The sequence below is a fragment of the Brevibacillus sp. genome (assembly GCF_003521185.1).
Classification (GTDB): domain Bacteria; phylum Bacillota; class Bacilli; order Brevibacillales; family Brevibacillaceae; genus Brevibacillus; species Brevibacillus parabrevis.
In genome coordinates this window covers 55,974-111,932 of the sequence record NZ_DOTK01000005.1, presented here as the reverse complement: position 1 = coordinate 111,932, position 55,959 = coordinate 55,974, and the positions used below count along the sequence as shown (strand labels likewise).

General features: G+C 53.8%; 56 protein-coding genes, 4 tRNA genes, 3 pseudogenes and 1 riboswitch (2 of these 64 running past the window's edge). Of the genes and pseudogenes, 49 read left to right on the top strand and 14 right to left on the bottom strand.

Going from position 1 to position 55,959, the window contains the following annotated elements; all coding sequences use genetic code 11:
- The 9 genes from DEP07_RS01285 to DEP07_RS01245 form a co-directional block, all read left to right on the top strand.
- On the top strand, positions 1-882 hold the end of the coding sequence (locus DEP07_RS01285) for a molybdopterin oxidoreductase family protein (RefSeq protein WP_287101986.1). 1,293 nt of this gene lie to the left of the window's left edge; 882 of the gene's 2,175 nt are visible here — the last part of the coding sequence; the start codon falls outside the window, past its left edge; the stop codon is at positions 880-882.
- Positions 875-1,444, top strand: a complete 570-nt coding sequence (locus DEP07_RS01280) for a 4Fe-4S dicluster domain-containing protein (RefSeq protein ID WP_122964873.1) — start codon at positions 875-877, stop codon at positions 1,442-1,444. Before DEP07_RS01285 ends, DEP07_RS01280 begins: the two co-directional genes overlap by 8 nt.
- Before the next feature lie 18 nt (positions 1,445-1,462).
- Positions 1,463-1,987, top strand: a complete 525-nt coding sequence (locus DEP07_RS01275) for a Rieske (2Fe-2S) protein (RefSeq protein WP_122964874.1) — start codon at positions 1,463-1,465, stop codon at positions 1,985-1,987.
- Positions 1,977-2,168 (top strand): hypothetical protein, encoded by a 192-nt coding sequence (locus tag DEP07_RS01270; RefSeq protein WP_122964875.1) that lies wholly within the window; start codon positions 1,977-1,979, stop codon positions 2,166-2,168. The genes DEP07_RS01275 and DEP07_RS01270 overlap by 11 nt, the downstream gene beginning before the upstream one ends.
- Positions 2,161-2,460: a hypothetical protein gene (locus DEP07_RS01265; protein ID WP_280649021.1), complete on the top strand. Its 300-nt coding sequence runs from the start codon at positions 2,161-2,163 to the stop codon at positions 2,458-2,460. Before DEP07_RS01270 ends, DEP07_RS01265 begins: the two co-directional genes overlap by 8 nt.
- Before the next feature lie 125 nt (positions 2,461-2,585).
- A complete protein-coding gene (locus DEP07_RS01260) occupies positions 2,586-3,092 on the top strand; it encodes a hemerythrin domain-containing protein (protein ID WP_122964877.1) in 507 nt (168 codons plus the stop codon).
- A gap of 5 nt (positions 3,093-3,097) precedes the next feature.
- Positions 3,098-3,859: a YwiC-like family protein gene (locus DEP07_RS01255; protein ID WP_217022995.1), complete on the top strand. Its 762-nt coding sequence runs from the start codon at positions 3,098-3,100 to the stop codon at positions 3,857-3,859.
- 153 nt (positions 3,860-4,012) lie between these two features.
- Positions 4,013-5,494, top strand: a complete 1,482-nt coding sequence (locus tag DEP07_RS01250) for a type I restriction-modification system subunit M (RefSeq protein WP_287101985.1) — start codon at positions 4,013-4,015, stop codon at positions 5,492-5,494.
- Positions 5,484-6,749, top strand: a complete 1,266-nt coding sequence (locus DEP07_RS01245) for a restriction endonuclease subunit S (protein ID WP_229049709.1) — start codon at positions 5,484-5,486, stop codon at positions 6,747-6,749. The genes DEP07_RS01250 and DEP07_RS01245 overlap by 11 nt, the downstream gene beginning before the upstream one ends.
- A 22-nt stretch (positions 6,750-6,771) precedes the next feature.
- On the opposite strand, the gene DEP07_RS01240 is transcribed toward DEP07_RS01245, so the two are convergent.
- Positions 6,772-8,247 (bottom strand): flavin monoamine oxidase family protein, encoded by a 1,476-nt coding sequence (locus DEP07_RS01240; protein ID WP_217022991.1) that lies wholly within the window; start codon positions 8,245-8,247, stop codon positions 6,772-6,774.
- A 138-nt stretch (positions 8,248-8,385) separates the two neighbouring features.
- On the opposite strand from DEP07_RS01240, the gene DEP07_RS01235 reads away from it, so the two are divergent.
- The 6 genes and pseudogenes from DEP07_RS01235 to DEP07_RS01215 all read left to right on the top strand — a co-directional run bounded on the left by DEP07_RS01235 (position 8,386) and on the right by DEP07_RS01215 (position 14,061).
- Positions 8,386-8,973 carry a putative glycolipid-binding domain-containing protein gene (locus DEP07_RS01235; RefSeq protein WP_173599845.1) on the top strand — a complete coding sequence of 196 codons (588 nt, stop codon included), beginning with the start codon at positions 8,386-8,388 and terminating at the stop codon, positions 8,971-8,973.
- Positions 8,974-8,992: 19 nt separating this feature from the next.
- Positions 8,993-9,388, top strand: a complete 396-nt coding sequence (locus DEP07_RS01230; RefSeq protein ID WP_242775113.1) for a hypothetical protein — start codon at positions 8,993-8,995, stop codon at positions 9,386-9,388.
- Positions 9,389-9,426: 38 nt separating this feature from the next.
- Positions 9,427-9,852 (top strand): HD domain-containing protein, encoded by a 426-nt coding sequence (locus DEP07_RS01225; protein ID WP_122964883.1) that lies wholly within the window; start codon positions 9,427-9,429, stop codon positions 9,850-9,852.
- Positions 9,853-10,345: 493 nt separating this feature from the next.
- Positions 10,346-11,873 (top strand): annotated as a pseudogene (locus DEP07_RS01220) (endonuclease MutS2); the annotation flags it as partial.
- A 515-nt stretch (positions 11,874-12,388) separates the two neighbouring features.
- A pseudogene (locus DEP07_RS27785) lies at positions 12,389-12,676 on the top strand (endonuclease MutS2); the annotation flags it as partial.
- 464 nt (positions 12,677-13,140) lie between these two features.
- On the top strand, positions 13,141-14,061 hold the full coding sequence (locus DEP07_RS01215) for a phosphotransferase (protein ID WP_173596976.1): 921 nt from the start codon (positions 13,141-13,143) through the stop codon (positions 14,059-14,061).
- Between the two features lie 35 nt (positions 14,062-14,096).
- Here DEP07_RS01215 and DEP07_RS01210 read toward each other — a convergent pair whose 3' ends face one another.
- On the bottom strand, positions 14,097-15,383 hold the full coding sequence (locus DEP07_RS01210) for a sigma-54 interaction domain-containing protein (RefSeq protein ID WP_229049708.1): 1,287 nt from the start codon (positions 15,381-15,383) through the stop codon (positions 14,097-14,099).
- Positions 15,384-16,012: 629 nt separating this feature from the next.
- Here DEP07_RS01210 and fmdA point away from each other — a divergent pair.
- The gene (gene fmdA / locus DEP07_RS01205; RefSeq protein ID WP_287101983.1) at positions 16,013-17,194 is read left to right on the top strand and encodes a formamidase; all 1,182 of its coding nucleotides are present in this window, start codon (positions 16,013-16,015) and stop codon (positions 17,192-17,194) included.
- Between the two features lie 46 nt (positions 17,195-17,240).
- Positions 17,241-17,549 (top strand): FmdB family zinc ribbon protein, encoded by a 309-nt coding sequence (locus tag DEP07_RS01200; RefSeq protein WP_287101982.1) that lies wholly within the window; start codon positions 17,241-17,243, stop codon positions 17,547-17,549.
- A gap of 752 nt (positions 17,550-18,301) precedes the next feature.
- Here the strand turns inward: DEP07_RS01200 and DEP07_RS01195 are convergent.
- The gene (locus DEP07_RS01195) at positions 18,302-20,185 is read right to left on the bottom strand and encodes a helix-turn-helix domain-containing protein (protein ID WP_173599848.1); all 1,884 of its coding nucleotides are present in this window, start codon (positions 20,183-20,185) and stop codon (positions 18,302-18,304) included.
- A gap of 242 nt (positions 20,186-20,427) precedes the next feature.
- On the opposite strand from DEP07_RS01195, the gene DEP07_RS01190 reads away from it, so the two are divergent.
- From DEP07_RS01190 to DEP07_RS01165, 6 genes are read left to right on the top strand one after another with little or no spacing between them, the layout of a single operon-like run.
- Positions 20,428-22,014 (top strand): ABC transporter substrate-binding protein, encoded by a 1,587-nt coding sequence (locus tag DEP07_RS01190; RefSeq protein WP_173596981.1) that lies wholly within the window; start codon positions 20,428-20,430, stop codon positions 22,012-22,014.
- Between the two features lie 31 nt (positions 22,015-22,045).
- On the top strand, positions 22,046-22,963 hold the full coding sequence (locus tag DEP07_RS01185; RefSeq protein WP_122964892.1) for an ABC transporter permease: 918 nt from the start codon (positions 22,046-22,048) through the stop codon (positions 22,961-22,963).
- Positions 22,964-22,973: 10 nt separating this feature from the next.
- Complete coding sequence (locus DEP07_RS01180) at positions 22,974-23,885, top strand: ABC transporter permease (RefSeq protein ID WP_173599849.1); 912 nt, start codon at positions 22,974-22,976, stop codon at positions 23,883-23,885.
- A gap of 14 nt (positions 23,886-23,899) precedes the next feature.
- Positions 23,900-24,913, top strand: coding sequence for an ABC transporter ATP-binding protein (locus DEP07_RS01175; RefSeq protein WP_287101981.1), 1,014 nt, complete (start codon positions 23,900-23,902; stop codon positions 24,911-24,913).
- Positions 24,903-25,868 (top strand): ABC transporter ATP-binding protein, encoded by a 966-nt coding sequence (locus DEP07_RS01170; protein ID WP_173599851.1) that lies wholly within the window; start codon positions 24,903-24,905, stop codon positions 25,866-25,868. Before DEP07_RS01175 ends, DEP07_RS01170 begins: the two co-directional genes overlap by 11 nt.
- A gap of 31 nt (positions 25,869-25,899) precedes the next feature.
- Positions 25,900-27,081 (top strand): M24 family metallopeptidase, encoded by a 1,182-nt coding sequence (locus DEP07_RS01165; protein WP_217022974.1) that lies wholly within the window; start codon positions 25,900-25,902, stop codon positions 27,079-27,081.
- A 189-nt stretch (positions 27,082-27,270) separates the two neighbouring features.
- On the opposite strand, the pseudogene DEP07_RS01160 reads toward DEP07_RS01165, so the two are convergent.
- A pseudogene (locus DEP07_RS01160) lies at positions 27,271-27,426 on the bottom strand (GrpB family protein); the annotation flags it as partial.
- A 108-nt stretch (positions 27,427-27,534) separates the two neighbouring features.
- Positions 27,535-27,666, bottom strand: coding sequence for a hypothetical protein (locus tag DEP07_RS01155; protein WP_255679103.1), 132 nt, complete (start codon positions 27,664-27,666; stop codon positions 27,535-27,537).
- Positions 27,667-28,013: 347 nt separating this feature from the next.
- On the opposite strand from DEP07_RS01155, the gene DEP07_RS01150 reads away from it, so the two are divergent.
- From DEP07_RS01150 to DEP07_RS01130, 5 genes are all read left to right on the top strand, one after another.
- A complete protein-coding gene (locus DEP07_RS01150; RefSeq protein ID WP_122964897.1) occupies positions 28,014-28,703 on the top strand; it encodes a response regulator transcription factor in 690 nt (229 codons plus the stop codon).
- Between the two features lie 5 nt (positions 28,704-28,708).
- Positions 28,709-30,082, top strand: coding sequence for a sensor histidine kinase (locus tag DEP07_RS01145; RefSeq protein ID WP_173599320.1), 1,374 nt, complete (start codon positions 28,709-28,711; stop codon positions 30,080-30,082).
- The gene (locus DEP07_RS01140) at positions 30,079-30,648 is read left to right on the top strand and encodes a PepSY domain-containing protein (protein WP_173596986.1); all 570 of its coding nucleotides are present in this window, start codon (positions 30,079-30,081) and stop codon (positions 30,646-30,648) included. The genes DEP07_RS01145 and DEP07_RS01140 overlap by 4 nt, the downstream gene beginning before the upstream one ends.
- Before the next feature lie 92 nt (positions 30,649-30,740).
- Positions 30,741-31,301: a PepSY domain-containing protein gene (locus DEP07_RS01135; RefSeq protein ID WP_173596987.1), complete on the top strand. Its 561-nt coding sequence runs from the start codon at positions 30,741-30,743 to the stop codon at positions 31,299-31,301.
- Positions 31,302-31,428: 127 nt separating this feature from the next.
- Entirely contained in the window at positions 31,429-32,361 is a 933-nt protein-coding gene (locus tag DEP07_RS01130) for a manganese-dependent inorganic pyrophosphatase (RefSeq protein WP_122964901.1), read from the top strand.
- 58 nt (positions 32,362-32,419) lie between these two features.
- Here DEP07_RS01130 and DEP07_RS01125 read toward each other — a convergent pair whose 3' ends face one another.
- Positions 32,420-32,590 carry a hypothetical protein gene (locus tag DEP07_RS01125; RefSeq protein ID WP_173599317.1) on the bottom strand — a complete coding sequence of 57 codons (171 nt, stop codon included), beginning with the start codon at positions 32,588-32,590 and terminating at the stop codon, positions 32,420-32,422.
- Positions 32,591-32,710: 120 nt separating this feature from the next.
- On the opposite strand from DEP07_RS01125, the gene DEP07_RS01120 reads away from it, so the two are divergent.
- The 10 genes from DEP07_RS01120 (at position 32,711) to DEP07_RS01075 (ending at position 41,146) form a co-directional block, all read left to right on the top strand.
- Positions 32,711-33,469, top strand: a complete 759-nt coding sequence (locus tag DEP07_RS01120) for a MerR family transcriptional regulator (RefSeq protein WP_173599316.1) — start codon at positions 32,711-32,713, stop codon at positions 33,467-33,469.
- Positions 33,470-33,614: 145 nt separating this feature from the next.
- A complete protein-coding gene (locus tag DEP07_RS01115) occupies positions 33,615-34,172 on the top strand; it encodes a helix-turn-helix domain-containing protein (protein ID WP_287101980.1) in 558 nt (185 codons plus the stop codon).
- Positions 34,173-34,231: 59 nt separating this feature from the next.
- Positions 34,232-34,717, top strand: a complete 486-nt coding sequence (locus DEP07_RS01110) for a YbaK/EbsC family protein (protein WP_281868058.1) — start codon at positions 34,232-34,234, stop codon at positions 34,715-34,717.
- 98 nt (positions 34,718-34,815) lie between these two features.
- Positions 34,816-35,763, top strand: a complete 948-nt coding sequence (locus DEP07_RS01105; RefSeq protein WP_122964905.1) for an MBL fold metallo-hydrolase — start codon at positions 34,816-34,818, stop codon at positions 35,761-35,763.
- A gap of 135 nt (positions 35,764-35,898) precedes the next feature.
- A riboswitch (cobalamin riboswitch) is annotated at positions 35,899-36,040 on the top strand.
- Positions 36,041-36,188: 148 nt separating this feature from the next.
- Positions 36,189-37,172 carry an ABC transporter substrate-binding protein gene (locus tag DEP07_RS01100; RefSeq protein WP_173596990.1) on the top strand — a complete coding sequence of 328 codons (984 nt, stop codon included), beginning with the start codon at positions 36,189-36,191 and terminating at the stop codon, positions 37,170-37,172.
- Position 37,173: 1 nt separating this feature from the next.
- A complete protein-coding gene (locus DEP07_RS01095; RefSeq protein ID WP_063229754.1) occupies positions 37,174-38,211 on the top strand; it encodes a FecCD family ABC transporter permease in 1,038 nt (345 codons plus the stop codon).
- Positions 38,212-38,216: 5 nt separating this feature from the next.
- Positions 38,217-38,993, top strand: coding sequence for an ABC transporter ATP-binding protein (locus DEP07_RS01090; RefSeq protein WP_173596991.1), 777 nt, complete (start codon positions 38,217-38,219; stop codon positions 38,991-38,993).
- Positions 38,994-39,005: 12 nt separating this feature from the next.
- Positions 39,006-39,572 carry a bifunctional adenosylcobinamide kinase/adenosylcobinamide-phosphate guanylyltransferase gene (gene cobU / locus DEP07_RS01085; protein ID WP_122964908.1) on the top strand — a complete coding sequence of 189 codons (567 nt, stop codon included), beginning with the start codon at positions 39,006-39,008 and terminating at the stop codon, positions 39,570-39,572.
- Between the two features lie 276 nt (positions 39,573-39,848).
- Positions 39,849-40,505, top strand: a complete 657-nt coding sequence (locus DEP07_RS01080) for a YitT family protein (protein ID WP_122964909.1) — start codon at positions 39,849-39,851, stop codon at positions 40,503-40,505.
- A 164-nt stretch (positions 40,506-40,669) separates the two neighbouring features.
- A complete protein-coding gene (locus tag DEP07_RS01075; protein WP_122964910.1) occupies positions 40,670-41,146 on the top strand; it encodes a hypothetical protein in 477 nt (158 codons plus the stop codon).
- Here DEP07_RS01075 and DEP07_RS01070 read toward each other — a convergent pair.
- From DEP07_RS01070 to DEP07_RS01060, 3 genes are all read right to left on the bottom strand, one after another.
- Complete coding sequence (locus DEP07_RS01070; protein WP_122964911.1) at positions 41,131-42,252, bottom strand: N-acetylmuramoyl-L-alanine amidase; 1,122 nt, start codon at positions 42,250-42,252, stop codon at positions 41,131-41,133. The two genes, DEP07_RS01075 and DEP07_RS01070, sit on opposite strands and share 16 nt — an antisense overlap.
- A 102-nt stretch (positions 42,253-42,354) precedes the next feature.
- Positions 42,355-43,161 (bottom strand): WYL domain-containing protein, encoded by an 807-nt coding sequence (locus DEP07_RS01065; protein WP_122964912.1) that lies wholly within the window; start codon positions 43,159-43,161, stop codon positions 42,355-42,357.
- Positions 43,148-44,455: a helix-turn-helix transcriptional regulator gene (locus DEP07_RS01060; RefSeq protein ID WP_122964913.1), complete on the bottom strand. Its 1,308-nt coding sequence runs from the start codon at positions 44,453-44,455 to the stop codon at positions 43,148-43,150. The genes DEP07_RS01065 and DEP07_RS01060 overlap by 14 nt, the downstream gene beginning before the upstream one ends.
- A gap of 186 nt (positions 44,456-44,641) precedes the next feature.
- Here DEP07_RS01060 and DEP07_RS01055 point away from each other — a divergent pair, with 186 nt between their 5' ends.
- The 3 genes from DEP07_RS01055 (at position 44,642) to thiM (ending at position 47,623) form a co-directional block, all read left to right on the top strand.
- Positions 44,642-46,078 carry an RtcB family protein gene (locus DEP07_RS01055; protein WP_173596993.1) on the top strand — a complete coding sequence of 479 codons (1,437 nt, stop codon included), beginning with the start codon at positions 44,642-44,644 and terminating at the stop codon, positions 46,076-46,078.
- 224 nt (positions 46,079-46,302) lie between these two features.
- Positions 46,303-46,821, top strand: coding sequence for a hypothetical protein (locus tag DEP07_RS01050; protein WP_254223446.1), 519 nt, complete (start codon positions 46,303-46,305; stop codon positions 46,819-46,821).
- On the top strand, positions 46,811-47,623 hold the full coding sequence (gene thiM, locus DEP07_RS01045) for a hydroxyethylthiazole kinase (RefSeq protein WP_122964916.1): 813 nt from the start codon (positions 46,811-46,813) through the stop codon (positions 47,621-47,623). Before DEP07_RS01050 ends, thiM begins: the two co-directional genes overlap by 11 nt.
- 520 nt (positions 47,624-48,143) lie before the next feature.
- On the opposite strand, the gene DEP07_RS01040 is transcribed toward thiM, so the two are convergent.
- A complete protein-coding gene (locus tag DEP07_RS01040; protein ID WP_063229741.1) occupies positions 48,144-48,428 on the bottom strand; it encodes a phospholipase A2 family protein in 285 nt (94 codons plus the stop codon).
- Between the two features lie 164 nt (positions 48,429-48,592).
- Here DEP07_RS01040 and DEP07_RS01035 point away from each other — a divergent pair.
- The 4 genes from DEP07_RS01035 to DEP07_RS01020 all read left to right on the top strand — a co-directional run bounded on the left by DEP07_RS01035 (position 48,593) and on the right by DEP07_RS01020 (position 48,982).
- Positions 48,593-48,685, top strand: a tRNA-Ser gene (locus DEP07_RS01035).
- 4 nt (positions 48,686-48,689) lie between these two features.
- Positions 48,690-48,763: transfer RNA gene (locus tag DEP07_RS01030), tRNA-Glu, on the top strand.
- A gap of 50 nt (positions 48,764-48,813) precedes the next feature.
- A tRNA-Val gene (locus DEP07_RS01025) sits at positions 48,814-48,889 on the top strand.
- A gap of 9 nt (positions 48,890-48,898) precedes the next feature.
- A tRNA-Leu gene (locus tag DEP07_RS01020) sits at positions 48,899-48,982 on the top strand.
- 166 nt (positions 48,983-49,148) lie between these two features.
- On the opposite strand, the gene DEP07_RS01015 is transcribed toward DEP07_RS01020, so the two are convergent.
- From DEP07_RS01015 to DEP07_RS01005, 3 genes are all read right to left on the bottom strand, one after another.
- Complete coding sequence (locus tag DEP07_RS01015; protein ID WP_173599308.1) at positions 49,149-50,153, bottom strand: FecCD family ABC transporter permease; 1,005 nt, start codon at positions 50,151-50,153, stop codon at positions 49,149-49,151.
- Complete coding sequence (locus DEP07_RS01010) at positions 50,150-51,151, bottom strand: FecCD family ABC transporter permease (RefSeq protein WP_173597064.1); 1,002 nt, start codon at positions 51,149-51,151, stop codon at positions 50,150-50,152. The genes DEP07_RS01015 and DEP07_RS01010 overlap by 4 nt, the downstream gene beginning before the upstream one ends.
- 89 nt (positions 51,152-51,240) lie before the next feature.
- Positions 51,241-53,220 (bottom strand): AraC family transcriptional regulator, encoded by a 1,980-nt coding sequence (locus DEP07_RS01005; protein WP_173596995.1) that lies wholly within the window; start codon positions 53,218-53,220, stop codon positions 51,241-51,243.
- A gap of 134 nt (positions 53,221-53,354) precedes the next feature.
- Between DEP07_RS01005 and DEP07_RS01000 the strand changes: the two genes are divergently transcribed.
- From DEP07_RS01000 to DEP07_RS00985, 4 genes are all read left to right on the top strand, one after another.
- Positions 53,355-53,480, top strand: coding sequence for a hypothetical protein (locus tag DEP07_RS01000; RefSeq protein ID WP_255679100.1), 126 nt, complete (start codon positions 53,355-53,357; stop codon positions 53,478-53,480).
- Between the two features lie 11 nt (positions 53,481-53,491).
- Positions 53,492-53,854 (top strand): hypothetical protein, encoded by a 363-nt coding sequence (locus tag DEP07_RS00995; protein ID WP_274874093.1) that lies wholly within the window; start codon positions 53,492-53,494, stop codon positions 53,852-53,854.
- Positions 53,855-53,977: 123 nt separating this feature from the next.
- Entirely contained in the window at positions 53,978-54,514 is a 537-nt protein-coding gene (locus DEP07_RS00990) for a pyridoxamine 5'-phosphate oxidase family protein (protein WP_274874092.1), read from the top strand.
- A 130-nt stretch (positions 54,515-54,644) separates the two neighbouring features.
- Positions 54,645-55,388 carry a YggS family pyridoxal phosphate-dependent enzyme gene (locus tag DEP07_RS00985; RefSeq protein WP_122965465.1) on the top strand — a complete coding sequence of 248 codons (744 nt, stop codon included), beginning with the start codon at positions 54,645-54,647 and terminating at the stop codon, positions 55,386-55,388.
- 25 nt (positions 55,389-55,413) lie between these two features.
- Here the strand turns inward: DEP07_RS00985 and pdxR are convergent, their stop codons facing one another.
- A protein-coding gene (pdxR, locus tag DEP07_RS00980; RefSeq protein WP_287101979.1) for a MocR-like pyridoxine biosynthesis transcription factor PdxR crosses the window boundary here: on the bottom strand, positions 55,414-55,959 show its end. The gene runs 885 nt beyond the window's last position; only the last 546 of its 1,431 coding nucleotides appear in the window; the start codon falls outside the window, past its right edge — the gene reads right to left on this strand; its stop codon occupies positions 55,414-55,416.

Sequence of the window (55,959 nt, the reverse complement as noted above, 5' to 3'; positions counted from 1 at the left end):
CCCAATCTGAACTATGTCCGGGAAGCTCTGAAAAGCCTCGATTTTATGGTCTGTTCGGACTTTTACCTGTCGGAATCGGCTGAGTATGCGGATGTCGTGCTGCCGACGACGAGCTGGGCGGAGGACGATGGCACCACGACGAATCTGGAAGGGCGCGTCATCCGCCATCGCCAGGCCCAAAGCTGGTATGCCGAGTCCAGGCCGGATTGGTGGATACAGATTGAAATCGCCAAGCGGATGGGCCGCGGTCAATATTTCGAGCATCTGAGCGGGCCGCGTGAAATTTTCGATGAGCTGCGCCGCGTTTCCCAAGGCGGCACCGCTGACTACTACGGAATTACTTACGAGAAAATCGAAGAGCGGCAAGGCGTGTTCTGGCCGTGCAGAGATGAAGAAGACCCGGGACAGCCGCATTTGTTTCTCGACAAAACGTTTTACCATCCGGACGGCAAGGCGAAAATTTGTGCGCTGCCTTATCGTCCGCCAGCCGAAGAACCGGATGAAGAGTATCCGCTGCGCCTGACGACAGGCCGCGTCGTCTATCACTACCTGTCAGGGAATCAGACAAGGCGAATCCCGTTTTTGCGTGACATGTACCCGGACCCGCTGTTGGAAGTGCATCCTGATACCGCGCAAAAATACGGAATCGCCCACGGCGAAAAGGTTTTGCTGAAAACAAGACGGGGCGAAGCGGTATACCAGGTAAAAGTCATCGCGGCGATCCGGCCGGATACAGTGTTTGTCCCGTACCATTGGGGCAAGCATGAATCGATCAATTTGCTCACGAACCCTGCCCTTGATCCGTACAGCAAAATGCCGGAATTTAAGGCGTGCGCAGCCGAGATCGTCAAGCTCGAAGAGGAGGAACGGCAGCATGGCTAAACAACTGCTCTACATCGAAATGGACAACTGCATCGGCTGTCGCAGTTGCCTGGCTGCCTGCACGCAATGCGGCGGACACGACAGCCGAAATCGCAACTACGTCATGGATGTCGATCCGATGCAAACGCGTCAGACGATCCCGCTGATGTGCCTGCACTGTGTCAATCCCGCTTGTGCGCGAAGCTGTCCGGCGCAAGCGATCCAAATCGCCGACACTGGTGCAGTGCTCTCGGCGCTCGTAGAGAAGTGCATTGGCTGTCAAAACTGCACGATTGCTTGCCCGTACGGGATTCCCAAGTTTGATCAGGAGCAAAACCTGATGTACAAATGCGATCTGTGCTACGACCGGACCAAAGATGGAATCCCGCCGATGTGCGCTTCGGTTTGTCCGACCAATACGCTCCAGTGGCTAACGGAGAGCGAGCTTGCCGAGAAACAATCCGCGCACCGGCTCGCAGGCGGCAAATGGATCGCCAGTCAAAGCCTGGAGCCGCTGGAGAGCGAGACGAACGTAAAAATCAGTCTGCCCGGTATTTTGCAAGGGGTGCAGAAGCTTTTCTAGTCGAAGGAGGTCTGCAGCATGAACGAAGAGAAACAACCACGATCCGATCGGAATGATACGTATACCCACAACATCGTCAAGTCGAACGAGCGGAGTCTCGATCGGCGGGGCTTTATGAAAACGCTGGTCGGTGCTGCCGGATTGTTCGCCGTCTCCACTCTCCCGTGGGGAGCGATGGCGGCCCAGAAGCTGCTGCATGGGGAAGCAGGCGAGCAGCCGAGGCAAAAAATTGCGGAAGTGGCTGCATTGCGAGCAGGGGATGCCAAGGAGTTTGCCTATCCGGGAACGCATGACAGCGCCCTTCTCGTCTGTGTTCGGGAAGGCGAGTACAAAGCTTATCAAAACGCTTGCACCCATCTGAAATGCCCGGTGTTCTGGAGCAAGGAAAATCATGAGCTGCTCTGCCCGTGCCATCATGGCAAATTTGATGTCGAGACAGGAAATCCGCTGGCGGGCCCGCCGCGCCGACCGCTTCCGGAAATCGAGCTGGCGGTTGAACATGGCGTGATATACGCGATTGGGGTGAAGCCGTATGAAGCGTAGCTATCGCGGGGTACTGCTGCTTTGTCTCGTGCTGTTTGCCAACCTGATCTGCACCCAATATACCGTCAACCTGTTTTACTTTGCGCGATATGAAGAAGTGATTGGGCTTTCCGTCGTCAATCTGCTGCTGTTTCCGCTGGCAGTATTTCTTTATCGAAAAGAGGGGCGCAGCCATGAATAAGTTGATGCTCGACCAGCAGCTGTCACAGCTGACAAACGCTCGCATGCGAATCGGCATTACAGACTTGGCGGAAGATGCAGAGCTTCAACCAGCCCCGATCATCGAGAGACATTTGGCGAAATGGGAGTTTACAGAAGAAGGTGAGCATGTTCGCCTGTATTTTAACCCTTGCCAGTTTCTCGCTGTTCCGGTTCAAGAAGAAGTTGGATTCGCGCTGGAAAAGGACGCGATCGTGCTCACCGCACTTGATCGCAGGGGAAAACTCAAGTACACGATCGCTTTTGCCAAATGAAGTCAACCGTTGCAAGATAGGTTGGCTTTTTTTTCCTAGCGTCTTATACTCCAATTGTAAGGGTGTTCACAGCTTGTAAGGCACTTAAAAGAGGTCTTTGAGAAAGCGGCGGGGGAGGGACCCGTATGAACGGTCAACAAACGGATGGAGAAGAGCGGCTTGGTCATTTGTTTTCTTCGGAGCACGCAAGCTTGGAGCAATCGATGGAAAAGCTGAAACAGCTCGTCTATCAAAGCCGAATCATGAGCGCGCAAACGGTGGAAGAGTTTCGGCTGACAATCGCACAGCTGGTGGACAGCTTGCAGGAGCATCACAGACGCGAAGAGGAGCTATTGTTTGTCGCCTTGACGGAGTCGCTGGGGTACACGGCGCAGCCTGTCCAGATGATGATGGAGGAGCACCGCCAGCTTGTCAGCCAGCTGAGCAAATTGCGCGAAGAAACCGTATGTTGCCAATGTGCCGGGCGCGAAACGACGAGACTGCGCGAAGTCACGACGACGCTGTACCGACTTTTGCACGATCATTTTCATAAAGAAGAAAAGCTGCTGTTTCCGATGGCAGAGCATGTGCTGGATCAGGCGAAAAAAGCGGCGATCATGGAAGCCGTGAAAGAAACAGGAAGAGGGGTGTAACAAAGGTGGCGAACGGAAAAAGAGGCGGGGCTTCCCTGGTAATGCCCCGCGAACACGGTGTCTGGGCCATGTTTGTCGTGCCGTACTTGTTCGGAGTATTTCTGGTGGAAAACAATGTTTTGCATTTGCTGGCCGGACCGGGCTTGCTCTGCGGCTTTATCGCGGTCAACGCGGCACTGGTCTTGATGCGGCAGCCAAAGCTCGCGCGTCAAGTGTTGCGCACCTTGCTCGTATTCGGAGGAGTGGCCGCCATATGTTTGGCCTATCCGCTGCTGCATAACGCGCTGGCCTTTTGGCCGCTCGTCGTGATGGGAATCTGCGCCGCGGGCAGCATCTGGTTTATCCACAGCAAGCAGGAGCGGCATTTTCTCAACGATTTGCTCGGAATCGTCGGATTGACGATGCTGCTGCCTGTCTCCGCTGCGCTTGGCGGAGGCGCTCCCACGCAGGAACTGCTCACAGCGATGGCGTTGAACGTGGCGTATTTCACAGGGAGCGTCTTTTTCGTGAAGGCCGTGTTCCGCGAAAAGAACAACCGGATGTTTCAAAGCGTCGGCATCGTCTATCATCTGCTTTTGCTCGCACTGCCCTTGGTGTTGCCAGTTCCTGCGCTTTTCAGCCTGATTTTTGTTCCAGGCATCGTCAAAATGGCGATCGCGGCGAAAAAAGTCAAACTGCCTGTCAAAACAGTCGGGATCATGGAAATCGTCAACGTTCTCTGGTTTTTGGCAGGAGGCTATGTAGTGCTCGGTACGAAGCTCTTCTGAGATCCTGTTTTCAAAATGTGTTCGCTAGTAAACATGGGGAAAATCGGCTAAAGTGAAAATCGAGCAACAGAACTCATCCCTTTTATGCTCATGCGAGGACAGGGAACCACTATGAATGAATAGTGGTTCTTTATGGTAAATCGGGAGGTCAGCATGTCCAAACTAACGCTATCGCAACTGGAGTCTCACCTGTGGGAGTCAGCCAATATTTTGCGCGGAAGCATCGACTCCGCTGACTATAAAAACTATATTTTCGGACTGCTTTTTCTGAAACGCCTGAACGATGTGTTTGAGGAAAGCCAGGTGCATATTGCGCCAACAACAGGCGAGGAGGCGCGGCAGGCAGAGCGTGACGCTCACCAGTTTGTCGTTCCGGCAAGCTCTCGCTGGCAGCGAATCCAGAGCGTGACGGAAGGAATCGGCGAGGCAATCAACGAAGCGCTGGCGGCATTGGAACAGGAAAACGCCACGCTTTCCGGGGTGCTGGCGACGATCGATTACAACGATTCCGAACGTTTGCCCGACCGGCTGTTGCAGCAGCTGATCAAGCACTTTTCTGCGATTTCTTTAGGAAACGCCAGTCTGACCGAGCCGGATATGCTGGGACGGGCGTACGAATATTTGATCAGACAGTTTGCAGACGATGCGGGAAAAAAGGGCGGAGAGTTTTACACGCCGAGCAAAGTGGTAGAGTTGATCGTCAAGCTGATCAAACCGGAGGAAGGCATGCGCGTGTGTGACCCGACGGCAGGGTCTGGCGGGATGCTGATTCAAACGGCCGACTACATCCGGGCAAAAGGCGGCAATCCGCGCCGTATCGCGCTGCATGGACAAGAGCGCAATCTGAAGACGTGGGCGATTGGCAAGATGAATTTGCTGTTGCATGGCTTGTGCGACCACCGGATTGAAAAAGGCGATACGATTCGCGAGCCGAAGCTGCTTGCAGACGGAGAGCTGATTTTATACGACCGGGTGATCGCCAACCCGCCGTTTAGCCTGAGCAACTGGGGGCAGGAAGAAGCGAAGGCAGATAAACTGTCCCGCTTTCGCTTCGGGATACCGCCCAAAGACAAAGGCGATCTCGCCTTCGTCCAGCACATGGTCGCAACGCTCAACCCAAACGGCAAGGCAGGCGTCGTGGTGCCAAACGGGGTGTTGTTTCGCAGCGGTGCAGAAGCGGCCATCCGCAAAGGACTTTTGGCAGAAGACCTGGTGGAAGCGGTGATCGCCCTTCCGCCGAATTTGTTTTACGGCACGGGAATCCCGGCTTGCATTTTGCTGTTGAACAAGAACAAAGAAGCGGCGAAAAGGCAGCATGTCTTTTTCCTGAATGCCACCGGGGGCTATCACGAAGGAAAAAACCAAAACTTTTTGCGCGATTCCGACGTGGAGAGCATCGTGTCTGCCTACGAACGCGGGGTGGACATCGAAAAGTATTGCAGGTTGGTCCACGACAGCGAAATTCAGGCAAATGACTATAATTTGAATTTGGCACGCTACATCGACTCGTCCGAGCAGGAGGCGCAGATTGATGTGGGGGCAGCGCTTGTCAAACTGCGCAGGTTGGAGGAAGAACGCAGCGAGATCGAGGGCAGAATGCTCGGCTTTTTAAAGGAGTTGGGATATGATGCCTGAGTGGAAAAAAGGGCCGCTCGGCTGGGCTGTGCATGTCCAGGGCGGTTATCCTTTCCCCTCCGCTGCGTTCGTGGACGAAGGGGTTCCCGTCGTGCGGATGAGCAACATGAAGAACGGCCGCCTGGACTTGACACAGGCCAAATGTATGGACGAGACTGCTCTGGCTGGGCACTCGGCGTATTTGCTGAAACCGGGTGATCTGCTGCTCGGCATGTCAGGCAGTATCGAAAACTTTGCCGAGGTCAAAGCGACCGACCTCCCCGCGCTATTGAACCAGCGGGTGGGCAGGTTGCAAATAAAAGACAGCTCGTTGCTGCACAGCGAATATTTGAAATACGTGGTGACCTCCAAGTGGTTTCGCGATCAAGTGTGGACGATGGCGGCTGGCGTGGCCCAGCTCAATATCAGCACGAAGCAGCTTGAATCCATTCCGGTTTGGTATCCGCCGTTGGCTGAACAGCAAAAAATCGCCTCCATTCTCGCCGCAGTAGATGGGGTGATCGAGAAGACAGAAGCGATGATCGAACAAGTCGAGGTCGTGAAAAGAGGGCTGATGCAGCAGCTGTTTACGCGTGGAATCGGTCACACTTCTTTCCGGCAAACCGAGTTGGGAACGATCCCGGCGGACTGGTCGCTGGTCAAGCTCCAGGAGATTGCCAGAGTCAAGGGCGGGAAAAGAGTGCCCAAAGGCTACAGCCTGCTGGAAGAGCAGACTCCGTATCCGTACATCCGCGTGTCCGATTTTCGCGATTATACCGTGAGCCAAAAACAGCTCAAATACGTGAGCGAAGAAATTTACGGCAAAATCAAGCGCTACACGATCTCCAAGCAAGATATGTACTTGTCGATCGCGGGCATTTACCTCGGAGTGGCGGGCCGTGTTCCCGACTGTCTGGACGGCGCTCTTTTGACAGAAAATGCGGCCAAGATCACCCCGACCTCCGACCGGATCGACCTTGATTTTTTGATGTTTGCCCTTGGCTCGGAGCTTTGCCAGAAACAGATTGCCGCGTTAAAAGGCGTGACGGGAGTGCCCAAGCTCGGTCTGAAACGGGTGGAGACGCTCCTGATTCCTTTGCCGAACCTCACCGAACAGCACAAAATCGTGGCCGGGATCAAAAGCGTGCTCGCAAAGCTTGCGATGGAAAAGGCCAAACAAACACAGCTCATCGCGATCAAAAAAGAGCTGATGCAAAAGCTTTTGACGGGCAGTGTGCGAGTGCAGGTGGATGAACGGCAGAAGGAAATGGTCTGATCGAGCTTTTCGTCTCAGACATTTAGAAAAAGCCGATGCGCGAGTGATGTCCCTGCACAGCCGCGCGCACTCCCGACTCGATCGCGCCTTGAATCCAGCCGTGATAAGCGGGCGAAGTATGCTCTCCGGCGAAAATGATCGGTCCTTCCATCGAGGTCAAGGCTGCCGACAGCTCCGTCTCCTGAAACGGCTTGAACAGGGCGAAGCCGCCACCCGCGTAAGGTTGCAGCAGCCAATGATGGGTAACTCCGGTCACAAACGTCTTGTAGACTTGCTCGCCGAACAGGACCGCAAGCTGGCGCAGCGCTTGCCAAATTTTTTCGTCATGGGACAGACAAAGCCAGGGGAGCGCATCGTCTTCCCACGTGTAGCTCGCCAGAACGACTCCGCCAGACTGGTCAAATCCATGGCTTGGAAAGTAGGAAAAGCGCAAAGGCAGGTCTGAGATCGCTTGCCCGCCGTACAGACCAGCCTCTTCCCAAAAGCGGCGGGAAAATTGCAAGGCGATCTTCGTCGACGAGACGTAGTGCAACTGGTGGATGGCTTTCCATTTGCCAAAAGAAAACAGGTTCGACGGCTCGACGTCGATAAATTGCAGGACCGGAAACGGAATCGTAATAATCGCGATGTCGCCTGTCAGCTCAAACGGCGTTCGTGTGGCGGTGTCCACCCCGGAAAAGGCGATTTGCTGCCCTTTTTGGCTGATTCGGTCCACTTTGTGATGGAAGCGGATACGTTCGTTCAGGGAGGGGGCAAACGATTGGGGAAGCAAGTCGAATCCACCCGTGATCTCATAAAAGCGGGTGGGCGTATCGAACAGGATGAAATCGCGGAAAATCTCCAGAAAAGACAGCTCCGGGAATCCTTCGAAGCCGCTCATCACTTTGATTTTGTCGACGGCAGCGGCTGAGAGCGACGTGCTGATCGGATTGTGGCGCAAAAAGTATTCCATCGAGTAGCGGTCGTATTCCTTGATGACGATGGGCCAATGCTTGGCGGGATGTTTTTTGATGAAATCGATAAGCGGCCGGATGGCCATGAGGGCAAGGGCATCGGCTGACTTGCCTTTTTCGTGCGGAGCGACGGGAAAGTGCAACAGATCAGGATTTTGCTCGTACAGACGGCGGCGTGTTTTGATCCCGTTTACGTAAATGAGATCGTTCGGCGTACTGTTGATGAACTCGTTGAGTGGCAGGCCGAATTTGGCTATATACGCCATCGTCAACAAGTGAGTGTTCGGAATGCGCATCGCTCCTGCTTCCACGTAGTGCCCGTCTGTAAAAGGGGCGCGCAGCGTAAGCACTCTCCCTCCTACTCGTTCCGAGGCTTCCACGATCGTGACATGATGCCCGGCTTGTTTCAGCAGCGAGCCGGCTACCAGACCGGCGATGCCAGCGCCTGCGATCAAAACCTTTTTCGGTTGTGTTGTCCGAGGCAGGCCATCGCGAATGATCGATAGCATCTGCGCTTCGCTCAAGGGTGATGAAGTCTTTTCCATGCGGCTTCTCCTTTTTCTGCTTGTGAAAATAGCGTATTCTGCGCTGGGCGCAATTGTGTTTGCTAGATTCCAATTCCATCCAATGCGTGGTAAACTGGGGATGGAAAGAAATGAGAACGTGTGATCGGGGGTATAGGCATGCTGCCTGCTAATGTGATTTGGAAGCCGCATAGCGGATTGGGCTTCGAGCATCTGGAAATTAGCGAGAGCAATGAGCGGTTGATTTTTGACAGCCTTGTAATGGGGATGAACGAACAGGGCGAATGGGTGAGAACCCACTATGTCATTGAACTGGATAGCAAGTGGGCGACGAGAAAAGTAACGATTCGTCACCTGGGAAAAACAGACGGACTGTGCCTTTTGTCAGATGGGCAGGGGGAGTGGACAAATGCGGAAGGTGAGCCAATCCCCGAACTGGCGGGCTGTGTGGATATTGACATTTCCTGCACGCCGTTTACGAATACGCTGCCGATCAGAAGGCTGTCATTTGCCCCGCATGTGCCGCAGGAGATTGACGTCGTGTACTTTTCGGCTTACGAGTTGACCTGGCGGCGAGTGAGGCAGCAATATACGCTGCTTTCGGCTGATGCGGGTTCGTCTGTCTTTGAGTATCGGGCGGGTTCATTTGTGGAAAACATCACGGTCGATGAGCAGGGGCTTGTGCTGGCGTATCCGGACTTGTTTGTGCGCGAAAATCTGGCAGTGGCGGAAGCAGGCAAGGCATAGGAAGGGGGGATGTTTCGTCATGGCAGACCGTTTTATAGCCGCTGTGATGACCAGCTTCCTGTTTACGCTCGGCGCCGCACTCATCTTTTTTCACGATCGCTTCATGATGTTGCCTACAGCCATGATTACCTTTCCGCTGGTTTTTGCGTGTGGCATCCCTGCTTCCCTCGTGATCGATCGGTTGATGCGATTGCTGCGTCTGAACAGGAGTGCCGGAGTGGTTTTCGTGGAGCTGGCTCTTTACGGTGCAGCCGGAATAGGCGTGACCGTCTTGTTGTTCTGGAAGGTCGGCGGGGTATTTTTTAGCGCAGGTTCGCCTATGTATTACATGGGCGTGGCAGCTTCTGTGTTGTACGGACTGTGTCTGTTTGCCCTCAGAAGAAAAAGGCGGTCTGAGGTGGAGCGCTGCTCATAGAAGGACAAGGGCTTATTAGTGTCAAGGAGGCGAGGAAGATGGGAACGGTGGAAAAAGCAATTGCACTTGCGGCTCAAGCGCATGCGGGCCAAACCGACAAAGGCAATCACCCGTACATCCTGCATCCGTTGCGGGTCATGCTGAAAATGCCGACGGACGAGACGCGAATCGCGGCGGTTTTGCACGACGTTTTGGAAGACACGGCGATCACGGAGGAAGATTTGCGGGCAGCAGGTTTTTCCCAAGCGATTGTTTCAGCCGTGATTGCCCTGACCAGACGCGAAGGCGAAAGCTATCCAGACTTTATCAGGCGGGCCAGCGAAGACCCGATTGCCCGAGTGGTGAAGCTGGGCGACATCGAGGACAATCTCGACTTGTCGCGGATTGCAGTGCCTACCGAGCAAGACCGGGAAAGGCAGAAGCGCTACGAGGAAGCCGCGAAGCTTTTGCGGCTGCGCTCCTAGTGCGAAGCGAAACAGCCAGTCAAGAGCGATGGGTCGCTGTCATTCTTGACGGCTGCCGGAACGGTGCGCTATAGTGAAACTAACCTTATCAAGGGAGAGATGTTGATGTCGGCGGTAGTTCTTAACTAGATCAATTCCATATCGAAGGCAAGGAGTAATCCCACCAAAATTTTGCGCTGTTTGCAAAGTTTATTTGCGTTGGCCCATTTCCTGCCTTGGAATTAGTTAAGAACAACGGATATCATCACTGCTCCAGGTTTTCAACCTATCATTGCGCCCAAATCCGTGCTGTGTTCAGCGCGGTTTTTTTATTCCCTTTTTGGATCGTTTGCCTGCTTTTTGATCAAGCGGCTGGCGGTCTTGTTAGGGTACGGTTTGCGTGCGCATCGGTAGGGATGGACCCAAAAAGAGGGCGGAGAATGACGTTTGTTCATTCTCCGCCCTTTTTTTCGTTGAGGGGCATACACGATAAAAGCAAAAGGAGCGATTTACTTTGAACGAAAAAGCATTGCAACGACTGGAATACGACAAAATCAAAGCAACATTGATGGAGTACGCCGTATCGTACGCCGGGAGGCAGCACGTCGAACAGCTGCAGCCGCTCGATTCAGCCAAAGTGCTGCGCAAAAAACTGGACGAAACCGCCGAGGCCAAAGCGCTGTTGCAGCAAGGGGCGAGCGTTCCTGTTCCTTCGCTGGAAGGAATGGAGATGATTTTGTCCCTGCTGGGAACGGGGTATGTGTTCACGGAACAAGACTTTTCCCATCTGCATCAGTTTCTCGTGAGCTGCGCCCAGCTTTCCAAGTACATGGCGAGCAAAGCGGAAGCGGCGCCGCGTGTCAGCTCTTACGCGACGACGATGTACACGCTGAGTCGGTTGAAGACGGAAATCGAGCAGTGCATCCGGCACGGTCAGGTGGTGGATACGGCGAGCAAAGATTTGCTGAAAACACGCAAGCGAATCGTCGTCTTTGAAGAGCGGCTCAAACGGCAGCTCGATACGCTGATGAACAAATACCGTTCGATTTTGCAAGAAAACATGATCAGCATGCGCAACGGAAGATACGTGCTGCCGATTAAAAAAGAGCATCGCCGACAAGTGGCAGGCAGTGTGCTGGACGAATCGGCGAGCGGGCAAACGGTCTATATGGAGCCTGCGGAGATCGGAGCGGTGCAGTTCGAGCTGTCCGCGCTGAAAGCAGAAGAGGCGCGGGAAGTGACGAAAGTGCTGATGCAGTTGTCGGCAGTGGCCGAAGAGTTTTCGCAAGAGCTGCATGTGAACGTGGACACAGTCGGGATGTACGACTTTTTGTTCGCCAAAGCGAAGTACGCCTTGGCGTTGGGCGCAGTGAATGTGGAGTTGAATGAACAGGGACGGATTGACGTCAAGGAAGCGCGTCACCCGCTAATGGGGCGGCAGATGGTTCCGCTCGATGTTCAGATTGGCAAAAGCTTTCAAACGCTGGTCATTACCGGGCCGAATACGGGCGGAAAAACGTTGACGCTCAAAACGGTCGGCCTTTTGACCGCGATGGTGCAATCGGGCTTGCTGGTGCCTGTGAAGGAAGGCAGCCAGTTTGCCATTTTCCGCAACATCGTCGTCGATATTGGCGACGGGCAGAGCATCGAGCATGCGTTGAGTACGTTTTCCGCGCACATTCGCAACGTCATCGAAATTTTGCAGGTCACCGATCATTCGACTCTCGTGCTGATTGACGAGATGGCTTCCGGCACCGATCCGGGGGAAGGGGTGGCTTTGTCGATTGCCATTTTGGAGGAGCTACACAAGCGGGGCGCAACGGTGATCGCGACGACTCATTTTAACGAGATCAAAAATTTTGCAAGTGCGACCGCAGGCTTCCAAAATGCGCGCATGGAGTTTGACGAAGAGACGTTGCAGCCGCTCTATCGCTTGCGGATTGGCGAGGCGGGCCACAGCTATGCCTTTTTAATCGCGATGAAGCTGGGGATTCCGCGAGCCATGATCGAGCGTTCGCAAGAGATTAACCAGCATGGTTTTGCCCGGACGCAAGCGGGGATGGCTTCCGAGGTGGGGCAAGCAGGAGGGGAGGATTTTGTTCGTCGGGTCGAGGAGAAGGAAGCGGAGAGGGAGGCAGGGCAAGGGCAAGGCTTCTTGGGGGGAGCTTTGGTGGAGCAGATAGGTTCTGCCGAACAGGTGGTTGCGGTAGAATCGGAGTTGTTGGGTAGCGAGGGACGGTTTGGGAGTGGAGAATGGTTGGGTAGATCGGAACGGCAGGGTAGTATAGAGTGGTTGGGTAGTACAGAACGGTTGGGTAGTACAGAACGGCAGGGTAGCTCAGGGCGGCTGGGTAGTACAGAACGGCAGGGTAGCTCAGAGCGGCTGGGTAACGCGGAGCGGTCAGGTGGTGGAGAACGACTGGATAGCGGAGAGCGGCATGGTGACGGAGAACGGTCAAGTAGCGAAAAAAGGTCTGATAGCACAGCTCGATCAGCCAGCACAGAACTAGCAAAGCAAGAGTCACAGGCAGACTCCCCTCCCCCCGCGCCCAGCGGCAGAAAGCGTTTTGCCATCGGGGATTGCGTCTTCGTGTCTTCGTTAGGCCGGACGGGTATCGTGTGCACCGTGGAGGATGGCAAAGGGAACGTGGGCGTGCTGATTCAAAATCAGAAATTCAAAATCAACCAAAAGCGTCTCACCTTGCACATTGAGGGCAAGGAGCTGTACCCGGACGATTACGACATGGACATCGTGTTTGAAACAAAAGAAAACCGCAAAAAACGCAAACTGATGGCGCGCAAGCATGTGGACGGACTTTCTATCGAAACGAAGCGGGAAGAATAAGTGCTCAAAGCGATAGGGATAGCTTTAAACGGCTGCTTAAAAGAACTGGGAGAGAGACAGAATCGGTGGTCAAGACGGAAAGGCGTAGCCACCGAAGGTTGTTTGAAAGAATGGTAAGGTAAAAATTGCAAATAAGACAATCGCAGCCTCGTTAAAGCTATTTGAATGAACCGGGAGGAATAGGCGGGTCAGAACGACAGTCACACTCTCCCGTAGATCGTCCATAAAACCAGGCTGAACCAAAGACAAGGTGGAGAAAAAACGCGCGCGCCGTTCCATCGCTCCACCTGCCTTCAGCCGGAGAGAAGCCCGCTGGCGATCTACAGGAAAAACAGCTCAAATGCCGCTCGCATCTGACGTATAATGGAAAAGCTTTGGCACGTGGCTATTAGCAGCAAGCGAGACTATTTTGCCTGCGGGATGCCATGTTGCCAGTTTATTCAACCAAAAAAGAGGTGAGAAAAATGACACAGGCAAATCCGTGGAAAGCGGAGTGGGACGTCACGCAGGAGCTGGCGCAAGCATTGATCTACAGCCAGTTTCCCGCGCTTTCGTCCATGCGGGTAAAGCGGCTGGGAGACGGATGGGACAATACGGTTTATCTGGTTGGAGCAAAATACGTCTTTCGCTTCCCGCGCAGAAAACTCGCCGTGGAGCTGATCGGACGAGAAGGCCGACTTTTGCCCAAGCTTGCTCCGTACGTAACACTCCCGTATGCAAAGCCGCTTTTTTACGGGGAAGGGACGCCCGAGTATCCCGTGCCGTTTTTGGGGTACGTGTATGTGCAGGGAGAGTTTCCAGTAGGGCTGACTGACGAGCAACGGGCGTCATCCGGGCCGCTCCTGGCGCGATTTTTAAAGCGGCTGCATGCCTTCCCCGTAGCAATTGCCAAAGAGAACGGCGTGCTTGCTGATCACCGGGCCTTGCTGGATGTTGCGGCTCGAAAAGCAAAAATGGTCCAGCTGCTGGCTGATCCGCACTTGCCTTTCGAGGAAAGCGACCGATCGCTCCTTATGGATTACTTGCACGACCTGAATGCGGAACGTCTACAGCCGAAGGAAGTGTTCATGCATGGCGATTTGCACTTCAAAAATATGCTGGTGACTCCAAACGGGCAGATCGCAGGAATCATTGATTGGGGAGACATGTGCATCGGACATCCCGGCTGTGATCTGAACATCGCCTACAGCTTTTTGCCGCCAGAGGCGCGGGATGATTTTTTCCGTGAATACGGCGAAGTGGACGAGGAAACGAAGCTGTTGGCTCGTCTGATGGCTGTGTACATTCCGATGTTGATTTACAGGCAGGCAAAAGACACGGGCGATACACGGGTGGCACAAGAGGCGAGGGACATAATCAAGCGCGCCCTGGCCGAATCTTGCTAAGGCTTGCGGGCGCGCCATGTATGGAAAAGACGTTTTCAGGCTCGGCTATCGCTCAGCTGTCCGATCCCCAGCTCGCCCATTTTTCGATACAGGGTGCTGCGGGCGATGCCGAGCTTTTTCGCTGCGGCGCTCATGGAAGGAGCATCCTGAATCGCCTGGAGAATGGTTTGCTTCTCCAACGTCCGCAGCAACGGAGACGGATCGTCTGCCTGGGGTGCTTGCTCAGTGCTGGTCGTCCAAGCCCACTCTGGCGGCAGGTGTTGGACGGAAATCCTTGCTTCGGAAAAGGCGTGCAAAAAGGCGCGTTCCATCACATTTCGCAACTCGCGGATATTGCCCGGCCAGGAGTGCTGATGCAGGGCGAGCAGGGCCGTTTCGCAAAGGGCGTTTGGCCCGCCTTTGTATTGTTCGTGCAGTTGCCCGAGAAACTCCTTTGCCAAAGCGGCGATGTCTTCCTTTCGCTCGCGCAGCGGCGGGATGCGAATCGGCAGGACGTTTAACCGATAGAACAGGTCAGCGCGGAACAACCCGTTTCGCACATCCTCCTCCAAAAGTCGATTGGTCGCGGCGATGATCCGCACATCCAGCTCTTTTTCCGTATGGGAGCCAAGCCGCGTGACTTTTTTCTCTTCCAGCACGCGCAACAGCAGCACCTGATGTTCAAGCGTCATTTCTCCGATTTCATCGAGAAACAAGGTGCCGTGGTTTGCCGCTTCGAATTTTCCGATTTGCCCGCCCTTTTTTGCCCCCGTAAAGGCACCATCTGCATAGCCGAACAGCTCGCTCGCCAGCAAATCTTTGGGGAGCGAAGCGATATTGACCGCGATGAACGGTCCGTCTTTGCGTGGGCTGGAATCGTGGATCGCTTTGGCTAACACTTCTTTGCCGCAACCTGTTTCGCCCAATAACAGCGTATGGGAAAGCGAAGCCGCGGCAATCCGCGCTGTTTGCAACTGCTTGCGGTATAGCGGACTGTTCGTGGCGATCGCCGGGAAAACATGCGGTTCTGTGCGGGCAGGCAAGGGAGCGGTTCGCGTGCGCAACAAATAAAGCCGCGTCCCGGCAGCATCCTCCAAGGACTGTTCTTCGATGCTCCAGTCTTTTTCCAAGGAAGTCCACCATTGTTCTTCCAACGTCATTCCGGTGTGAAGACCGCATTGCTCACGAGCCGTGCGGGAGGCGAACACGACCGTGCGGGCTGCATCCAGCGCAAGGATCGGCTCGCGGCTTTTTTCTCCCCATAGAAAGAGCAAGCGGCGCCAATCGGGCTGCGGATGGATGGACAAGCTTGAGGCAGTGTCAGTGTGCTGCGCGACATGCAAGCTAGTAGCTGACTCGGACAGATTGCTTGCTTGAGAAGGTGTGTTGGGACGAGAGGCAGGGCAAAAGCTTGAACCTGGTGTGAACAAGAACGGCAGCGGTGTTTTGGAGCAGGCAGGGTTGTGCCATTCTTCCATTCGCTGTAAGCGGTGTATAGGGCAAAGGCTGTCTGGCATGGCGGAGGAAGAGCAGGCAGGAGCCGTGCATGACAAAAGAATCGTTTGCACATGTGAATGGTGGTGCAATCTGTGCTGGTAAAAGGAATCAGGAGGGTGATAGAGTGCGTGAGAGACAGCGCGATGATGCGAACGCCCGATGACGGATGAAGCTCCGATTAACGAGAGTAGCACGCCGGCTTCAGTAATGGTACTCGCATCCCTTCTTGGTAAAATGGTTGATTGTGGCTGTCCGATTGTGGGACAAGTGTACGAAAAGAAAACAGGGGAAAACAAGCATGGGCAGTCGCAAGCTGACCTGTTTTGCGACAGGCTCTCCACTTAGTATACAGGAAAATATAGGCAAAAGAATCGCGAATGGTTAATTTTTAAGAATTTTCCGTCATTGGCATGCATGTTGCTTCCATCCTTCACTGAGCAGCACTCATTCTACAGCAGATAAAGGAGGATGCAGCATGCCAGAAGTATTATTTCGCGTCGACTTGAACAAACCGATGGAGGAACAGGATACACCCGGACACAATCGATGGCATCCTGACATTCCCGCGACAGTATCCGTCAATCCCGGAGCGGTTTTCCGCATCGAATGCAAAGACTGGACGGATGGACAGATCAGCAACAACGACGATCCGTCAGATATACGCGACGTCAATCTCAATCGCGTGCACGTGCTGAGCGGGCCGATTTGGGTCAACGGAGCACAGCCTGGCGATCTTTTGGTCGTCGATATTTTGGATATTGGAGCGTTGCCGCAATCGGAATGGGGCTTCAACGGCATTTTCGCCAGGGAGAATGGCGGCAGCTTCCTCGTCGATCACTACCCGACAGCCGCGAAATCGATCTGGGATTTTCACGGCATCTACACCTCTTCCCGCCACTTGCCGGGAGTCAAATTTCCGGGGATTCTCCATCCCGGCCTGATTGGAACGGCGCCGTCTCATCAGCTTTTGGATCGCTGGAACCGCAGAGAACGCGATCTGGTCTTGACCGATCCGGAGTGCGTGCCGCCGTTGGCGAATCTGCCCACCCCGCACAGTGCTGTTTTGGGCAGCTTGAAGGGAGCCGAGTTTGAGCGAATTGCGCGGGAAGCGGCTCGTACCGTGCCTCCCCGCGAGCACGGCGGCAACTGCGATATCAAGAACTTGTCCAAAGGGACGAGAATTTACTTCCCTGTCTATGTGGAAGGCGCGAAGCTGTCCATGGGCGACCTGCACTTTTCGCAAGGGGATGGAGAAATTACGTTTTGCGGCGGCATCGAGATGGCGGGCTGGCTCGACTTGCATGTCGACGTGATCAAGGGGGGCATGGCGAAGTACAACATCATCAACAATCCGGTGTTCAAGCCAGGCCCGGTAGAGCCGCACTTTACGGAATACCTCGTGTTTGAAGGAATTTCCGTACACGAGACGACCGGACAGCAATTGTACATGGACGCGCATGTCGCCTATCGCAACGCTTGCCTGAACGCGATTGAGTATTTGAAAACCGTGATGGGCTTTACGGGCGAGCAGGCGTACATGCTGCTGGGAACCGCGCCAGTGGAGGGACGGATCGCCGGAATCGTCGACATTCCGAACGCTTGCTGCACGATTTCGATCCCGACCAGCATCTTCGACCGCGATATTTTGCCGAGGTAAAAGGCGACCACCGAGCGGAAAAATTGCCGAAAAAGGAGCAGAGACGATGCCGAGATACGACTATTTGTGCGAACAATGCGGCCCGTTTATCCAATGGTTGAAAATAAGCGAAGTGACCGAGTGCGTCGACTGCCCGGAATGCCAAAAGCAGTCAAAGCGGCTGTATTCCGCTCCGGGACTGATTTTTACGCCACAAGCACTGCGGCAAAGAATCGAGCGCGGCGTGGAACCGAAAGTGGTGCAAAAAGAGTCGCATGGACATCACGGAGCGGGATGCGGCCACGGACATGCCCACGGGCAGCACGCACCTGCTCGCCAGCACGGGAGCAAGCGGCCTTGGATGGTGGGGCATTAGTTCGTCAGTTCGACAAGTGACGCCTGTAGCTTGCGATGGATGATGGCATCTGTAAACATGAAGCAACCTGAGTTCGACGAATGCTGAGCTCAGGTTGCTTCATGAATTTTTATTTCCTGTCTTCCTGACAAATTAATTTTTGATCCATAGACTGTTAAGTAGTAAAAAGTGGTAGTAAAGAATTGAGGGAATGATATAAATAAAGAATCCTTCAAAATCGAGTAATCTCAACAGGATGTTTCCTTTCGAGAGCAAAGAGAAAAATAAGGCTACCATAATCCCCGATAGGATATATAGACCGACATTAAACCAATACCTTTTGACAAGAGAGGTAAATGCTATTCTACTTTCCATTTTCTCAATGAAGATGGAGAAAGGTATCCCGACGATTATCAAAAACGGAACCGAGTACGTGAGATATATAAGCAGTAAACTAAAGTATGAAAAGTAATATGTATTTGCTTCGCGCATATTCATTGGAGTGTATTCTATAAAAGCCAACAAGGCACAATAAAAAATAGCAGTAAATAGGGCTGATAATAGTTTGTTCACCTTTATTTCCCCCTTGAACCTACAACCGTAAGCGTTTCTAGAAAAAGTGAAGTAACCTGAGTTCGTGATTCATTCAGACGGACAGACTCAGGTTACTTAACGTGTTTTTTATTTCCTGTCTATTTTACAGAGGGCAGCTCAGAAGCGAGACTCTCGCTTTTTTTCATAGCAAATCAACCATGACAGGCACACCAACCACACTAACGGGCAGGCGAAAGCAACTGACTCATCCGCTGCTCGACTTGCACCTCCAGCAGCCCGTACACTTCGATCGCGAGACAGACGTCCATGAAGTGCTTGTTGACAGCCAGCGAGATACCGAGTATTTCCTCGATGCGCCTGATCCGGTAAATAAGAGTGTTAAGATGGATGTTCAAGCTTTGCGCCGTTTCTTTCATTTTCAGGCTGTTGGCTACATAGGCAGCAAGCGTTTGCAAAAATTCCCGTTTGCGCGATTTTTCATAGGAAAGGAGCGGCCCCAATACTTCCAGCACGTAGTCGGTCAGCTCGTCCGCACTGTTTTGCAAGAGCAGGCGTTTGCCTCCCAACTCGCTGTAGCTGATGTAGGACGAGCCTGTTTTGTAATTTTTCAAAAATTGCAGGCACTTGACCGCTTCTTCCGACGATTTGTACACCTCGGAAAGCCCGCGCTTGACGCTGCCGATTCCAAAGGCTGCACGCAGCCCCCACTTTTTGTTCGCCACGTAGTCGGCAAACATTTGGCACTGTTCCTTCAAGTAGCGTTGAGCTTCTGCTTCGGCAACCGATTGCGGATAGGACAGCAGCAAAATGAGGTGATCGTGTCTGGCTACGATCAAGCCGTGCGGGAAGCGCTTCAGGAACAAGTCTGCCGCCAGCTGTGTCAAGTGTCTGCGTACCGTCAAAATCAAAGAATACAGCTCGGCAAAGTCGAGCTTGTCTGCTTCGAAATGAATCGTCAGTACCTGATAGAGCCGACTCGCATCCAACTGCAAATGCTTCGCCTGCTCAGTCAGCTGCTCGCTCATCCTGCCCGCAAACAATTCCTCGATAAACTGCCCTTTCAAGTTTTGCTCGGTTTCAAAAATCGCCTGTTTCTTCACCAGCTCAAAGGAAATGACGGTGCTGGCATGCTCCAAAGCTGCGCGATCGACTTCTTCCAGCGCTTCCGTGGTGACGATGACGAGATAGCCGAGAAAATTCGCTTTCGCCCCGATCGGGAACAGGACGCAATCGATCAAGGTATGGGGCGCTTCCGGCAGCGGGAGCGAGGTCGCCTTGACGAGCAGCGGGTGGAGAAAAGCGCGAAGGTTGGCAAGCTGATTTTGCGTAGCTGCTGGAAGCGGCTCGATCGAAGCGACAATCAGTTCACCCGTCTGATCCAGCAACAGGCACGTTTTTCCCAGCAACTGATGCAAATACGTAAAGATCGCCTGCAAGCCTTCTCCGTGCAACACAAGTCGCGCCAGGTGCTGATGAATTTCCAGCGAGCGGTTCAGCAGCTGGTTTTGCCGATTCATTTGCACGTTCAGTTCTTCCAGCAAGGAAATCGAGTTTTCTTGCGCCCGGTACAGATTGGCTTTTTCCAGCGCGACAGCGGCTTGATGGGAGATCGCCTCCAAAAGCTGCAAATCTTCCGGCTGAAACGATTTGTGCGGGTGGAAGCAGTCCAGCGTGATGACTCCGATGCACTCGCCGTTGGTCATGATCGGGGCACAGGCGGCTGAGTACGGAAAAATCGGATCGGCTGCCGTGAGCCTGGCCTGGTTGCCCGGTGACATGGTGCGCGTAGCCTGATAGACACTGTCCCGGTCAGGGAAATGCGTGCAAGCCTTGTTCAAAAAAGTGATGCCGGTCATCGATTCTCCCGGCTTGAGGCGGACGACGGAGAGAATGTCGTTGCTGCGCAAGAAAATGCTTTTGGCGACGAGCATGTCTTCCTCTGGATCGTACAAAAACAAATAGCCTTCATCCGCAGCTTCGATGACGGCCAGCGTCTCCCGCATAATCGTGTTGAAGACCATATCGAGATTCAGGGTAGAGTTGATCGCGTTGGACACTTGAATCAGCATTTGCAACTGTCTGTGACTCAGCTCTCGTTTCATAGGGCCACCCTTTTGTTTGCAAAATTTTGATAATCGCTTATGGAAGCTTCATCCAACTTTCATTATAGAAAATCCCGGGGGCAATGACTATGGCGGTCTCGGTTTTTTCGTTAAAACTTACAAGTTTTCCTCGCGAAATTCATAGAAACATACGTAGCAAGAAACAGTCACTTTGTTAAAATGTAAGTTAATTCGGAATTTTTCGTTATATCACTCCGAAATACAAGACGAGGGGGATGAAAATGTTACGAAAAAATCATTTGTTTCTGCTCTTGTTCATCTGTTTTACCGTTTTGCTCGCCGCCTGCACACCGGAGACGGCGGGCACCACGCCTACTGCGCCAGCCACTCCACAGCCTGCAGGCGGAACCGAAAACACAGCGGCCCCCGCTTCCGTTCCCGAAGAGCTGGTGATCGGCTTCGAGGCAGATGCTGCCACGATGCTGGCGAATACGGACGTGAACTACGTGACAGATATTCAAATTCGCAACATATACGATCCGCTCATCGACCGAGATGCAAAAGGCGCGTTGATTCCGGTCCTTGCAACGGAATGGAAAAACATCGACCCGCTCACATGGGAGTTCAAGCTGCGCCAAGGGGTGAAATTTACGAACGGCGAGCCGTTCAATGCCGAGGCGGTCAAATTCAATATCGACTACATTTTGGATGAAAAAAACAATTCGTTTTACCGCTCCAGATGGAAGGACGTCAAGGAAGTCAAAGTCATCGACGACCAGACTGTTCAAGTGATTACATCGCAGCCATTCCCGACGCTTTTGCTCAGGGTCGCCGATGATTTGTTGATTATGGCCCCGAAGCATACAAAGGAAGTCGGCCTGGAAAAAGCGGCTACAGACCCGGTTGGCACAGGCGCTTACAAATTTGACAAATGGACGCGGGACGATTCGCTCAAGCTGGTCGCCAATGAAGAATACTGGCAAGGAGCGCCGTCGATCAAGCGGGTAACCTTCCGGATTATTCCCGAGTTTAGCGCGCGGCTGTCCGCTTTTCTCGGCGGGGAAATTCACTTGTTCAAAAACGTGCCGGTCGACTCGGTCGAGCGCGTAAAAAGCAGCGAAAACGGCAAGATCGAGCTGGTCGGATCTTCGCGGATCAACTATTTGGCGCTGAACACTTTTTATGAGGGGCCGCTGAAAGACAAGCGTGTGCGTCAGGCGCTGAACTACGCGATTGATGTGGACGAACTGCTGAAATCCGTGCTGAACGGAAACGGGACGAAGATGACAGGCCCGCTCTCCAAAGTCAATGCCGACTATACGGAGACGAAAGATTACGGCTACGATCCGGACAAGGCGGTTGCTCTGCTCAAAGAAGCGGGCATCGATCCGAAGACGTTGAAGCTGACTCTTGATACGCCGAACGGCCGCTATCCGATGGATACGCACGTCGCGCAAGCCATCGCTTCGCAATTGCAACGGATCGGGATTCAAGTAACCGTGCAGGCGAACGAGTGGGGGAACCATCTCGCGAAAATTCGCCAGCATGAAATGAAAGACATGTTCATTCTCGGCTGGGGACCTGCTTTTGACGCGCAGGGAACGATTGAGAACTTGTTTACGGAAAAAGCACCGTACAGCGGCTTTTACGACAAAGACGTGGAAGCGATGATTCAAAAAGCGTTGCCGATTTTCGATCCGGCAGAGCGCAAGAAGGCGTTTGACGAGCTGCAGCATCGTCTGGTGGAAGAAGCGGCTTGGGTGCCGCTCTGGCAGCAGGGCGACCTGTACGCGGTGGCCAAAAACTTGCAGTTTGCGCCAAGACCGGACGAGAAGTTCCTCGTGTTTGAAATGAAGTGGGGGCAGTAAGCGAAAGCCGTCTCATGGAAGGGAGGATACGATGCTCGATTATGTCATCAAACGAACGGGTCAAGTCGTAGTCGTCTTGTTCCTGGCACTGACTGCTGTCTTTTTCATCATTCGGCTGTCAGGCGATCCTACGGCGCTCTTCCTGCCGCCTGATGCCCCGCGCGAGCAGCTGGAACAGTTTCGCAAGCAGCTCGGATTCGATCGGCCTTTGCATGTGCAGTACACCGAGTTTATGACCAAAGCAGTCCAGGGCGATTTCGGAACGTCGTTGCGGACGCGCGAGGATGCGCTGCAAATGGTGATCAACCGGATTCCGGCGACGTTTCAGCTTGCCTTTACCTCGCTCGGGCTGTCGCTTTTGATCGCGATCCCGATCGGCATCCAGTCCGCTTACAGGCGCAATACGTGGTTCGATCAGGCTGGAGTGGCCGCGACCGTGCTCGGTCAAGCGCTGCCAAGCTTTTGGCTCGGACTGATTCTGATTTACTTGTTTGCGGTCCAACTGCAATGGCTGCCGACAGGCGGGGGCGGCTCCCTGGTTCATTTGATTCTCCCGGCGCTGACTTTGGCGGCGTACAGCGTGGCGAGGTTTGCCCGGTTTACACGCTCCACGATGCTCGATGTATTGCGCAAAGACTACATCCGTACAGCCAAGGCGTCCGGTGTGCCGACCTACAAAATTCTCTCGGTGTACGCGCTGAAAAACACGCTCATCCCGATTATTACACTCGTTGCACTCGATTTGGGCGTGTTGCTCGGCGGGGCGGTGATTGTCGAGGTCGTCTTTTCCTGGCCGGGGATGGGGCGGTTATTGATGCAGTCTTTGTTGAACCGCGATTTTCCTGTCGTCATGGCCGGGGTCTTTTTGATCGCCTTTATTTACGCCGTCATCAATTTTGTCGTGGATCTGCTCTACGCTTACGTCAACCCGCAAATTCGCTTCAAATAGGGGGTGCCGCATGAATCAATCGACGCTGACAGAAGCCGCTGCGAATCCACGCCCTGCCTCACTTTCCCGAAAAAGGGAGCCAGCGTGGCGAACCTACATGCGGCGGCTGGTCAAAAGTCCGACAGGGCTGGCTGGCTTTCTCATCATTTTCGTAGTGGTCATCCTCGGCATATTCGGCCCGTGGCTTGCTCCTTACGATCCGAACCAGGCTGAATTTGCCAAAAAGCTGCTGCCGCCGCTGACGGATGGTCACCTGCTCGGGACGGATCAGTTGGGACGAGACATCTTTTCCCGGCTGATTCATGGCACGAGCGTGTCGCTTATCATCGGGAGCTGCACGGTCCTTTTCGCCGGACTGATCGGGACGATTCTCGGAGTCGTTGCCGGATACTTTCGCGGCTGGGCAGACATCATCATCATGCGCATTGTCGACGTCAAGCTGAGCTTCCCGTTCATTTTGCTTGTACTGGTCATCAATGCCGTGATCGGAGCGGGACTGCAAAATATCATTATCTCGCTCGTGTTCGCAGGCTGGATCGTCTATGCGCGTGTCGTGCGCAGCGAAGTGCTGGCGTTGCGCGAAAAGGAATTTATTTTGTCCTGTGTGGCGACAGGCGTCCCGCGCTGGGAAATCATCGTCAAGCATATCGTCCCGAATTTGTTTACGCCGATCATCGTCCTGTCGTCGTTGCAGATCGCTACCTACATCATTGCCGAGGCGTCGATCAGCTTTCTCGGCTTTGGCGTCCAGCCGCCGCAGCCAGCCTGGGGCAATATGCTCAGCGAAGGCAAAGACTACATTTTCAGCGCGTGGTGGCTGATTACGTTTCCTGGCGTCGCGATTGTCATGACGGCTTTGGGTGTCAATCTGTTCGGGGATTGGCTGCGCGATGTGCTCGATCCGGAACTGAAAGGACATTGAAGGAGGTGAGCAGCATGGGCAATCGTTCCCCGATTTTGGAGGTGCGACAGCTTCAAACCCATTTTCGCAGCGGCCATGGCGTCGTCAAAGCGGTGAACGGCGTGGATTTGACCGTATATGCAGGGGAAACGGTGGGGCTTGTCGGCGAATCAGGCTGCGGCAAGAGCGTTACATCGCTGTCGGTGATGGGGCTGCTCCCCAAGCCGGCCGCGGCGATTGTGGGGGGCACGATCCATTTTGCCGGGCGCGATATTACCCATCTCCCCGAAAAGCAGATGCGCAAGCTGCGCGGAAATGAGATGTCGATGATTTTTCAGGAGCCGATGACTTCGCTCAATCCGGTGTTTACGATCGGACAGCAGATGGCGGAACCGCTCAGGCAGCACACAAGTCTGACGAAACGGCAAATCCGCGAAAAAATGGTGGAAATGCTGCAATCGGTAGGGATTCCCCGCGCCGGGCAAATCATCGACGAGTATCCGCATCAGTTGTCGGGCGGGATGCGTCAGCGCGTCATGATTTCGCTGGCGATGCTGTGCCAGCCCAAGCTTTTGATCGCCGACGAGCCGACGACTGCTCTGGATGTGACGATTCAGGCGCAAATTTTGCAGCTGATGAAGGAGATCAAGCAAAAGCAGCAAATGGCGATGCTGCTCATCACGCATGACCTCGGCGTCGTCGCGGAGATGTGCGACCGGGTTGTCGTCATGTACGGCGGGCAGGTGGTAGAGAGTGCGGAGGTGCGGACGATTTTTGACCAGCCGCGCCACCCGTACACACAAGGCTTGCTGGCCTCGATGCCAAATGCCAACGAGCGCAAGGGGGAGCTGAAATCGATCCCGGGAAGCGTCCCGCGCCCAGATGAGGTCGGGCAAGGCTGCACCTTCGCGCCGCGCTGCTCGCAGGCGATGGAACGGTGCCGTCATGACAGGCCGCCACTTGTGGCTTTGCCGAGGCAGTCATGTCGCTGCTGGCTGTATGCGGGCGAGGAGGAGACTGCATTGGAGGAGGTGGCCCATGCGACCTGAGCCGCTTTTGGAAGTCAAGCATCTGAAAAAATATTATGAGTTGAAAAAGGGCTGGTTTTCGCCCAAGCAGCAGGTGAAAGCGGTCGATGACGTCTCGTTCACAGTGTATCGCGGCGAGACGTACGGGCTGGTAGGGGAGAGCGGATGCGGCAAATCGACGACGGGCCGGGCGATTTTGCGGCTGCAAGAGGCGAATGCGGGCGAAATCTGGTTTGCCGGGGAAAATGTCGCGCGATTGCCGTATGAAAGGATGCGCCGCCTCCGCCGGAGGATGCAGATGGTCTTCCAGGACCCGTACGCTTCGCTCAACCCGAAGAAAACGATCTTGCAAATTTTAACCGAGCCGCTGCGGGTGCACGGCCTGTACAGCCCGGACGAACGCGTGAAAAAGGCGAGCGAGATTTTAAAAATTGTCGGCTTGTCTGACTATCATCTGCATTCGTATCCGCACGAATTTTCCGGCGGACAGCGCCAGCGAATCGGGATCGCCAAGGCGGTCATCCTCCAGCCTGACCTGATTGTGGCGGATGAGCCAGTATCTGCGCTGGATGTATCGATCCAGTCGCAGGTGATCAATCTGCTGCTGCAATTGCAGCGCGAGTTTCATTTGACCTACATTTTTATTTCCCACGATCTGGGTGTGGTTCGCCACATCACGGACCGGGTCGGAGTCATGTACCTTGGCAAGCTGGTAGAACAGGCGCAGACGGAAAAGCTGTTCCAAGAACCGAAGCATCCGTACACACAGGCGCTTTTGTCTGCCGTTCCGATCACGCATCCAGACGATACGAGAGAGCGGATCATCCTCAGCGGCGATGTGCCAAGCCCGCTCGATCCGCCGCAAGGCTGCACGTTTCACCCGCGCTGTCCCGCGTGCATGGAGGTTTGCCGGACGGAAAAGCCGCCCGTCGTCGATCTGGGCGAGCACATCGTCGCCTGCCACCTGTACGCGTAAATCCCATTTTGCCAGAAAAGAGGAGATGTTCATGTTACTCGCGATTTCCAAAGCCGAAATTTTGCAGCGCCAGCAAACGTTTTTTGCCAAAGTCCAGGAGAAGCAGCTCGACTGCGCGATCTTGTTTGGGGTCACCGATATTTTTTATTTGACGGGCTTTCATTTCCACCCGACAGAGCGGCCGATCGGCTTTTTCATCGCACCGAATCAGGAAACCCACTTGTTTGTTCCTGCCCTGGAGCATGAGCACGCAGAAGAGTTTGCCTGCGTCGACAAGGTGCACTCGTATCCGGAATACCCCGGACTGCGCCACCCGATGGAGTATTTCAAGGACGCGCTCGTAGAAGCTGGCTTTGCGGGAAAACGCGTAGGGTTTGACGCAGATGGTTACGGCTCTTCGATGGGGTATCGCGGGCCGAAGGTGAGTCAGTTTTTGGAAGCAGAGTCGTTTGCGTCGATATACGGTGTCGTGGAAGAAATGCGCGTGGTCAAATCGCCAGCGGAAATCGAGCTGATCAAGGAATCGTGCCGCTGGGGCAACCTCGCCCACCGCTTGCTGCAAAAGTATTCGAAGCCGGGATTAAGCGAGATCGAGATTACGACTCGCGCCAGCTCCGAGGCGACGATGGCGATGATCGAGACGTTGGGACCGGATTACAAGCCGCACGGCAACACGGCTTACGCGATTTTCCGCGGACAGGTAGGCGCGATGTCGGCTTTCCCGCACGCCGTGACGCAAAATCTCGTTCTGAAAAAAGGCGATACGCTCGTCACGGGAGCGGCAGGAGAAGTGTGGGGCTACCACAGCGAGCTGGAGCGGACGATGTTTGTCCAGGAAGCGAGCAAAGAGCAGGAAACGTATTTTCAATACATGCTGGAAGCCCAGGACGTCGCTTTTCAACACATCAAGCCGGGTATCCCGATGTCGCAGGTGGAAGAAGCTGTGCAAGCCTATTTTAAAGAAAAAAATATTCAGCATCTGACCGCACACCATACAGGACATGCGATCGGGCTGCTCGGTCATGAAGCGCCGTTTTTTGACCTGGGCGACCATACGATTATTCAGCCAGGCATGGTGTTGACCGTAGAGCCGGGAATATACGTGCGCGGCCTGGGCGGATTCCGCCATTCGGACACGGTGGCTGTTACGGCAGATGGCATCGAGATGCTGACGTACTATCCGCGCGACCTGGCCTCGCTGATTTGCGTGTAGACGCCAGCCACTCGGCAAACGCATCATGTATGCACGAGAGGCACTTACAAAAGAACACCTTCGCTCCTGCTTTGGGCGAGGTGTTCTTTTGATGTTTGGCTGCGCTCTTTCTGAGGCCATTGCTTTTGGTTCCAAGGACAGTGCCAGATCATGTTTTCCTTTGACGTAGCCTGCGGGGTGCAGCATGTCGATAATCGGTTTGGCTTTCAGACCAGGAACAGCTGTGCTGCCGATATGGTGGATGGTGACGAGATTGTCTTGAAACACATTCCGCAGCAGTTCGGCCTCCTTGGCAAATTGTGCAGCCCAACGCGGGTCATAAGGATGTACTTCGATTTTTCGCACGACAGACTCATTCGTTTCGGCGGCGAGGTTATTTTCGTTCGTGACAGAAAAAGGCCCGGACTTTCTGGATGTGCCAAAGGTCCGGGCCTTTTTATTCGTTTATCGCGTTTATTTCCGATTAGGCGACCATTCGCTAGGCGCCGATCCGGACGCTTGGTTCAGCGGTGCGGCTACTTGCACACGCGCTGGGTTGGTCACTTCCAGCGTAATCATCGATGTGACGACCGCTTGCATGGTCACGATCAGGTACGTTCAAAAAAAGATGGCTTTCCAATTGGGTAATTCCAACGAAAATCGTTTCTCCTTCTTGTTCTCGATGGCTCTATTATACGATTCGCGCAGAACGGCAGGCAAAGTCGCCATTTCCGCATTTTGGGCGATTTTCCGGCGGGAAAGGGCATGGCGGGCAAGCCACTTTTCGCGCTCGTGTTGTATGTAGCTCGCACTCGCTGGCAATCGCCCGCACGTCATGTTCGAAAAATCTCTGGAAAAAAACCCGCACTGCGCGAGGCTTTTATGGTTTAATCTACGGTATCAGATTGCGTATGGCATGCCGTGTCCCGCGGCAGCGAAAGGAAGTCGTTAGCATGAGTCAGGCCAACATTTTGCTGATTGAAGATGAAAAGAAAATTGCCCGCCTGCTGAAGCTGGAGCTGGAATACGAAGGATATGAAGTGACGGTCGCAGAGGATGGAGCAGCCGGATTGGACTGTTTCAAAAGCGCAGCGTGGGATTTGGTCCTTTTGGACGTGATGATCCCGCGACTGAGCGGGATGGAGGTGCTGCGGCGGATTCGCACGTCAGACACCTTGACTCCGGTCATTTTGGTGACCGCCAGAGACTCGCTGCCCGACAAAGTCAGCGGACTGGATTTGGGGGCGAATGATTACATCACGAAGCCGTTTGCCATCGAGGAGCTGCTTGCCCGGATTCGCGCGTGCTTGCGCATGGCTGGGGCGCGAAAAAAAGAAGAGGAAGAGGCGCCGCTGCGCGTGGGCGATTTGTTTGTCGACGAGAAGAAACGGCTCGTCATGCGCGGCGAATCGCCAGTGGAGTTGACGCCGCGAGAGTTCGATCTGCTCGTCTATCTGGTGCGGCATGTCAACCAGGTACTCGGCCGGGAGCAAATTTTGAACGAAGTGTGGGGCTACGACTACTACGGCGATACGAATATCGTCGATGTGTACATCCGTTATTTGCGCAAAAAGCTGGACGATCCTGCTCATCCTCCGCTCATCTCGACGGTGCGGGGAATCGGGTATTCGCTGAAGGAGTAGAAGGGATGACGATTCGCAGCAAAATTCATCTGTTTTCAACCGTGTGGCTCGTGCTCGTGCTGTGTATTATCAACACCTCGATCTACTGGCTTTTTTACAAGCAAATGACCGGGCTGGAATTGGAGCGGCTTCAACTGCAGAGCGAAAAAATCGCGCAGCGGCTGCATGAAGCAGGCAGTCAGGCAGATGCGACTGAGCTTTTGCAAGCGTATTTGGCGCCGATTGAGATGATCCGTATCGTGAATCAACAGTCGCATCCGGTAGTGACAGCGACGAAAGATGTGGACTATGCCAGCTGGCGACCTGTATACAGTGCGCAAGAAACGTACCAGGTTGTGGAAAAGGCTGGCGTGCTGCATGCTGTCGGGCAGGTGCCGATGATTGCGGGTGACGGCAGCGTCATGTCTCTGGAAGTAACCACGGGCTTGTCGCACGTACAGGAAACGATGCAAACATTGCTCATCGTGCTGCTGGTCGCTTCGCTCGTCGTCTTGCTGCCGTCGTTTCTTGCCGGCCGGATGCTCGCAAAACTCATCGTGGAGCCGATCCGCTCCCTGATTCGCACGATGGAAGAAATCCAGAAAAAAGGCCAGTTCAAAAAGTTGGAGCTGCCAGTCAAATCCAACGACGAGCTGTACCAGATGGGGGATACGTTCAACAAAATGATGGACATTCTCCAGCTGCATTTCACGAAGCAGCAACAGTTCGTCCTCGATGCGTCCCACGAGTTGAAGACCCCGCTCACCGTGATCGAAGGATATGCGACCATGCTGAAAAGATGGGGGATGAACAAGCCGGAGCTGTTGGAAGAGTCTGTCGAGGCGATCTATTCCGAAGCGGTGCGGATGAAAAAGCTGACGCGGCAAATGCTGATGCTGGCGAACCCGGACGAGGAAGCCAATCTGGATATGCGGGCAGTAGACGTGGTCGAGCTATGCGAAGAGACGAGCAAATGGATGAGGCGCACCTACGAGCAGGAAATCCGCGTCGAGGCGCAAAGCGCAGCGGTGTACGCGCTCGCTGACGAGTCAAGGCTCAAGCAGCTGCTGGTGATTTTGCTCGACAATGCGCTGACCTACAGCCAAAAGGCTATTCGAATCGAGATCGCCGAACAGCGAGACACGGTGAGCTTGTCTGTGATCGACCAGGGAGTGGGCATACCGGAAGAAGACCTTGTCCATATTTTCGACCGCTTTTACCGCGTGGACAAAGCGCGGGCAAGAGATACAGGCGGCACAGGACTGGGTCTGTCCATTGCCAAGCGCATTGTCGATGTGCACAACGGCAGGCTGGATGTCCAGAGTGAAGTCGGGGCAGGCAGCCGTTTTACGGTGACGTTGCCCAAAGCAGCCCGAGAGAAAGCGGGGGAGAACGGTTGAAACAAAGACGTGTGTGGTGGCTCTTGGCCCTGCTCTTCGCAGCGGCAGCTGTTTTCGCTCTCTCCCGGATTGCTGGAGGAGAGCCGGAAGCAGGGCGCACGATCCGGGAAGTGGAGGAGTCTCTATCCGCTCGCTACGGCAAAGTCATTTCCGCTTTGGAGAAGACCGGGGAGGCAGGCAGAGAGGTATATGTCGGGACAGTGGAAAATGAAACGGGAACGTACCAGGTTGTCGCGGACGCCGAGACGGGACGGGTGATACGGATTACCCCTCTGGCGAAAAAGCAGACACCCCCGGACAAGACCGTACAGCCCGTGGACGAAAGCAAGGAAACCCCTCCTGTACCACCTGCGAACAACGAGCTTGCCAAAAGCGGAATCTCACTCGATCGGGCCAAACAAATCGCGCTGCAACAAGTGGCCGGGACGTTTGACAGCATCGAAGTAGAGCATAAAAACGGCGCAACCGTCTACGAGGTAGAGATCAAAACCGCCGAAAACCGGGAAGTGAAAGTAAGCATCGATCCGCTGACGGGACAGGTTTTGTCGATCATGTGGGAGGATTAAGTCCGTTCTCAGCAAATTTTAATCTTCTTCTCTCTGTTCGCTCATCTGCGTCTTGTAGCATGAAGACAGCAGAGAAAAAGGAGAGAATTTCCATGAAAAAAATCGTCATGTTAGCAGCAGGTATCATGCTCGTAGGAAGTTTTAGCGTCACAGCCTTGGCGAAGACGCATCAGCACGTTCCTCAGCCGAATCAGCAGGCTATGCCCGTCTTTTTGGAAGTAGATGAAGATGTCCCGGCAGACTGGGCGAAGCAAGTACGCCTTACTTCCGAGCAGGCACAAAAAATCGCGCTCGGCGTCCAACCCGGAGTGATCAAGGAGTGGAAGCTGGATCGCGCGGGAACGGCGCTCGTGTACAAAGCGGAAGTCGTCCAAAACTGGAAGGAGACCGATGTGTACGTCGATGCCGTAACCGGGCAGGCGTGGCGCGAGCATGATCCGGCCCGCAAGCAGCAGCTGGTGAAGATCACCGCAGAGACAGCTCAAAAGATCGCCTTGTCCAAAGTGAACGGAAGCATCAAGAAAATCAAGCTGGATGAAGACGATGGACAGTACGTGTACGAGGTGGAAGTCCGTACCTCTAACCGCCAGGAAGCGGAGCTGGAAATATCGGCTACCACAGGCGACATATTGAGCATGGAGTGGGACGACTAAGTTTGTTGCGGCGCCGGAAGCCGATCTTTGTTTGCAAACAAAGGTCGGCTTCTGGAATTTTCCTTGGGAATATCCGCTATTCCATGGTATAATTTTGACGCCAATATACGACTAAGGAGTATGGATGATGGAAAAAAAGCTAATCTTCGGTCATAAAAATCCAGATACGGATTCCATTTGCTCGGCGCTCGTTTACGCTGATCTGAAAACCAAGCTCGGCGACAATGTAGAGCCGGTTCGCCTCGGTGTCATCAGCAGCGAGACAGCGTTCGTCTTGAACTACTTCCAGGTAAAAGAGCCGCGTCTCGTGGAAACAGTAGGAAATGAAGTCAACGAAGTCATTCTCGTCGACCACAATGAACGTCAACAAAGCGCAAACGACATCGAGCAGGTGCAAGTAGTCGAGGTAATTGACCATCATCGCATTGCGAACTTCGAAACGAGCAACCCGCTGTACTTCCGTGCAGAGCCTGTCGGTTGCACGACTACGATTTTGAAAAAAATGTACAAGGAAAACGGCGTGGACATCCCGAAAGAAATCGCGGGCCTGATGCTATCTGCGATCATTTCCGACACGTTGCTGCTGAAATCCCCTACCTGCACCGCGCAAGATGTTGCGGCAGCTCACGAACTGGCTGAGATCGCAGGCGTGGACTTGCAAGCATACGGCCTGGAAATGCTGAAAGCAGGCGCTGACCTGAGCGACAAAACAATCGCTCAACTGCTCTCTTTGGATGCAAAAGAATTTCAAATGGGCAGCGCGAAAGTGGAAATCGCCCAAGTAAACGCCGTGGACGTCAACGATGTACTGGCCCGCCAAAGCGAGCTGGAAGCAGCGATCTCCGCGATCATTGCGGAAAAAGGTCTGGACCTGTTCGTCTTCGTGGTGACAGACATCTTGAACAACGATTCCGTTGCGCTGGCGCTCGGCAAAGCAACCGAGGCAGTAGAAAAAGCGTACAACGTTACGCTCGCAGACAACAAAGCGGTTCTCAAAGGCGTTGTATCCCGCAAGAAGCAAATCGTTCCTGTACTGACAGATACGTTTCAAGCTCTGTAATTGTTAGAAAAAAGCAAGCTGCCCGGACACATTGGTCTGGGCAGCTTTTTTCATGCATTCAAAACGGATTGTTGTTGTGCTGTTGCAAATGATGCATCGTCTGGTGAGCATAGGCGTCGTCGCTGTAGTGGTGGACGGCGTGCTTGTCTCTGGCCCGCAAGCTGACAGACCCTGTAAAAAAGAAGGCCGCGATGAAGGTGGCTGCTACTGCGATGAGAAAATAGAGCAAAAGACATTCCCCCTTTTCACAATGGCTTGCTTTTACAATAACATTATTTTCCTGCTGCTACTACTGTTGACTTTGCCGGTGCGTAAATGTGTACGATGAATTTGTCAGGAGGGATACACGATGGAATATACCGTGCAAAAGCTGGGTCTCCTGGCAGGTGTCAGCACCCGGACATTGCGTTACTACGATGAGATTGGCCTTCTCAAGCCGGCGAGAATCAATTCATCCGGGTATCGTATTTACGGGCAGGCAGAAGTGGATCGGTTGCAGCAAATTTTGTTTTACCGCGAGCTTGGTGTCAGCCTGGAGGAGATCAAGGAAATCATGAGTTCTCCCACCTTTGATGCGGAGCGGGCACTGCGGGAGCACCGGGAGAAGCTGTTGGAAAAACGGGCGCAGCTGGATCGGCTGATTGCGAATGTCGATCTGACTTTGGCGCAGCGAGAGGGGACGAAAACAATGACAGACAAACAGAAATTCGAAGGCTTCAAACAGCAGTTGATTCACGACAACGAGCAGCAGTACGGCGAAGAAATCCGGGCCAAGTACGGCGACGAGCGAGTAGAGCGTGCCAATCGGAAAATCAAAGAGATGAGCGAGGAAGAGTATGCGCAAGTCGAGCAATTGAACGAAAAGCTGCACGCGACGCTGAAGCAAGCGTTTGCCAGCGGCGATCCGGGCAGCGAGCTGGCCCAGCAGGCAGCCGATTTGCATCGCCAGTGGCTCAGCTTTTACTGGGACAGCTACAGCAAGGAGGCGCACGCAGGCGTGGCTCAGATGTATGTCGATGATCCGAGATTTACGGCTTACTACGACAAGGAGCAGCCTGGCCTGGCAGCATTCCTGCGCGACGCTGTCGTCATTTACACACAAGCCTAATGACTAGCGAAAAACTTCCCCTGAACCGCGCATGCTTTTGGCGGTTCGGGGGAGTTTTTTTGTTTGGGCGCTATTTTTCTTTGTGTTTGTTATGTTATATAATTGTTCATCATCTGATACAAAATGCAAAGAGAGGAGCACTCTGGTGGAATCAATACAGACGATCATTGGAGCAAACTTGGAGACGATTCGCAAAAAGCGGGGCTTGAGCCTCGATAAAGTAGCGGAGCTGACGGGCGTAAGCAAAGGCATGCTGCACCAGATTGAGCGCGGCGATTCCCAGCCGACGGTGACGACCTTGTGGAAAATGGCAACAGGTCTGCAAGTGTCGTTCTCATCGCTGTTGAAGGCGCCGGACAGTGCCGTTTCTTTTGTGTCAATCGCAGACGTGTCGCCCATCATCGAAGACAACGGCTTGTGCCGGGCGTATTTGCAGTTTCCTTTTGATCCGATGACCAAGCTGGAAATGTTTCGCATCGAGCTTGACCCGGAGGCAAGCTACTCGTCGGCTCCACACAATGAAGGCGTCTACGAGTACATTACCGTCAGCGCGGGCGAGTTTTGCCTGAAAATCAAGGACGAGCTGTTTCGCATGTCGGAAGGAGACGGCATCCGTTTTGCCGGAAACGTTCCCCATATGTACAGCAATGAAGGCGAAAAGCAAGCCGTCATTCAGGTCGTGATGTATTACGCAGAGCCTTAGCTATAACCATACCTGTCGTTCATTTAACGAAAACGTGTAAAAGGAAAGGAGCAAAACTGATGCAGCGATTAAAAGAAAGCGCGCAGAAAGTGCAAGCGAGATTGCAACAATTGGGGTATGACAATCAGGTGGTCGAACTGCCGGACAGCACCCGCACAGCAGCGGAGGCAGCGCAAGCGATCGGATGCGAGGTCGCGCAAATTGCCAAGTCGATCATTTTTCGCCGGAAGACGACGGACAAGCCTGTTCTGGTCGTGGCAAGCGGCACAAACCGGATCGACGAAAAGCTGCTCGCGCAATGGATGCAGGAGAAGCCGGGAAAAGCAGATGCCGATTTTGTGCGCGAAAAAACCGGATTTGTCATCGGCGGTGTCTCGCCCGTCGGACATCTGGAACCGATTGAGACGTGGATTGATGAGGATTTGCTTCGCTTCGAAGTCATCTGGACGGCTGCCGGGCATCCGAACGCTGTTTTTTCGCTGACGCCAAAGCAACTGGTACAAATGACGAATGGCGAAGTAGCGCGCATCGCTTCCCGCCCGTAACCAGCCAAGAAACGGCAAAGCCCTCTCGAATCCGGGCACGATCAATGGTAAAGTGGAAATATTCACACGATATCAAGTTGGCAGGGGGAGAAAAATCGATGCAACCTACTGAACCGATTTCCTTGGGACACCGCATCCATCTGATTGACGGCTTTGACATGGGATGGGCGGAGCGGACGGGAACGTATGTAATAGCAGAGGAACAATTGACGCTTGTCGAGACAGGGCCAAGCCCGTCCGTGCCGTACATTGTGGCAGGATTGCACAAGCTCGGCTTTTCGCCGGAGCAAGTCAAATACATCATCGTGACGCACATTCATCTGGATCACGCGGGCGGGGCAGGCTTGTTTTTGCGCGAATGCCCGCAGGCCAAAATCGTGGTGCATCCAAAAGGAGCGCGCCATCTGGTGGACCCGAGCCGCTTGATTGCGGGAGCGAAAGCCGTTTACCAGGACGATTTCAACCGCCTGTTCGATCCGATTGTGGCGATTCCCGAGGAGCGAATCTTGGTGCGAAAAGACGGAGACACCTTGCCGATCGGGCCGAACTGTGTCCTTGAATTTTTGGATTCGCCCGGCCATGCGAACCATCATTTCAGCATTTACGATCCGGTTAGCCGCGGCATGTTCACAGGTGATACAGCGGGCGTTTTTTATCCGCAACTCCAAAAAGACGGATTGCATTTCGTTTTGCCGTCCACGTCTCCAAACCAGTTCGATCCGCAGGCGATGCTTGCGTCTATCGAGCGTTTTCGCAAGCGCGAACTCCAGCGTATCTACTTCGGGCATTTTGGCATGACGGAAGAAGTGGAGGACGTCTATCGGCAAGTGGCAGAGTGGCTTCCCGTATTCGTGGCAGAAGGCGAGGCGGCCGTTTCCGCCGGGCTTGGCACGGAGCAATTGGGGGACAGGCTGTTCGCTCTTGTCAGCCAGCATCTGCAAGCGCGCGGCATTGCCGAGCAGCATGAAGTGATGAACGTCCTGCGACTGGATTTGCAGGTGTGCGCGATGGGAATTATCGATTACTTGCACAAGCGCAAGCAGTAATTTTCGTCGGTTAGGCAAAAGGCTGCTGCAGGTTGACGGGCAGCCTGGACCTGCGTTTTGCTGCAAAATGACGCATTCTTTTTTTGGCCAAGGAATGCTATGATGGTGGGTGAGTCTTAGCTTGCAGGTACAAACAACTGAATACAGCAAGCAGGTGCCTCGTCTGTCATGGACGAGGTGAAAAGGGAAGCCGGTGCAAATCCGGCGCGGTCCCGCCACTGTAAAGCGGCTGTCGCAAGCCGCAAGCCAGGAGACCTGCCTGTTTGCATGATGTGCCTGCGCCTTCGCGGAAAGGTTCGGCCCGTTCAGGACTTTTTGGCGTGACCAGATCGTCCTGGCAAGTCGACCCTTTTGTTTCCCGCTGGAAGCGAAGGGGTTTTTCTATGCTAAGAATCAACCAGTTGCCCAGAAAGGAAGTTATACATATGAAACGTTCGTGGAAACTGCTCATGCCCCTGGTCATTGCTGCAAGCTTGGTCGGCTGCACAGGCAATGGCAACACGCAAACAGCCCCTGCTCCAAAGACAGAGGCGCCACAGACAACACCACAGGAAACAACGGCCAAAGCCACTGTCTACCCGCTGACGGTCAAAGATTCGACGGGAAAAGAAGTGACCTTGCAAAAAGAGCCGCAGCGGATTGTCTCCACCTCTCCAGGTGAAACGGAGATTTTGTTCGCACTCGGCCTGAACGACCGGATCGTCGGGGTGTCCGACTACGACGATTATCCGGCAGAAGCTGCCACGAAGCCGAAAGTGGGCGGTGTCGTCAAGCCGAGCGAAGAGGCGATTCTCGCCCAGTCGCCTGATCTGGTCATCGGCGGAATCTCGATGGATGAGCCTGTCGCTGCGAAGCTGAAAACGTTAGGCATGCCTGTTTACGTGACTCACCCGCAAAAAATGGATGAGATATTTGACAACATTTTGGCGATGGGTGTCATTACAAACAGACAGGAGCAGGCGGAAAAAGTAGTCGCAAGCATGAAGCAGGACATCGCGCGCGTGCAGGAAGCGGTCAAAGCGGTGAAGCCGGAAGACAAGAAAAAAGTGTACCTGGAGTTTTCGCCGGGCTGGACGGTGGGCAAAGGGGAATTTCTGGATGAGCTGATCTCACTGGCAGGCGCGACAAACATTGCCGCTGATACCCAAGGGTGGAACCCGATCAGCGAAGAAAAGATTTTAAAAAGCGATCCTGACGTCATTTTGTATGCAAAAGGCATTACGGACGACAAGACAGGGAAAAAGCTGGAGGACATCATTGCGAACCGCAACGGCTGGGACAAGATGAAGGCGATCCGCGACAAGCAGATTTTCGGGATGGAGCAAAATTTGCTTTCGCGCCCGGGACCGCGGATTACCCAAGGTTTGATCGAGGTAGCCAAAGCGATTTACCCTGATCTGGTGAAATAAAATGAAGAAGCAGTTGCTTTTATGGGGAGGAGCCAGCAGTCTGATCCTGCTGGCATCGGCGGTAGTCAGCATTTCGATGGGAGCGGCATCGCTTCCGCTTTCGCAAGTATGGCTGATCTTGTTGCATCAGCTCCCCGGCATGTCGGACTTGGTTGCCGTGACATGGCCGGATTCGTCCGAGCAAATCGTGATGAAAGTGCGTTTTCCCCGCGTCATCCTGGCGATCCTGGTAGGGGCTTGCCTGTCGCTTGCGGGCGCCGGATTTCAAGGGGTGCTGCGCAATCCGCTCGCAGACCCGTTTACGATGGGAGTGGCATCCGGAGCTGCTGTCGGTGCCGCTTTTCTGATCCTGTTTGGCTTGCAATTCGCTTTTCTCGGGGAATGGAGCACGCCTGTGGTCGCCTTTTTGACGGGGCTGTGCAGTCTGTGGATTGTACTGTCGCTGGCGAAGACGCAGGGCAAGCTGCAAACAGAGACGCTCATTTTATCCGGGGTCGTCATTCAGGCGTTTCTCGGTTCGCTCGTCTCTTTTATGGTGTCCTTGTCGAACCAGACGGTGAACGAAATCGTCTTTTGGCTGATGGGCAGCTTGTCGTTTCGCGGCTGGGCTTTTACGTATGTGCTGATTCCGTATGTGCTGATCGGCGTAATCGTGCTGGTTGGCTATGCCCGCTCCTTGAACCTGTTTGCCCTGGGTGAGCGTCAGGCGGCGCATCTGGGCGTCAATGTCGACAAGACGAAGCTCATTATTTTGCTCGTATCGACTTTGTTGACGGCGGCAGCGGTTTCGATCTCAGGGATCATCGGCTTCGTTGGCCTCGTCGTACCGCATCTGGTGCGGATGCTGGTCGGGCCGGATCATCGCATCCTGCTGCCGATGTCGGCGATTGGCGGCGGCATCTACGTCCTGTGGGCGGATACGCTGGCGCGGATGCTGCTCGTTCCTACGGAAATCCCGCTCGGCGTCGTGACCGCGTTTTTGGGAGCGCCGTTTTTCGCCTATTTGTTGAAGCAAAACAAACGAACCGGAAGGAGGTAGCTACGATGATCCACGTACGAGGTTTGCAAAAAGCTTACCAGGATGTATCGGTTTTAACAGAAATCGATTTTGACGTGAAGCGGGGCGAGTTTTTCGGCATCATCGGTCCGAATGGCAGCGGCAAATCGACGCTGCTGAAAATGATCTCCAGCGTCATTGCCCCTGATGCGGGAGAGATTACGCTCGCTGACAAGCCGCTTGCCCGCTATACGCGCAAAGAGCTGGCTCGTGTTCTCGCCGTACTGGAACAGGAAGGGCTGCCTCCTGTCGGTTTCCGTGTCCGCGAAGTGCTGGAGATGGGACGCTTCCCTTATCAAAACTGGCTCGGTGAGGAAAAGGATGACGTCACGCCGCTGATCGAGGAAATCATGCAGCTGCTGGGGCTTGTGCCGCTGGCGGAGCGCACGCTGGATCAGCTGAGCGGCGGGGAGAAGCAGCGCGTGGCTTTGGGCAAGGCGCTCGTGCAAAAACCGCAACTGCTGCTGCTGGACGAACCGACTACGTACCTCGATATCGGTTACCAGATTCAACTGATGGATATTGTCCGCAAGTGGCAAAAGACGACGCAAGTGACCGTCGTGGCAGTTCTGCACGACTTGAATCTGGCGTCGCTCTACTGCGACCGCATCCTGATGCTGCACAAAGGAGTGCAGATTGGGGTAGGAACGCCGCAAGACATGCTGCAAACGGACAAGATTGAAGCGGTGTACGGGACAAGACCGATCGTCATGGAGCACCCTGTCCATCATTTGCCGCAAATCATGCTGCAATCCCGGGCGTAAGGAGACGTTGGAATGATCGTACTTGTGACAGGCGGTGCGCGCAGCGGCAAGAGCACGTTTGCGGAAACATATGCGGCTCATCTGGGAAAAGCAGGCGTCTATATCGCCACCGCGCAAGCTTTTGACGAGGAGATGCGCGAGCGGATCGCAAGGCATCGCGCGCGAAGACAGCAAAGCGGCTTTCTGTGGGAGACAGTCGAGGAGCCTTATGCACTCGCTGACGTGATTCGCTCGTTGCAGCAGCGAGACGAGTTCAAGCAAAATCAGGCAGTCGTGCTGGTTGATTGCCTGATCGTCTGGCTGTCCAACTGGCTGATCCGCCACGAACAGGAGCAGGCAGTGGAACGCACGCTTGCACAGGTAGATGAGCTGATTGCAGCGCTGCAACATTTTCCCGGAACGATTTTGTTCGTTACGAATGAAGTCGGAGACGGACTGGTTCCGGAATATCCGCTGGGACGCATGTTCCGCGATTTGGCGGGCCTGATGAACCAGCGCATGGCGGCGGCAGCCGATCAGGTTTTCCTGCTCACGGCAGGCATTCCGCTGGAGATCAAAAGCAAGGCGTTTCGCTTTTAAGCAGGGGAAAAGACGGTTCGAGTCGTCTTTTTCCCTTTTTTATGCTATAATATAAGAAAAGCAATGGAAGGGATCAGGATACCATGCGTCCCCATAGGACGATCTGGAAACGTTTTGACCTCTCCTACATCTAGCTTCGTAGTAGTCGATCGTCACTTGGACGACCAATCTACTACGAAAGCGAGGCCCTTTGTATGAGTAGCGACTTATACTTGCGATGTTCCTCCGTAGTCGGTTGGTCGTCTGTGCCAAAACCGACAAAAATGCGAGGAATCGATGATGAGGAGAGCGCTGCAATTTGTTCAACGTTACGGTATGATTTTGTTTGGAGCTTGTTTGCTGGCATTTGCGTATTATCACATTAACTTTCAGAACCATTTGTCTGAAGGTGGCTTTGTTGGTTTGGGCCTGTTGGCCAAATACGTCTTTGACCTGTCGCCAGCGTTAATGGTGCTGCTGTTGGATATCCCGCTGTTTTTGGTTGCCTGGTTAGTGAGAGGGCGACAATTCATCTGGGATACGATTTTTGCCTCTTTGGCTTTTACCGGGTTTTACGAGCTGTTTGAGCAGTATTCCCCGATTGTCATGGACATGAGCAGAATGATGCCCCTGGCTTCTGTACTGTCAGGCGTATTGACCGGACTCGGCACGGGACTGGTTTTGCGCTACGGAGCAGCGACGGGCGGCGACGACATTTTGTCCCTGTTGCTCAGCAAGTATACGGGATTGTCCATCGGTACGATTTTCTTGTTGCTGGACGTGATGGTTTTGTGCCTGTCGTTCTGGTATGTGCCGATGAAAGAGATGCTGTACACCATTTTAGCTGTAGTCATTTCCAGCCAAGTGATTACCTGGACGGTCAAATCCGGAACAGGAATCGCCGTAGAGGAAGAGGCGCACGCTCATGGCAACGTCTCTGTGACGCACCAATGAAAATGAGTAATCCAGTTGAAAAACATGCCTATACACATGCGCGAAAAAGGCCAAGTCGGGTTAGCTGTCGACTTGGCCTTTTGCCATTTCTACGTACATAACTATATGGCGAAGTAGTGGATACTAACCCTTACGAGAGTTTTGACGGAAAGGACGGGGGAGCAATGAGCGATCGTTTTTTTGGCAACTACAAAGCGTTCGTGGTCATCCCGGCAAAAGAAAAGGGAGCGGGGCCAAAAGCGTTTGATCCAAGCGATTACAGCCGCCATTTCATCCTGACGTTTTCCTTGTACGATTCGCTGATTACGTGCTGGAAGGAAGCCGGGAAGTTCAAGGTTCAGCCGCGGCAAGGCTTGGCTCGTGTCATCGATGCGTTTAACCTCAAGCACGACGGAACGGCTTACTTGCAAATGCTGGAGATGGAGGACGACCAGCCGTATTTTGTGCTGGCGTTATCTTGCAAGTCGGCCGCCGATCACGAGCAAGCAGCGATTAACCGGATTACGCAGCTGCTGGAAAAAGATTTCGCCACGGATCTGTTGATCGGGGAAACGTGGTACCAGCTGATCGGCGCCAAAGGCAAATTCGAGCGGAAGCTGTTCTCCTACAACATACAGCCTTATGCTCAACCTCCGAAGTAGTCGGCGAGTCCATCCGCGATGGCTTGCGCGGCTTTTTCCTGGTACGAGGACGTGCGAACGAGCGCTTCGTCTTTTGGATTCGATAAAAAGCCCAGCTCCACGAGCACGGACGGCCTGTCGTTTTCCCGCAGGACGTGGTAGTCGCCGTAGGAGATGCCGTTGCTTTTCAAGCCTATGCCGCTTGCCAGGCGCGATTCGATGCTGCGGGCGAGGTCGTAGTCTTTGTTTTGCGCATAAAAAAAGGTCAAGGTGCCGCTGTTTGGCTTGGTCGAAGAATTGTAGTGGATGCTGACGAAGGCGTCTGCTCCCCGCGCCTCGCTGATCGCCACCCGCTGCGAGAGCGAAGGCTTTTCCGCATCGCTCGTCCGCGTCAAAATGACCTGCGCCCCGCGCTGCCGCAACTTGCTCGCCAACAGCGCCGTAGTTTTCTGGTTCAGCGTCTTCTCTTCGGTGTTCCACTTCGTTCCGAGCGTTCCTACATCGCTTCCGCCGTGCCCCGGATCAAGCACGATGACTTTGCCCCGCAGTCCGCCTGACTTGTTGCTCTTGCTAGTGGCTGGACTGCTTTTTCCTTCCTGGATGTAACTCGACGATACCCAGCCTGTTTTGCCATCGGCGGTTCTGGCCTGGAGCCAGTCTGCTTGCCTGTTGACGATCTCTACCTGCGTGCCTGCGGACAGCACGTGCAAAATGTCATGCGTAAGTCCGGGACCTTTGCGCATGCGCAGCGCATCGGCTGTCACGAAGCCTGTTTTTTTGCTGCCAGCAGCTGATGGGGCTTGCACGGATGTGCCTGAGCTTTTCGCAGGGGAGGAGGCGGTGCCAGCCGCGCCTTTTTGCAAGTAATAGCCGGCAACCCAGCCGCTCGTGCCCTGGTAGTTGATTTTCACCCAGCCATGCGATTCGTCCGAGATGGTCACGGATGTACCGTACTTCAGCGTCGCAACGACGGACGACTGCAAAGCTGGTTCGCTGCGGACGTTCAGGGAGGTCGCAACGACTTTGGCTTGCGCTTGCGCTGCTTGTGCCGGCTCCGTGAAAGCGGCCACAGCGAAACATACGGTCAGCGCGCCGAGCAGGAACGCTGTTTTGCTTGTTCGTTTCATGATGTCTACCTCTGGTCATCGATTGTCAGTTGCTCTTTGGACAATGATAAAGGGAAAAGCAGCCTGCCAGTAGGGCATTTTTTCCTGATTTTGCTTAGGAAATTAGTGGAGGGGAGGAACGTATCGCGCCAAAGCGTTCGCGGCTGACTCAGCCATGCGCTTTTTCAGCTGATCGTTCTCGACCACTTTGACCCGCAAGCCGAGAAAGCGCAGCCGGGACAAAATAAATTCTTGCTCGTCCTGCAAAAAGCGCAAGGTGATCGTGTATTCATGTGTGTCCGGGTCGTAGGCGACGTCTTTGTCAAAGCAGGAAAAGGCGTACAAGATGCGTTGCAGCTCGTTATTGTAGCGGCGCACGACCAAGATTTTCGCCGATTTTTTGCGCGCCGCCAGTTTTCCGGCAATGACAGGCAAAAAGCTGTCGTACCACTCGTCCTCGATGTAGATTTCCTTGATGGACTGGATGAGCGAGAGTGGCGTGGTAAGCAGTTGATTGGAATCGACTGTCAACCAGATCAGATACCAGTCTTTTTTGACCAGGGAATACTCCAGCTTGTACGGGACGCCGCGCTGCTTGCGGAAAGCCGGGCCTTTTCGGGTAGCGCTATGAACCAAAATGTGATTTTTGCCGAGAATGATGCGGCGCAGCTTGCGGATGAGCGGATGCCAGACTTGCTTGGTGGACGCGCCCGCTTTTTCCACAAACGATGCTTGATCGGCCGATCGTTCGTGCGTGGCGGTCAGTTGCTGGAGCTTTTGCAAAGTATCGGCTGCAAAAAAGTGGGCGGCGGCCGGGTGGGCAAGCATCATGGCAAGCCACGCTTTCTCGTGCGACGTCACCGGATACAGGCCCGCTTCGTCCAGCCGCGCAACAAGCTGGTAGTTGTGTATTTTATCAAACAGATTCATAGTAAGCGAGCAGCTCCTCCCATTCTTTTTGAAACTGCCTGCGCAAAAAAGCTGGTGCAAGCACTTCGCAACTGGAACCGAAGCTGCGAATCCAGGGCGTGATCTCCTGCGTGCCGTTGACTGTGATCTCGTACACGAAGTTGTCCCTGGTTTCTTCCGTGATGCTGCCCCACTGACCTTGCGCCTCGACTCTTTCCTTGATGAAAGAATGCGGCGTGTGCTTGGGGTGGAAGAAGCGCAGCCTGATCGTCACGGGATCTCCTGTGTCGATGAGCCAACTCGTCTGGATTTGCTTGTCTACGCGCTCCCGCATGCGGGCAAAAGCGTCAGGATGGGCTTGTTTGCCGAGAGCGAGCTGGGTCATTCCTTCCACGCGGTATTTTTTCAGCGGGCCATTTTCGCTTTCCTGCGCGAGCAAATACCAGCGCCCGTACTGATGGTCAAAAATGACCCGCAACGGGTACACGTTTTGCGGCTTTCCTGACGAATCGCGCTGGAAGGCCGGATTCGTATTTTGCGAATCGTAAAATTTGCTGCGCTTGGGCGTGAAATAGCAAAATTCAACCATTTGCTGCTTGGTGATCGCAGCGGCGAGAATCAGCGCCTGCTGCTCGTCAAGAATGCGGGAAACGAAGTGATATTTGAACAAAAAGGCTTGCCAATCCTCGCGTTGCAGGCGTCTGTCCAGGAAGCGTTGTGTCTTGTGGCGCAAAAAGTAGCCGGGCACAGCAGGCAGTTGCGTGTTTGCCATGATGTCGATGAAGTCGTGCAAGTCCAATAGCTCGTCTTCTGTCAGGCAGTTCCACAGGTCTTGCGCGAAGGAATAGACGAACGGACGGGCTTCCCCGCTTTTTTGGATGACGCCGAGTTCTTCCAAGTATTTCAAATCTTGCCGCAATGTTTTTTCATCCGGAACTTCGCCAGTTGGCGTGGAGAGAAAACAATCCAGCAGCTCTTTTGTAGAGCACGGCTGTTGGCTGAGTTGCTCCAAGAGGCGGGAAAGCCGCTCCACTTCCGACTCTTTCAACGATTTGGCGTGATAGAGAAACATCAGGAAATTGTCGGTGACAGCGAAGTGGTTGTAGCGCAACTGTGTGTAGTAACCTTTCTTCTCCTCATCCGTCACGTACTGGTAGATCGTGGACTGGATTTCCTTGAGCTTTTTCACCGTTTTATCCAGCGTGTGTACGGAGATGCCCAGTCTTTGCGCCAACTGTTGCCGATTGTAGGCGCCTGCGGTCAAAAACATCAGCCTGAGCAGCTGCATTTCTTTGTCAAAGCCTTCTCTAGCCATTTACATTCATCCTTATCCGTGCCATTTTTTCCAAATTAGTCCTCATATTACGAAAGAGCAAGAGCCAAAGTCAAGTCGTAATACTTTTGCCATGTTCATCCATGCAAAAATGAGCGAAGATAACGACAGAGAGAAGGAAGGGCACGCAAAGCTTGCCCGCTGGAAGGAAGAGAGGAGAACACGATTATGAAGACGATAAACCACGGACAGCACCATCGGGAGGTTCAGCTCGGCTCTGGCTCCGTGCATGTGTTTGCCAACGATGAAGTGTTTGCCAGCTTTGGGGAACGCGTATACGAGATGGCAGAGCACAATCTGCGCATCCCGCGCAATGTGTATTTTTCTTACACGCCGGATGCCCATGTCGGAATTGGAACATGCATTGGGACGACTGCGGTCTGGAATATGCACGACGGATTTGTGTCACCGTCGATTGTCGGTTCGGATATCGGCTGCGGCATGCGTGTGCATATGACGCCGCTGCACCGGGACGACTTGCAGGACAAAAATTTGAAGCGGAAGCTGATCGAGGCGATAGAAGCGTACGTGCCGACCGCTGAGCGCGGACAAACGGACTTTACAGACATTTCGATCGAGGAAGTCGTAAAGCATGGACTGAACGGACTGCCGGCTGCTTATTTGGCGAAGCCGACAGGCGAGCCGGGAGAAGTGAGCCGATCGCTTACACACGTGGAAAAGCATACATTTGCCTTCGATCATGCGGCGTTGGCACACATTCCGGCCAAGTCGTGGCAGCGGGCGTGGGGTCAGCTCGGAACATTGGGGGGAGGAAATCACTTCATTGAAATCCAGGCGATCGAAATCGCGGAAGAAAACCGGGAGATCGCCACAGAATGGGGCTTGTTCGACGGGCAAGTCGTGATCATGATCCACTCCGGCTCCCGCGCCTGGGGAGCGACGCTGGGAAGAGATTACACGAAAAGCTTCAAGGAAGCGATGTTCAAATGGGGGATCGAGAACCCGGAGCCGAATCTGGTTTACGCGCCAATCGAGACGGCGGAAGGGCAAAGATACTTGAACCTGATGTACTCGGCGTTGAACTACGCCGTTACGAACCGCCATCTGATCGGCTACTCCGTGGAACGGGCTTTTCAGGATGTGCTGGGAAAAGATTTTTCGACCCCGGTGCTGTATGATTTGATGCACAACTACGCCCTTCAGGAGTATCACCGCAACACGCCGATGCTGATCCACCGCAAAGGGGCGACCAAGGCGCTTCCGGCAGGCCACTTCCAAAATCCGAAGGCGTACAAAAAGACCGGGCATCCGGCGCTGATCCCAGGCTCGATGGGAACATCTTCCTACATTATGGTAGGGGCAGACAGCGGAGCGAAAAACTTTTACTCGATCTGCCATGGCGCAGGACGCGTGCGCTCCCGCAAGGCTACGAAAGAAATCGTGACGATTGATCAGTTCGAGCGCGCCTTGCGGGTAGGCGAGGATGACGAAATCATGGTCAATCACCGCTCGCTCGCAGCGATTTTGGATGAATGCCCGCAAGCTTACAAAGACGTGGATCAAATTATCGATTCCGTCGTCGGGGCAAAATTGGCGTCTGTCGTAGCCAAATGCAAGCCGCTGATCGCAATCAAAGGAGTGTAGAAGAGGTGGTTCCCGGTGTCGCGCGGGGGCCATCTTTTGATTTTTCCAAAATAGGTTCGAATGTAACATAAATTGCATGGCTTGTGCAACCGATATCAAAAAGGAGACATTATAGGGGAGATAGGGGAACAAATATGGCTACATACTATTACTTCACCTGCCAAAAGTGCCGAACCCGGGGGGGAGTTTTCGGCGAACAGCCTTGGGGGTGGGGGAACTTTGACATGATCGAGTCCTTCAAGTTTCTGGCCCATCACATCCGCACTTGCGGGGAGGATTCCATCCGCGTCATCTCGGAAGATGTGGACGAATACGTCGATCAGTTGCATGGAGAATACAACACCTTCCTGGAAGAGACGAAGCATATTTTCCCGCATTCCAAAGATTGGGAGTTTCTTGATCGGTGGAAATCGCTCAAAGTCGAGGAATTGAAGGAAAAATGGGTAGAGGAAAACCGGATCGCGCATCCGGATGAACGTTTGAAGATTTGCGGTACGCTGGAGGACTTTGAAATTTTGCAGCAGCGGGCGGGGCGCATTTCTTTTTTGGCAAAGGTGCGGGACGATACGGACACGCTCTGGAAGGTGGTTGCCAGCTCGCCTGAATTGCCTGTCTTGCATCATTCCTATATCATCATAGGAGTAAGACAGGATCATCCGGAGCTGGGGAAAATCGTGGAAGTGTTCAAGATGGTTCCCCGCTCTGTAGATAAGAAAGAGAGGGAAGGCGAACGTGAAGCTTGAAGCGATCAGTGAACTGCTTGAAAAAGTACGGGAGCGCAATCCGCTTGTGCACAACATCACCAACGTTGTCGTGACCAACTTTACAGCCAATGGCTTGCTCGCGCTCGGAGCATCTCCCGTCATGGCTTATGCGAAGCAAGAAGTGGCGGACATGGCGAAAATCGCGGGATCACTCGTCCTGAACATGGGCACCTTGAGCGAGCGGGAAGTAAAGGCGATGCTGATTGCGGGCAAATCGGCCAATCAGCACCACGTTCCGGTCTTGTTCGATCCGGTAGGCGCAGGAGCAACCCCGTATCGAACCGAAACGGCACAAAAAATCGTGCGCGAGCTAGATATCGCCCTGGTTCGCGGAAATGCGGCGGAGATTGCCAACGTCATCGGGGAATCGTGGGAGATTAAAGGCGTGGACGCAGGCGAGGCAGGCGGAGATGTCGCTTCGCTCGCCAAAGCAGCTGCCGAGAAGCTGGAGACGGTAGTGGCGATCACGGGCAAGGTGGATGTCATTTCAGATGGCAGTACGGTGTACGCCATCGACAACGGCCATCCGATCTTGACCAAAGTGACGGGAACAGGCTGCCTGTTGACTTCCGTCATGGGGGCTTTTGCCGCTGTTGCCGAAAACACGTTGGCGGCTGGGGCTGCTGCGCTCGTCGCATACGGTGTGGCTGCGCAAAAAGCAGCGGAAAAATCGGCGGCAGACGGTCCGGGCAGCTTCCAGATTCAGTTTTTGGATGCGCTGTCCTCCGTATCGGCCGACGATATCCATCGGCTGGGCAAGATCGAACAGCATAAGCTGTAAGAACCGAAAGCAGACTCGTCGCTGTTCGGAAGCCGAGAAGCCGGATTTTGGCAGCAAGTTGCCTTGGGTGGGGCGGGAAGAGCAGCTTCTTCCCGTCTCACCGCTTGGGCATGTGCTTTGGGAATGAAAAAATCCCCTGTTTTCCAGGGGACGAAAATGATCGCGACTGTATGGCTATGATTAGGCTAGATAAGTTAGGGCGTAGCTGTAATTTCGCAGCGTATAGCATAAGAGCTTCTTTTGGTGCTCCGAGAGCGCTAGGAATACAAATTCTACTTGATCATTTTCAAACTTGCGGACGTAAAAGCAGGAAATCCCATGGCAGATCACTTCTCTTTTAAGCGACAGTGCAGCACGGGCGTCGGTGCATATGTGTACTTCCACGGCGTGTAACCTCCTTGGACATTCAATAGAGTACCAAAAAAAGCCAAGGAAAATCACGGGAAATATGGCGGAATTATGTCCAAGTAGTTACCGTTTTTTGTATAAAGAATGATAAGAATGACAATTCGTAAAAAGGCTACTTCATGTCGTCAGGAATACACTTCGATCGGGAAAAATAGGCGGAAATCATCGCAGCCATCCTGCCTTTTTCCGTGCTCATATCGATCTTGTCCTGCAAACAGCGCAGCAGCTCCTGATCGCAGCTGCACGAAAAGTAGCCGCGCTTCTGGTAGCAGTAGTCATGTTTTTTGCAGCAACGGTCGATATCGTCGATAGGGGCGCCTGGTCCAGAGCAGCCTGGCCCGCACCAATTTCCGTACAAACAAGGGATACGTCTTGCCCGCCGTCGTCTTCTGCCCACCTGTCATCACTCCGCAACATAGATGATTACTGGTAGCATATTGGCGGAGGGAGAAACTTGCTTTAGGCAATTCCCACAAATTTTAAAATATATCTTGTAATCGTTTGCTAGATATGATAGATTAATTCTTGCCTGAGCTGTACAGCTCGGCAAGTGATACAGATGGATGGATGTCCGAGCGGCCGAAGGAGCACGATTGGAAATCGTGTAGGCGGGGTCGACCCGTCTCGTGGGTTCAAATCCCACTCCATCCGCCATCTTGGCCCGTTGGTGAAGCGGTTTAACACAGCAGCCTTTCACGCTGTCATACAGGGGTTCGAATCCCCTACGGGTCACTTAGAAGCCCAACAACTGGTTGGGGCCCCGGCGAAAGTCGGGGTATTGTGGAGGCTTAGCTCAGCTGGGAGAGCATCTGCCTTACAAGCAGAGGGTCGGCGGTTCGATCCCGTCAGCCTCCACCATTTTCATACGCGGTCGTGGCGGAATTGGCAGACGCGCTAGATTCAGGTTCTAGTGGTGGCAACACCGTGGAGGTTCAAGTCCTCTCGACCGCATCGCTTTATCAATGAAAGGTTCTTGTTCTGCTGTTTCTGGCAGAACAGGAGCCTTTTTGCTATTTCCAAATCATGTACAAGCATTTGGCCATGCAAAACAAAAATCCCATCCATACAGAAAAAGGAGCCGGGGGACCAGCCTCCGACTCCTTTTCGCTTCTGCCGATCATGCCCCTGGCCGTTTGCGCCTGAACAGGAGGTACAGGAAAAACGGAGCGCCCACTCCGGCGGTAAATACGCCCGCAGGAATATCGAGCGGCAAGAACAGCATTCGTCCCGCCAGATCGGCAAGCAGCAGCACGATTGCGCCGATGAGCGCTGCCGTCGGGATGACGATTCCGTAGCGATTGCCGACGAGCTTTCTCGCCATATGCGGGGCAAGCAGGCCGATGAAGGAGATCGTTCCGGCGATGCCGACCGCTACCCCGGCGAGGGCGACGCTGAGCAGCATCGCGACCATTCGGCTCATCTGAAGTCTGCTGCCGAGACCGATCGCTGTTTCTTCGCCGAGCGCCTGAATGTCCAGCTCTTTCGCATACAAGAGCGACAGCGGGATCAAAGCGACGATCCACGGCCAGATGGCCTTGATATAGCTCCAGTTCGTCCCGTACAAGCTGCCCGTCATCCAGTTCAGCACCTGGGCTGCGAGATAGGCGGGGCCGCTCAGCAGCAAAAACATCGTCAAGGCGCTCATCGCCGTCGAGATGCCGATACCGATTAGCACGAGCCGGGACGGAGTGACTCCCTTTTTCCAGGCGAACGAGTAGTTGACCGAAGCAGCGGCGAATGCCCCTGCGATCGCGATGATCGGCACGTAATGAATACTGTAGCTGGTAAAGGCGGTCATAAAAGCGACCACTGCTACCGAAGCGCCGCCCGTAACGCCGAGCAGGTCCGGAGAAGCGAGCGGATTGCGGATCACTCCTTGCAGCAGGCTGCCGGAAACAGCCAATGCCGCGCCGATCAGGAGCGCCGCTACGATGCGTGGCAAACGAAACTGTGTAATAATCAGATCGCTTCCTTCGCCGTTCATGCCGACAAGCGACAGGACCACGTCCCGAATCGGAATGGATACACTGCCGAGCGACAGACAGAAGACGGCGAGGATCAAAGCCGCAACGGCAAGCGAGCTTACGATCGTCGCATTTTTCCATGTCGGACGTCTCTTCATGACTTCCTCCTTCTCGCCACGAAGATCAGGAACGGAACGCCGATCAGCGCCGTCGCCACGCCGACCGGGACTTCTTTCGGCATAAGGACGAAGCGCGCGGCGAGGTCAGCCGCTACCAGCAAAATCGCTCCGGTCAAGGCGCTGTAAGGAAGCAGCCAGCGGTGATCGCTGCCTACCGCGTATCGGCACAGATGCGGCACGATGAGTCCGACGAAGGCGATCGGTCCCGCCGCCGCTACGGAGCTGCCAGCCAGAAGGACGACTGCGAGCGCGGAGGCGGCCCGGATCAGTGTCAGCCGCTGACCGAGCGACTTGGCGTTGTCGTCGCCTAGCGCCAGCACATTGAGGGAGCCTGCGATCAGCATTGCGAGGAGCCAGCCGACGCACAAGTACGGCAGGACGAACAGCAGATGGCCCAGCTCTCGACCCGATACAGAGCCGATCATCCAGAGCAGCGCCGTTTCCAGCGAATGCTTGTGAATGAGCATAATCCCTGAGGTGACCGAGGACGCGAAGGCAGCAACAGCCGCCCCGGCCAGCGTCAGCTTGATCGGCTCGAAACCGCCGCCCCCCTGCATGCTCAGCGTATATACGAACAAGGAAGTTATCGCCGCTCCGCCGAGCGCGATCCAGATCATGCTGCTCATCGGCAGGGACGATCCGGTTAAGGCAAGTCCGATAACGATAAACAGAACGGCACCGGAATTGATCCCGAGCAGAGAAGGCGAGGCTATCGGGTTTTTCGTCAGCACCTGCATGATCGCTCCGGCAACGGCCAAGCTCGCTCCGACGGCGGCGGCGATCAGCGCCCGGGGAACACGCGTAGTCGTCACGATCAGATGCTCGTTGGAGCCGTCAAACTGTGTATAGGCGAGCCAGATGTCGCGAAGGCCGAATTGTTGCAGCCCGAACAGGACGCTGGCCAGCATCCCGAGCAGAAGGATCGCACACCCGACGGCAAGCCCGATCCATTTCCATTTCCGCCTGCGACTTTGCATCACTATCCCATTGTCCTTCACCTCTTTTCGTGTTCTGAACAAGAAAAAAACCGGCGTCAGCTTCAAGCCGACGCCAGCCAGCGTTTATGTTACTTCACTTCGAAATAAGCGGCCAGCTCATCGAGCAGCAAGTTCGCCGCCTTGTAGCCGCCTGCCGAGTTCCAGATCGCCTCGTCTACCTGGATCACCTTGTTCGCTTTGGCAACGTTCAAGTTTTTGAACAGCGGGTCGTTTTTCCATTCCTCCACAACCTTCGCCGCATCGTTTTTCCCGGCTTGCTCCGACACGAAGTAAAACATGACGTCTCCGTCCATGCTCGGGATCGTTTCCTTCGTCATCACTTCGATGAACGAATCTTTGTCCTGAGCGGGCGGGCGAGCGATGCCGAGTTGATCGAGCAGCACCCCGGAGAATGTCTGCTTCTGGTAAATCCGCACCTGCGACGCGGAGAAGCGGACGACCGACACTTTTGTTGCCGCTTTGCTGCCCAGCTTCGCCTTCACGTCGGCAACGCGCTTGTTGAAGTCCGCCATCGCTTTTTCGCCTTCGTCCTTCTTGTTGATCGCTTCCATGTACAGCTTGAAATTGATTTGCCAGTCGCCAGCCAGGTCAGCCGCGAATATGGTCGGCGCAATCTGGTTCAACTGCTCGTATATTTTCTCCTGCCGGACTTTGTTTCCGATAATGAGATCCGGCTTCAAGCTTGCGATCATCTCGATATTCGGCTGCAACTCGTCGCCGACGACCGTGACGTCTTGCATCTCGTCCTTGATATGGTTGTACCACGGCGAGCCGACCCACGATTGGACGGCGCCGATCGGCTTCACGCCTACAGCAAGCAGCGCTTCCGTACCTTCGTTTGTCAAAATGACGACTCTCTTCGGCGTGCCGTTCACTGTCGTTTCGCCCATCGCGTGCTTGATGACGCGGGGCGCTTCTTTATCCGACGAAGTCTGGGACGCCGGGGCTGTCGCCTCTGTATTTTGCTGTTGTCCTGCCGTCCCGCTGGCCCCCGTACCCGGATTTGTCGTACCTCCGGAGCATGCGCTTAGCAGCAAAGCGAAGCAAAAGAGCAGTGTAACGGCTAAAGATGTTCTGGTCTTTCTACGCATCGATAAATGTCCCTCTCTCTCATGTTGATAACGATTATCAATTACATGAACACTATACCGTTGAAGCTCTCGCGCAACAATGGGAGATGTGGACAGGAAGGATGGATTTTTTAGACGTTGCTCCTGTTTCAGCGCCTTTTCTTTAAAAGCGGTCGGCGAAACGCCCTCGTTTTTTTTGAACTGGCGGCTGAAATAGTAGCTGTCCGGGTAACCGACGCTTTCGGCAATTTCTTTAAGCGTGCAATCTGTCCCAAGCAGCAGTTCTTTCGCTTTCGTCATGCGAAGCTGGATTAAGTAATCGATCGGGCTCGTCTCGTAGCGTCGCTTGAACCAGCGCAAAAATTGGCGCGGATTGCAGTCGAGCATCTCCACAAGCGATTCGAGCGTAATCGGCCGGGCGTAATGCTGGTTCATGAACAGCACCGCCTGGGTGACCGGGTCCGGCTTGATCGGCTCGATTCCTTGCTGGTCGAGCTGTCGCATGACTTCGTAGACGAATTGATAAAATAACGACTTCACATGCAATTTGTCGATAAGACCAGCTGCGATCCATTCCTTCGCCATTCGCTCGGCGATATCGAGCAAAAAAACCGGATATTGCGGCGCAAATCCGTACTGCATGCGAAACGGATCGTCCAGCTCCGCTTGCCGCATCAATTCTTTGCGGCTAGGAAGGGAGGCCGATGCCTTGTACAAAATCATGTAATATTCGAATGATTGCTTGGCGGCAATATCGAGGCAAACGCCCTTGCCCCCGTGAAAAAGATGAAACCGCTGCGCATCGTACGGCACTCCGTCGAGCCTTACTTGCGCGCTTCCGCGGGTCGCATACAAAAAAGCGTTGGCTGGCAGCCGATAGGCGAGCAGCTCTTCGCCGCTTTCCATGCTTCTATGCCGTATATCCATCACTTTGACGGAAGCCTGATTCCATAGCAACAGATGATCGTCCAGTTTCATTCGTTTCGCCTAGCCCCTTCCAACTCCAAGCTCAAGTCCATAATGCTCGTTGCTACTCATTATATTTGATAATAATTCTCAATTACAACGACTATTCTTATAAAAGGAGAAAAAAGATAGGGACCGTCAATGAAATGTCTACGTTGGAAGAGCGGATGACTTTGTTCGGGGAAGTATTCGGAATGCCTGAGCAAGCGAAGGAATTTATCGCACAGTATGAGACAAAACGCGAGGAATCATCTATGAAGATCTGGGGATGAAAGCTCCGGCCATGGTTGAAAAAGAGTTTTTCAACCGAGAGAATCCAAAATCGGAAGGCTACTATTCGCCGATTTCGCTGGAAGTGATTGGGGAATGCTTGTACGACGCTGACATCATCGCATACACGAATTTTGCGCCCCAAGCAGACGTGCTGGAAAAGCAACTTGACTCGGTTGGGATATGGAAAACGATTCCGGCAGTGAAGCAAGGAAATGTTATGTTTCATTCGGTTAGCGATACGCTGTCAGATTGTCAGATAGAAGGAAAAGCAAGCAGTGCCCGCTGTTTTGTTTGTAACCGCGGCTTGGCAGAGAGGGGGACAATCGCCTTTATCGTGTCAAGCCGCTTCTTGTGCGTTCACGCGACTGACTGAGGGATTGACTCGCTTGTATTATGGATTGCTCAAATTTGGCATATATGGACGTTTCTCTTCACTCCAATACTTGCTAAACTTGCCTACATCATACATCAATTCAATTCATGAGGAGTGAAGAAAATGGATGGAGTGCGTTACAAGGTAAGAGAAGTGTTGGACAAGAGCAAGATTGAGGCATTTTTGCAGCAAGCGCGAATCGGGCATCTTGGCATGGTCGACGGACAGTTGCCGTATGTGGTTCCGCTCAATTTTGTTTGGACAAATGGGAAGCTTTACTTCCATGGAGCTACTGGCGGGAGACGCAATCAGGTGATGAGCGCGAATGCGGAGGTCTGTTTTACGGTTTGCGAGGAATACGGAACGATTACCGATCCGGTGCCAGCCAAGACGGACACAGCGTATATGAGTGTCATCGTTTTTGGCAAGGCAGAACCCGTCGCCGATCTGGATGAAGCGACACACATGCTGCAAGAAATGATTCATAAATACGTGCCTGGTTACTATAAACGGCCGTTGCCCAAGCAGCACGTAGACAAATACCGTTCAGCCGTATTCGGTGGCCCGGTGCAGGTGTATCGAATTGATCCACAGCACATCACCGCCAAAGAAAATCCGCTGGAAGAAGAAAAAATGTTCAAACCGGGACTAACGGTGTGACTGGTATGAAAATCCGGCGGCTTGCATTCGCTTGATCGCGGCAATCTCGGAAAAGTAGGAGACAGAGGCTACTCTGCCCGGCGTGGGGGAACGCCTCATCCGAATCTTCATCAGAAAGAAGGCAGGGAAGATGGAAAATCTCGTTGCGGAGAATCTGCAAACCGTACGGCAGCAGATGAAAACGGCTTGCCAAGCCTCGGGGCGCAAGCTTGAGGACGTGAAGCTGTTGTTGGCGACCAAAACCGTCCCGCTGGAAAAATTGCAATTAGCCATGCAAGCGGGGGAAACGCTGTTTGGGGAAAACAAAGCGCAGGAGCTGCGCGGCAAATTTCCGCTGATGGAGCAGTACAAGCAGGTGGAATGGCATTTTATCGGGCATTTGCAGACGAATAAAGTGAAGGACGTCGTCAAATATGTGACGCTCATCCATTCTGTGGACCGTCTGAAACTGGGGCAAGCTTTGCACCAGCAGCTCCTTAAAGAGAACAAGACGATGAACATACTGGTGCAAATCAATACGTCCTACGAAGAAAGCAAATTTGGTGCGCCACCGGAAGCAGCACTGGAACTGGTCGAGCAATTGGCGCAGTTTGAGACGTTAAACATAAAAGGCTTAATGACCATTGGAAAGCTGAATGCGACAAACGACGAGACCCGCCACTGTTTCCGACTATTAAAAAGGATTCAGACAGAGATCAGGGAGAAAAAGCTGCCGCGAGTCGAAATGGACATCCTGTCGATGGGAATGTCCGGCGATTTCACGGTAGCGATTGAAGAAGGGGCTACGATCATTCGCGTAGGAACGAAAGTGTTTGGCCAGCGTTACTTGCCGGACAGTTATTACTGGAATGAACATGCGCGTCAGGACGACTAGGGAAAAACAGGCGGGGATGCTTGCGTCATAAAAGCATCCCCGCTAGACGTTTTATGCCTGCTGCAATGGCTCGTTCGTCCACTTTGGCAAAACCGAGGACAAAACCTTTCCGGTCGCTTTCCAAACAATAGTTGCTGAGCGGATAAACCCGGATTCCTTGTTCGAGCGCCAGGTTCGTCGCGGCTTCTTCGGCAAACGATTGCTCGGCTTCAAGAAGCATGTGCAAGCCCGTTTCCACGCCGCTCAGTGTGAACTGTTCGCCAAGCCCCGTCGAGAGAATCGCTTTTGTCATAGCCTCGTGCCTGCGCCGATACACATTGCGAACTCGCCGCATATGGCGCATGAAATGACCGTGTTCGATAAAATGAGCAAGCGTCAATTGCTCCATGATCGGAAGATGGCGGTAGGTTAATTCCTGAACGCGAGCGAGCTGGCGAATGGCCGCTTTGGGACCAACGATGGCCGACAGGCGAATGCCGGGAGCGACCATTTTGGAAAAACTCATCATGTACAGCGTGTTTTGAGGTCGTTGACTGAACAAAGTTGGAAGCGGATCACCGCGATAGCGAAA

Bases quoted from the DNA above. Each gene is read 5' to 3' on its own strand.
- DEP07_RS01280 (WP_122964873.1), top strand. From the start codon at position 875: ATGGCTAAACAACTGCTCTACATCGAAATGGACAACTGCATCGGCTGT.
- DEP07_RS01275 (WP_122964874.1), top strand. From the start codon at position 1,463: ATGAACGAAGAGAAACAACCACGATCCGATCGGAATGATACGTATACC.
- DEP07_RS01270 (WP_122964875.1), top strand. From the start codon at position 1,977: ATGAAGCGTAGCTATCGCGGGGTACTGCTGCTTTGTCTCGTGCTGTTT.
- DEP07_RS01265 (WP_280649021.1), top strand. From the start codon at position 2,161: ATGAATAAGTTGATGCTCGACCAGCAGCTGTCACAGCTGACAAACGCT.
- DEP07_RS01260 (WP_122964877.1), top strand. From the start codon at position 2,586: ATGAACGGTCAACAAACGGATGGAGAAGAGCGGCTTGGTCATTTGTTT.
- DEP07_RS01250 (WP_287101985.1), top strand. From the start codon at position 4,013: ATGTCCAAACTAACGCTATCGCAACTGGAGTCTCACCTGTGGGAGTCA.
- DEP07_RS01245 (WP_229049709.1), top strand. From the start codon at position 5,484: ATGATGCCTGAGTGGAAAAAAGGGCCGCTCGGCTGGGCTGTGCATGTC.
- DEP07_RS01240 (WP_217022991.1), bottom strand. From the start codon at position 8,247: ATGGAAAAGACTTCATCACCCTTGAGCGAAGCGCAGATGCTATCGATC.
- DEP07_RS01235 (WP_173599845.1), top strand. From the start codon at position 8,386: ATGCTGCCTGCTAATGTGATTTGGAAGCCGCATAGCGGATTGGGCTTC.
- DEP07_RS01230 (WP_242775113.1), top strand. From the start codon at position 8,993: ATGGCAGACCGTTTTATAGCCGCTGTGATGACCAGCTTCCTGTTTACG.
- DEP07_RS01225 (WP_122964883.1), top strand. From the start codon at position 9,427: ATGGGAACGGTGGAAAAAGCAATTGCACTTGCGGCTCAAGCGCATGCG.
- DEP07_RS01215 (WP_173596976.1), top strand. From the start codon at position 13,141: ATGACACAGGCAAATCCGTGGAAAGCGGAGTGGGACGTCACGCAGGAG.
- fmdA (WP_287101983.1), top strand. From the start codon at position 16,013: ATGCCAGAAGTATTATTTCGCGTCGACTTGAACAAACCGATGGAGGAA.
- DEP07_RS01200 (WP_287101982.1), top strand. From the start codon at position 17,241: ATGCCGAGATACGACTATTTGTGCGAACAATGCGGCCCGTTTATCCAA.
- DEP07_RS01195 (WP_173599848.1), bottom strand. From the start codon at position 20,185: ATGAAACGAGAGCTGAGTCACAGACAGTTGCAAATGCTGATTCAAGTG.
- DEP07_RS01190 (WP_173596981.1), top strand. From the start codon at position 20,428: ATGTTACGAAAAAATCATTTGTTTCTGCTCTTGTTCATCTGTTTTACC.
- DEP07_RS01185 (WP_122964892.1), top strand. From the start codon at position 22,046: ATGCTCGATTATGTCATCAAACGAACGGGTCAAGTCGTAGTCGTCTTG.
- DEP07_RS01180 (WP_173599849.1), top strand. From the start codon at position 22,974: ATGAATCAATCGACGCTGACAGAAGCCGCTGCGAATCCACGCCCTGCC.
- DEP07_RS01175 (WP_287101981.1), top strand. From the start codon at position 23,900: ATGGGCAATCGTTCCCCGATTTTGGAGGTGCGACAGCTTCAAACCCAT.
- DEP07_RS01170 (WP_173599851.1), top strand. From the start codon at position 24,903: ATGCGACCTGAGCCGCTTTTGGAAGTCAAGCATCTGAAAAAATATTAT.
- DEP07_RS01165 (WP_217022974.1), top strand. From the start codon at position 25,900: ATGTTACTCGCGATTTCCAAAGCCGAAATTTTGCAGCGCCAGCAAACG.
- DEP07_RS01150 (WP_122964897.1), top strand. From the start codon at position 28,014: ATGAGTCAGGCCAACATTTTGCTGATTGAAGATGAAAAGAAAATTGCC.
- DEP07_RS01145 (WP_173599320.1), top strand. From the start codon at position 28,709: ATGACGATTCGCAGCAAAATTCATCTGTTTTCAACCGTGTGGCTCGTG.
- DEP07_RS01135 (WP_173596987.1), top strand. From the start codon at position 30,741: ATGAAAAAAATCGTCATGTTAGCAGCAGGTATCATGCTCGTAGGAAGT.
- DEP07_RS01130 (WP_122964901.1), top strand. From the start codon at position 31,429: ATGGAAAAAAAGCTAATCTTCGGTCATAAAAATCCAGATACGGATTCC.
- DEP07_RS01120 (WP_173599316.1), top strand. From the start codon at position 32,711: ATGGAATATACCGTGCAAAAGCTGGGTCTCCTGGCAGGTGTCAGCACC.
- DEP07_RS01110 (WP_281868058.1), top strand. From the start codon at position 34,232: ATGCAGCGATTAAAAGAAAGCGCGCAGAAAGTGCAAGCGAGATTGCAA.
- DEP07_RS01105 (WP_122964905.1), top strand. From the start codon at position 34,816: ATGCAACCTACTGAACCGATTTCCTTGGGACACCGCATCCATCTGATT.
- DEP07_RS01100 (WP_173596990.1), top strand. From the start codon at position 36,189: ATGAAACGTTCGTGGAAACTGCTCATGCCCCTGGTCATTGCTGCAAGC.
- DEP07_RS01095 (WP_063229754.1), top strand. From the start codon at position 37,174: ATGAAGAAGCAGTTGCTTTTATGGGGAGGAGCCAGCAGTCTGATCCTG.
- DEP07_RS01090 (WP_173596991.1), top strand. From the start codon at position 38,217: ATGATCCACGTACGAGGTTTGCAAAAAGCTTACCAGGATGTATCGGTT.
- cobU (WP_122964908.1), top strand. From the start codon at position 39,006: ATGATCGTACTTGTGACAGGCGGTGCGCGCAGCGGCAAGAGCACGTTT.
- DEP07_RS01080 (WP_122964909.1), top strand. From the start codon at position 39,849: ATGATGAGGAGAGCGCTGCAATTTGTTCAACGTTACGGTATGATTTTG.
- DEP07_RS01075 (WP_122964910.1), top strand. From the start codon at position 40,670: ATGAGCGATCGTTTTTTTGGCAACTACAAAGCGTTCGTGGTCATCCCG.
- DEP07_RS01070 (WP_122964911.1), bottom strand. From the start codon at position 42,252: ATGAAACGAACAAGCAAAACAGCGTTCCTGCTCGGCGCGCTGACCGTA.
- DEP07_RS01065 (WP_122964912.1), bottom strand. From the start codon at position 43,161: ATGAATCTGTTTGATAAAATACACAACTACCAGCTTGTTGCGCGGCTG.
- DEP07_RS01060 (WP_122964913.1), bottom strand. From the start codon at position 44,455: ATGGCTAGAGAAGGCTTTGACAAAGAAATGCAGCTGCTCAGGCTGATG.
- DEP07_RS01055 (WP_173596993.1), top strand. From the start codon at position 44,642: ATGAAGACGATAAACCACGGACAGCACCATCGGGAGGTTCAGCTCGGC.
- DEP07_RS01050 (WP_254223446.1), top strand. From the start codon at position 46,303: ATGATCGAGTCCTTCAAGTTTCTGGCCCATCACATCCGCACTTGCGGG.
- DEP07_RS01015 (WP_173599308.1), bottom strand. From the start codon at position 50,153: ATGAAGAGACGTCCGACATGGAAAAATGCGACGATCGTAAGCTCGCTT.
- DEP07_RS01010 (WP_173597064.1), bottom strand. From the start codon at position 51,151: ATGCAAAGTCGCAGGCGGAAATGGAAATGGATCGGGCTTGCCGTCGGG.
- DEP07_RS01005 (WP_173596995.1), bottom strand. From the start codon at position 53,220: ATGAAACTGGACGATCATCTGTTGCTATGGAATCAGGCTTCCGTCAAA.
- DEP07_RS01000 (WP_255679100.1), top strand. From the start codon at position 53,355: ATGTCTACGTTGGAAGAGCGGATGACTTTGTTCGGGGAAGTATTCGGA.
- DEP07_RS00995 (WP_274874093.1), top strand. From the start codon at position 53,492: ATGGTTGAAAAAGAGTTTTTCAACCGAGAGAATCCAAAATCGGAAGGC.
- DEP07_RS00990 (WP_274874092.1), top strand. From the start codon at position 53,978: ATGGATGGAGTGCGTTACAAGGTAAGAGAAGTGTTGGACAAGAGCAAG.
- DEP07_RS00985 (WP_122965465.1), top strand. From the start codon at position 54,645: ATGGAAAATCTCGTTGCGGAGAATCTGCAAACCGTACGGCAGCAGATG.